The sequence below is a fragment of the Vibrio navarrensis genome (assembly GCF_000764325.1).
GTDB classification, from domain to species: domain Bacteria; phylum Pseudomonadota; class Gammaproteobacteria; order Enterobacterales; family Vibrionaceae; genus Vibrio; species Vibrio navarrensis.
In genome coordinates this window covers 173,015-230,685 of the sequence record NZ_JMCG01000001.1, presented here as the reverse complement: position 1 = coordinate 230,685, position 57,671 = coordinate 173,015, and the positions used below count along the sequence as shown (strand labels likewise).

The window sequence follows — 57,671 nt, the reverse complement described above, 5'->3', positions numbered from 1 at the left end:
AATTGATGATGATGAGCAAAATTTTGCTCATCATCACTTATTTAAGGTGGAATATGTTAAATAAAGATTTTATAGAGGTAATTGCAAAACTGGAGATCCCTAACCAGACATACAGACGTGTAGGTTCTGTTTTGGGGATTAGCCTGACTAAAGTAAATGCTATTTATAATAATCCGTTAGATGAAGCGCAACCATTTTATGTGCGTGGCGCAGAAAACTTGTTAGCATTGGATAAAGATAGTAGACAGTATTTAATGTCTAAGCGTCTCAACAGCAAGTCTACAAGAACGCACACGGCGAAAATCTGTTTCGAGCTTATGGAAATCTTACAATGTAAGCATTCACAATTAGTCCATATTTGCAATTGGAATCGAAGATCAGTAATGCTAACGCTCCAGAATAACAAACTACAAAAATACATAGCTTATAGCCTTGAATGTTTGAAGTTTATGCCAAAAGAGAAGTTGGACAACTATCTGCAGCAGCTAGGTATAAAAAGGATGGAAAAGTCTGACTGGAAAAAATATAGCGATGGATTAAAAGAGAAACTAAATAAGGATTGAAATTATGGCGCTTGTTAGAGCTATTGGGATGATTAGTTTGGTAACCTTATTGTCTGCCTGTGGTGGTGGAGGTGGCAGTGGTAGCACCAGTACAGATGCCGCACCTATTTTAGAGATGAGACCTGTCGGTGAATTGTCTATCGTGGAAGGGCAAGTAACCCGCTTTAATCTTGGAGTGAACTATACCGGAAAAGAGGACCTACGATATTCTTTAAAGGGACTGAGTACTAGTGACACGTTTGAATGGACTGTTGAAGATGGATATATAGTGTTCAATCGTGTCATCTTAAATGGGGATGAGACAACAGCAAAACTAACAATTGGAGTTGCAGATTCTCGGGTTGAAAGTGCGGTCACTGTCGATGCTTCAATTACAAACACGTCCGGTATAAAACTAAAGAAGCAAATTGCTCTACTACAAGCAAATGGTCAAGATGCATTGTCAATGGATGAATTGCAGACAATTGAGCACTACTATACAAAGGTGAACTCAATTATGGGAGTTTCCGTTACAAGCGTTTCGCACATGGACAGTAGAAATATTCCTACAATCAGAGATATTCAGCTAGACATTGAAGCGTTAACTATGCCTCTGGAGCAATACAAAAATGGTTTGTTAGATGAAAGTGAACTAGCAAATGCCTATCAAAAAGTTGTCGATAGTTTAAATAAAAGAGCTTCCGCAGAGCTCAGTGTGATTAATCAATTGGCAGAAGCGAATAGCAGACTGCAGTCTATACCTAATGCTGAATTCACGAGTGATGGCGAAGTTTTCTCATATATCTTCGGTGTTGAAGAATTAGGCGGGTACAGTAATGGTGAATGGCAGTACAGTTCGTCTTATGAATTCTTAGGACAAATGTTGAACTGTGCCAGTAGCCAGAAGGTTGCATCTAGAAATCTTGTAAGTGAATGCACTGTAAAAGGATAAAAAGAATGAAAATTAAACCTAGCATACTTGCAATTGCTTCTTGGGCTTCCCTTGTTGGGACCTTTTGTTATGCAGAACCGAACTCAATCGACTATGCAAATCCCCAACTTGCTGAAAAACCAAAAGCTTCTATCTCAAACCTCGGGTCTGTCAGTACAGTTCCAGATGAATACTACTCAGCTCAATATGAAAACATCTGGCGATCTCAGGATGTTAGTTTTAGTGGGGCAAATGGTATTGCAGGTATCTATGATAGTATCAAACCAATATCTAATGTTCGTATTGGTATTGTTGACTCACAGTTTGTTGAGACGCCGGATTTGACCTTTAGCGAAGGTTACAGCTTCATTGCAGGTCATGACAGTCCGAATTATTTGGTCCCGAGTGAACATCAAGTTACTTCATGTGGTTATGGGCATGGTACTGCAGTGGCAAGTTTGATCGGAGCTAAATCTGATGACTACGGTATTCGAGGTATTGTAAAGGGAGCTGAGTTGATTGCAGCGAACATTGCTCGTTGTGATGTCAACTCAGGAGCTATAGCACAAGATGACGTCGCCAGAGCAATTCGCTGGCTCGCTGGTGACGCAACAATCACTGGCTCGAAAATTAGCGCACCCGTAGATGTCATAAATTTGTCCATCGCATCGAATGATTCATGTCATGGCGATCTTAAAGATGCAATAGATTTTGCGTTGAAAGAAGGAATTACAGTTGTAGCCGGAGCGGCTAATGACAACAAGGATGCGGAGTTCTATGCTCCAGCAAACTGCGTTGGGGTAATTACAGTTGGTGGAAATACAATCGATGGCTTTAAGTCTTGGTTTTCTAACTATGGCGCACTAATAGAAATTACCGCTAGGGCAGATAGAGTTGTTTCTGCTAGTAGTGTTGATGAAAACGACGATGGACAGTTCGACATTAGAGAGTGGCAGGGAACCTCTTTTGCCACACCGTTAGTTACCGGTGTCGTGGCACTACTAAAGCAAGAGAATCCGGCGCTTACTCCATCAGAAATATCGATGTTACTCGGCGTGAGTGCAGGAAAATTCACACCACATTTGGAGTTTTCGGACAAAGATTCTGAATTGTATCCTAAATCGTCATGTGATAACGGTGTGTGTGGTTATGGTATCCTGAATGCAGCTAAGGCGGTAGCTGTCGCACGAGAGTATGCTAAAAGCACTGCGTTTAAGCTAGAACATGGTCTGGAGCGTGAATGCGATATTGGCTTTTACATCAATGCCGTAGGAGATAAAGCTACGGTTTGTGAGTTGTATGAGCTCAATGTAGCTAAAGGAAACAATACTGATATCAAAAACTCATTCATCGAAGTGTACAGCTATTCAAATGGTGCTCCAAATGTACAGCATGCCACTCTGGTTTCCGAGTCAACAGGTTTGAGCACTCTACTTAAAACACAGATCCAATCAGGACTAAACTATGGATATCGTTTGTGTGAGACAGTGTTGGAATATCAAAATCACTATGAACCTGTAAGGGTAAAGAAATGTGTTACTGAAACTCTCATCCCTATTTCGTCTGATCAGATACGAGTGCCAATAGGGTGTGAATAGCGTCACATATAAAGGGGCCGTACTGGCCCTTTTATGTTTGATTGAAATATGAGCACAGTAAAGCTATGATTAACTTGTATTTTATTTCAAAATGGCATTTGGCGGATTCATGAATAATGTAAGAAACAAATCTATCAGTATTGGAGTTGCTTCAATATTTCTTATTCCTATAGTAGTCAGTGACTATGGATATGCAGGAGTGAAGCAACCTTTTAATCCAGCCCAGTATGACAAGGTGATTACCGCACCAAATGATAAGACAGAGTTCATATCTATAGGACATGATGACTCCATGGGGGCTAGAGCTTGATAGCATCAGCGCACCAGCGTTACCCCCAACACCAGTAGATCCAGGGAAAGTCGAATATGCGAATACAATCTCATAAATAAGAAAAATATCACATATATTACAAATTTCTTATAGAATTGCGGCGAATTAAACAAGAATTAGAAACGTACAGTGCAGTTAGGTTCCAGTACCACGCAGGTTTTCTATCACCTGCTGGATCTCGATGACAATCAGAAACAAGACTTTCTTCAAAAGCTCAAACAGAGTTCGCTTGAGTTGTATCAGAGCGTCATGCCTTTGCTCGAAGCCGACGGACAAGAGCCCTTCACGCAATTGCTGGGGTTTCACGCTCAACAAGCAACCCACGCAACGCTGGATCTCTCCGGTCACCTGATCGACAAATACCAGCTCACTCACGAGCTCGGTCGTGGCGGAATGGGGGTAGTGTACGCGGCGTATCGCGCCGATCAAACCTTCGAGCAGCAACTGGCGATCAAGTTCATTCAACCGACCTTAAGCAACATTTTGGGCACTCGGGCGCTGTTTGATGAAGCGCAGCTTTTGGCGCGACTCAATCACCCGTGCATCGCTAAGGTGTTTGACGGCGGCATGCATCAGGATTCGGTTTACATCGTGATGGAACGGGTCGAAGGGGTGACGCTTGAGCGCTTTTTGCAGCAACACTCGCTTAGTAAGGCGCAAAAACTGACCCTGTTTCGCCACATCTGCCAAGCCATTGAGCATGCCCATCAAAATCAGGTCCTGCACGCCGATTTAAAGCCGGAAAACATTCTCATCGATAAAGATCAGCGACCTAAACTGCTCGATTTTAACTTAACGCAAAAAGTGTATCCTCCGGCCTGCGGCGAAGGTCAGCTTGGCCTGCTCGCCTACAGCGAACACTATGCCAGCCCAGAGCAGAAAGCGGGCGCGTATCTCACCCAGCAAAGCGACCTCTATTCGCTGGGCAAAATTTTGCAGCTGCTTTTCCCCGCGCAGCCCAAGCACTCGGATCTTCGTTTGATTGGCGACAAAGCGACCGCGCAGCGCACCGCAGAGCGCTATCTCAGCGTCAGCGAGCTGCGCCACGACATCGAAAATGTGCTGGCGTGCCGCCCCATTTCGCTCAAACTGCATAACCCTTTTTACACCACGCGCCGCCTGTTGCAGCGCCGCCCTATCCCTTCGCTGTTAATCATCTTGCTGCTGATTTCGGGGGTTAGCTTCACTAGCACCTTGATGGCGAAAAATCGTCAATTGCATCAAGAAAAATTGATCGCTGAAGAGATGATGTACGAGGTGACCAGTTTGATGTTTCACAGCAAGGGCAACGACGCGACGGAGCTGTCGGTCAACGCCATGCTGGAGATGACGCGGCGACGGATTCTCTCCAACCCGGAGATCCCCAAACACATCAAACAGAAGATGCTGCTGGCGATGCTCACTCCGGTGCCGCAAAAACAGAGTGTTGACGCCACCCGCACTGAAACTCAGAAATAAGTAGTACTATGAAACGGATTTTTTCTTTCACTCTGCTGTATTTGGGCAGCCTTATGGCCCACGCCACGTCGCCCAAAACGGGCTATTTTATCGATGCGCCCGTCACCGGGCTCTATTACAAAACCAGCTCGAATTTGAGCGGTTTAACCCACAAAGGGGCATTTCAATACCAGCCCGGCGATGTGGTGAGTTTTTTCCTCGCTCCCAATGAGCAAGGCTACCTGCTCACCACTCTTTCTGCTCAGGAAGTGATTACGCCAACGCTGGCTAGCACCAAACCGAGCCGCAGCATCAACCTCACGCGCCTGTTGTTGTCACTCGACAGCACGCCGGAAAATCGCGATGAGATTGTGCTGGTCAGTAGCGTGCTCTCCAACCCTCAATTTCAGCAGCAGTTGCAGCGCATCGATCTCAATTTTCTCGACCACAGCGCCGAGCTTTTGGACTTGCCACTGGTGTCGGTCAAAGAGGCGGTGGCGCACCTAAACCAGAGCCAGCGCTACATTGAGCGGCATTTTATCTCTGACGAGGTGATTTTTTCGCCGCTCAATACCCGTCTGAGCAACATCATGATCAAGAAGAAAGATTGGCGCGGACGCGCTTGCGCTCTGGATGTGCGCCATCTCGAACGGCCAGACTACCGCACGCCGATCGGCGAAATGAGCTTTGAAATCACCGCAGAGAGCCTGATCCAATACCCAAGCCTTGGTGACTATTTCAATGGCTGCTTTTTAGACCGAACCCAGCCGTACGCGCAGAAAACGGTTGAGCCGCTGAGCGATTTTGCCCGCTGGCAAGGGGTGGTTGGCTGCGCGGCCAAAGGCTGCACTCGCAACGATCTCAATGGCTTTTCTTTGGACGATTTCGACGACGAAGGGGATTGGAAATATCGCTCCGTGGCGCTCAACTTCGATCCGCAAACCCAACTGATCCTCGGTAAAGTGCAAGGCATGGGGCGTAGCGAACGCGTCCCGCACGCCAATCGCAGCGAAATGATCTGGTTTACCTATCCAGAATCGCTTGGCAACCGCATTGCTTACCAAGGGGTGTGGAAAGAGACCGTCTACCAAGAGAGTGATATCAGCGAGCGCTGCCTGCTGGTCGAGCAGAGTAAGGTGTTTTCAGGGCCAAGTAGCGTTGAGCACTGCCCGACAACGCGGCGCAGTTACCCGCAAGAGGTCAGCGCGCAATACGCCGACATGTGGTGGCTCAAAAACCCTAGTGGCTACGCGCAACTGGCGCAGATGAACATTATGGTGCGCTGGTTTCCCACCGAGTACCCGGCGCAGTACACCACTTGGGAGTATCTGCCCGCCGGTCGAGGGTGGGATCAAGGGATTTTGTACCGTTACCAGCAGCAAGTTTCCCCACAACGAGACGGCTCCGACCGGATCGATACCTTTCGCATCTCTGAATTTGTTAAAGTCGCAGGAGAAGCTTCATGAAGGCAGCAAGCTCACAACTTACTCAAATTATCCGCCAGTGGCAGGCGGGCGATAAGCAGGCCGAAAGTCAGCTCTATCAGTTTGCCTATTTGCAGTTGCGCCACATTGCCCAGCAAGAGCGCGAGCGCAGTGCAGAAAAATATGGCACAGAGAACCAAGTGCTGGCCGACAGCGTCAACAGTACCACCGCTTTAATTCACGATGCCTATTTGAAAATGTCGAACAGCGATCTGAGTGAGATCACCAGCAAGCGGGCATTTTTCCTCATGGCCGCCAAAGTGATGCGGCAGATCTTGATCGACAACGCACGCGCGCTACAGGCGCAGAAACGTCAGCAAGTGACGCAATTGCCGCACGAACAGGATGAAAAAATCGAGCAGTTGATCATCATGGACAAGGTACTGGACAACTTCAGCATCCGTTACCCGCGTCAGTCCAACGCACTTAAACTCAAATACCTGATGGGGATGAAAAACGAGGAGATCAGCGAACTGCTCGAGTGCAGCGCCAGCTTGATTGAAAAAGACCTCAAATTCTCCCGTTGCTGGCTGCAATCAAGGATGGCGTAAGGTGATGCGAGCTAAAGCGATTTTCACTGCTGCCGCGTCGCTCGTCGCGCTGGCACTCTGGCACTTGCTCACCCCAAGCCAAGCGCCATCGCCAGCAGAAACGAAGTTACTCGCGCAAGCCGCTGACCCCCGCTCTGTGGCAAGTAAGGTAAGCCCGCCTGGTAACAAGGTCGGCCCTACGGCGCCCGCCCCAGTACCACCGCCAGCTCCGATCGCCGACCCCATTGAACCGAAACCGCCCACCACGGCGCAACAAGAGCAGCTTCCACAGGAAGAGGAAGCGAAGGAGCAAGTCGAGCTAACCTTGAGCGCGACACAGACTCTCGCCTCCACTGGCGAGGGCAATAAAGGCGTGGGCCAGAATCGTCCACCCGAAATCATTACCACTGTGCAGCAGGCGCTGCAAAGTCAGATAGCAGGCTGGGATCTCGACCAAGGCGCACCGCTGCGCTATACCTTGGCGATTGACGGGCTGTTTCGTGATCCTGACGACGATGCACTGAGTACCCGAGTGCAGATCAACGTTCCCGGATTAAAGCTCAGTGCAACCAGCCCATTGACGATCGTCGGCAGCCCAAGCCAAGCGGTGAAGTCACCACAACTGCTGATTTCGGCGCGCGATGATCACCACGGAATGGCTGACGATGCTTGGGTAACGGCGCGCTTTGATCTGCCTGCGATTGGCGAAACGGGTCACGCCTTTACTCATCCCTTGATTGGGCAAACGTTCTATCGCCTCGTCGCTAGCCAGAACTTTGCTGGCACGCGCTACCCGTACGAAGTGATCTACTGCGAAGCGTGGAAGCTGGTCAATCATCAGGTCTACTTTGCCGCAGCCAACCAGCGGCGCGCGTGTCCCGATGATGATTCACTGCGCCTAATTGGCGAATTTGAACAGCAAGATGAGACGCTGATCCTCACCAGCAGCCTGTCGGCTTTTGATGCTCAGCAAACTTGGCTGCTGCGCAAGAGTTACCCCTCCAACATCAAGGCAGGTCTGACCAATCACCTCATCACAGTGCAAGACGGCAACCGCTACCACACTTACACCATGCTGACTGACAAGCAAGCGATGGAACAGCGACTAAACGTGCATACCGGGCAAACGCTCTATCAAATGCAGTTTTTTGACTATCTGTTTATTGATGACCTATCTATTGATGACCGGTTTACCGCTGGCCAGACTAACGACCGTGAGCCAAATTACGTTGCGGCGAAAGTCGGCAACTACATTTTTGAACGCCAAGCGACCGACCCCAGCAACTACCAGCGGTTTGATTCCGACCTAAACATCCACCCTGTCAGTGGCAGCTTTGATTGTTCAATCTTGCTGCCCTATTTTGACCTGTCCGTCGTCGCTGGACGCGGTGACTACGAAGATATTGTCTCTTACAGCTACAACATCGAGGGCGTGGCCGAGGTGGCCTGCTTTGCTTTTCCTTCGGGCGCAGGGAAAAGATCGCTGGCGATCAATCACGATTACCGTGATGACAACGATTTTATTGAGGGAGAAATCTACAGCTATATTCTCCGCCCCAAAGCGCAGTACGCGCACCTGCTGGAAGAGTTAAAAATCAATCTGATTTATCACCATCCCATCAAGCCTTAACGCTGGGTTAGAAGTTCCATAACGCCTGAATGCCAGTGCTCAAGGTCCAAGTGTCCGCATCCGGTAGCCAAGCTTGGCGCGGCTGCGGCACGCCCTGAGCATCTTTGATCATGACGTTTTGCGGATCTGACTCAAAGCGCTTCTCGTAGCCCATCATCACGTACCAGGCGAGCGATAGGCCCGGCATAACTCGGTAACTGAGTGAGGCTTCCGCCGAGGTACGAAAACCAAAATCATCAAACTGAACATTGGCAAAACGGGTGTTTTCCGTCACGCTCCACACAGGGATGCCCGCAGTCCAACGGCCGCTCACCCTCCAAGGGCTCGCACCGTAGAGATGGCCGCTGTCATAGGCGATACCGGCGTCTAAAAAGATGTCGGTCGATTTCTCTTCCCAAGTGCTGTCTTCACTAAACACCGGATTCACATAGCCATTTTCTCCGCGCAGCGCAAAACGCTTGTAGGTTTGATAGCTAAACGCAGGTCCCGCCACCAAGCGCCAATCGTCCTGCCATTTGTAATGCAACAAAACCGTGGTTGAAGCCTTGGTGTACTCAAACTGGTTGGTTTGCATCAACTGACCGCCTTGATGCCACTCTTCATCGGCAGAGGAGGGAGAAAACGTCGCCAGAGCATCAATGGAAAAATCAAACTGATCATTAATGCGATACAAACCACCGGAATTGAGCACCAGATTGGTGGCGGTCACCTCTGACTGAGTCGCCGGGAAGTTTTCCTGATAGGTGATATTTTCCAAACCAAAGGTGAAGTAAGAGTAACCAAACTTGGTCTCCTGCGGCGCTTCTTGCGCAACCACCGAACCACTCAATACCACCAGCCAAGCTAACTGTTTCATTTACCCGTCCCTTTTCTTCGAATTGAGGGGCTGATGGTAGCGAGCTGAGCAGGTTTTCCAAGCCAACTAATGATAAAAAAATCAAAATATATTTTACGGTTTTTTTAACCTTTTCCGTGTCTTGCATCTTGAGCTCAAGCCTTTTAAATAGACGCCAATTTGGTCTCTTCTTCCTCGGCTTAATGAAGAAGGGATCGGCATCAGCCATTCCATTGAACAAAAAGAGAATGAAAAGGGATCTCAGATGAAAAAGGTAAGTTTGCTGGCAGCGTCAGTGGCCATCGCTTTAACCGGTTGTGGTGGTTCAGACAGTGGTTCAGGTTCAAATGAAACCGTCGCACCAGGCGGCATTGTTGTGACAGGCTTTGATGGTTACTTTAATCAAGCGGTGGTGTTTCTTGATCAAAACAACAACGGCAAACTGGATATCGGTACCGATACCCTTTTCGGCCTCACCGATGAGCAAGGTCGCAAAGAGATCCCTGCAGGTACGCAAGGTGTCTTGGCACTGCAAACGCTGACTCCGGGCGGTGCAGTACAAACTGCGCTGACCAACCACGACGCGGCCACTTACGCGGGTAAATACACCATCGACATGGACCACCCAACGCAAGCAATGGCGCATGAAGTAGTGCTTCGTACTCTCCCGGGTGAAACCATCATCTCTCCTCTTACCGACCTTGTCGTAGTGCAAGCCGGTGCAAACCCAACTGAGGAAAAGATTGAACAAGCCAAAGCAGAGGTGAATAAAGCACTAGGCATCACAGGAGATGTCGCGTTTACCGATGTGATCGCAGCGAAAAACCATGCTTTGCATAAGACCGCGCAAATTCTTACCGAATCCAAAGTGAAAGCGGGGGAAAACTATACCGCTGAAAATTCTCTCAAAATTGCTCAAGAAGCCAATGACATTGTCAGCAAGCCAGAGAACCAAGACAAGCTTGATCAACCCAACTTTAAGCCCACCGTTGAGGTGACTGAGAGTGGTGATGTACAGGTAACGGTCAACAACAAGCTTACCGTCAACAAGAGCGTTGCAGACAGCATCAGCGCACAGTTGAGCACACCACGCACCTCTCACAGCCTGGACCTCACGTTAGATCTTGCGGCTGACCAAGAAGCTTTGTTCTCTGATGCCGACAACAACGACATCGCACTGGACGTGAAAGTGATCGACCCGATCGACAACCAAGAGGTGAGTGGCCTAATCATCACGGCGAACAATGGCGGCTCTCTGACCATCAAGGGGGAGCTTACACCCGTTCGTGTGTCGTACATTCTGAAAATCACGGGTGTGGATATCGACGCAAATAAAAACGCCGTTGGCAATGTTTCCACGACCTTTACATTAGCGGTTGAAACACCAAACAGCGCGCCAACGATCGTGCCAAAAATTGCCGATGATCTGCAAGCTTGGATTGGCAGTATTGCGTTGACACAAGGTGTGGCGGTGACAGATGAACAGTATCGCATTGATAACCTGTTCGCAGACGCGGATGGCGATGAGCTCGACATCAATGCAACTTCAACCATCCCAGAACTAGAACTGTCAGTCATTACTGTCGGCGGAACCAAAGAGCTGAAAATTGCGGGCACACCCACTAAGACCTATGCTGCGGGTGAAACCATCACCATTAGCGCGTTTGATGGCGTTGAGCGTATTTCAAAGAGCTTTGTGTTGCAGCAAGTGGACGCAAAACCTATCGCCAGTTTTGAAGTGAACACAAACACCTTAGCAAACCTGCAAAGTGAAATCACATCACAACTTGGCGAGCTCAAAGTGAATGATGCACTGCCAACCGTGCAGCTCAGCGTCACATTGCATGAGATTTTTAAAGCCGTTAACGCTCATGGCCCTGTTGAATACTTCGCCGGTATGAAAGGCGAAAATCAAGATCACAATACCAGTGTTGCGGGTATTAAGGTCGCCGTGGACAACATGGGGGTTCTAACCATCTCAGGTACACCGCTCGAAGCAAGCACCAACGGTGAGTTTTATATTGCTGCTGGAATCCACCCTGATGCGGAAGATCGTGTTGTTTCAGAAATGACGCGCATTGCACTTCCTGAAGTCAAAGCCGCTGACACAACTCTTCCTCCAGTTTCTTTAGGATTTACCAAAGAACACTTTAACAATCAGCAGTGGGTTATGGGCAGCTTTGCCGATCGTGATGGCGAGATTGGCTATGCCTCATTGATGAACAACAACGGTTCATTTGAGTGGTGCTGGGGCGACCAAGAAAATGAGTTCGGTGAGCAGACATTCAAGTCCAATATCAGCGATACGTATATTAATGGCTCACCCGATCCAATCTCTACTCTTCGCAAGCTCGATACCATCACAGGCTATTTGCAAAGCAGCAACAAAGATTGTTGGCCAATTACGCTGAACAATGATGGAACCTTGACCGCGCATCACAATGATATGGGTGTTGAAACGAACTGGAACTACGAAATGCTGTACCAGAATATCCGCGACGGTCATTACCAAATTATTGTGAAAGTCAACAATCAGGAGCTGTTCTGGATCGATTCAGCGACAACACCACTTGACCAAACCTTAGCAGTCAACACGCAAATTGCTGAAGGTAAAGTGGAATACTACATGTCGGTGGAAAGCGATGGTCAACATCATGAAGAACTGGACGGCCCTAAGTTGAGCTACTCATACGGCAAGCGAGAGTATCAAGCCAATAATCAGTATCAGGATAACTCGATTCTGCCAGAAGGCTTTGACACTCCTGGAACGTGGCAAAGTGTTAAAGACATGAAAGGCTTGGAAAGAGTGGAGCTGGAAGAAGAGCGTGAAGACCAAAAAACGCGCGTTCGTTATATCCACCGCGACTTTGGTGACTTTTACATCGGCATTACTTGGAGTAAAGAAGTCAATGGTCAAGAGTCGCCTGCTCAATACTCACTATTCAGCCACAACCAAGAGGCAATGGATAAGCTAGTTAAGGCCATGCCTTTAATGCAGAACTAAAACACCCAGCCCCGCATCGCGGGGCTTATTTATTGGTTTTCTCAAGTTTTTGAGGGCTTAAGCTACTTAACGCACAACACATTCAACAGCGAAGAGCCTTTTAGCTGCGAGATGCGGCCATCGGTAAACAATCCTTTTTTCCCACGCCCCCAATACGGCAGATGAATCGGCCAACTTTGGGTCTCCATCACTCGCGAATCCAGCAAGGTGCGAAACTCTTCATCGGTGGCAAGGCGCATGTCGATGTCCGAGCACACCACGCCGGCCCCTTCGTAATCTAAGCGATTCCACGCTTGGTTGTGCTCCATGTAAAACTGGTGGTCATCGTCGAGCACATAAGGCACGGCGTAGGTACGTCCTTTGAGCTCGGCTTGACGGCGAATTTCAATATCAGGCGTATCACCTTGTTTCACCAGCGTTTTGGGCGCAGCCGTTGCCAGCGGTGCTTTGGCAGCAGGCGCAGTTTGGCTTGGTGCTGGAGCGACCTTCGCGGCCATTGGTTTTGCGGGCGTCTTGGCAGGCATTTTTTCTGCGGGTTTTGTCACCGAGGCAGCGTTCGATTTCGCCGTTTGCATTGGCGCAGCTGACCCCACCACACGGATAAAGGCCTCTTTATAGGTCGGCAAGCTGCGCACCCGTTTTAAATCTGTGCTCGCTTGGTCAAAGGATTGATAAGGGCCAATTAAGCAGCGGTAGCCCTTATTCTCAGGCTTCATCCAAATGTCGGTCGTGATCTGTTTATACAGCGGCTTGGCGTTATCCAGCGGCATCGGCTTACTTAAAATGCCGCACTGGATCCAGAAATAATCCGCTTTGCCGCCACTGGGCACTTTTTTTCCCCATAACCCTGCGCCAATAGGGCAATTTTTGTCCAGCATCGGCAATTCATTACTGCTGGCTTGAGTGGCTTCACATAAAAATTCAGCGGCCTGAGCGGAGAAACTTGCCACCAAAGAGTAGATCAACACGCCGAGCCCGAATCCTTTGAGGCCCATCCGTGGTCGTCGCATCGCCTTTTTCCTTTCCATACGCTTCACTCTACCTATCGTCAATGAACTTATCGGCAACGGCCTATTGAGCACCGCTACGGTGAATAAAAAATGACAAGCAAAAAAAGAGCCGTAATGGCTTACGACTCTTAGTTTAGGTAGATTTTCGATTATAAATCAATCAGCTCAGATCACCCTTTGTAGATTTTCGGGTTGAAAACATCGCGCAGCCAGTCGCCGAGCAAGTTAATCACCAGTACCAAGGTGACCAATACAACACCAGGGAAGGCGGTGATCCACCACGCACCAGAGAAGATGTAGTTAAAGCCGATACTGATGAGCGCGCCAAGCGAAGGTTGGTCCACCGGCAAACCTAAGCCAAGGAACGACAGGGCCGCCTCCGACATAATCGCGTTGGCCACCTGCACAGTGGAAATCACCAAAATCGGCGACAAACAGTTAGGCAGAATGTGGCGGAACATAATGCGTGGCGCTTTAAAGCCCATCACGCGCGCCGCTTCGACATATTCTTTCTTCTTCTCTGCCAAAACGGAGGCACGAATGGTACGCGCATACTGCGGCCACTCGGCCACACCGATGATCACCACCAGCATTACCACTGCATACTGGCTGTAAAAATCACTGCCAAAACTGGCTTTAAAAATCGCCGAGACAATGATCGCCACCATCATGGTAGAGAAAGAGAGCTGAATATCCGCAAAGCGCATCAGGAAGTTGTCGATACGGCCACCGAAATAGCCTGCCGACAAACCGATAATGATGCCAAGGAACATCTGCAATGCCACCGCAAGGAAACCAATGGTCAGCGATAGACGCGAGCCATACAGCATGGTGGAAAGAATATCGCGACCTTGCTCGTCCGTACCAAGCAGGAATTTTTCATCACCGCCTTCCATCCAAGAAGGGGGCAACTCGGCATCCATAATATCGATGGAAGAGAGATCATACGGGTTAGTTGGCGCAATCAGCGGCGCGGCCAACGCAAGCAGCAAGCAGAGCATAAAGATGCCAAAGCTGGTCATCGCCACTTTGTCGCGCTTGAAATAGTAAAGAAAATCCGATTGCTTAAAACGCTCCAACATTGAAGGAGCTTGAGCGACTTGTGACATGATTAGGCTCCTTTTCCGGTTAAATTCACAGTTGGGTTGATCAGACCATACAGCAGGTCAACGATGGTATTGGTCACCACGAAAATCAGCCCGACAAAGATAACGTAAGCAGTGATCAGCGGCGTATCGACGCGGTTGATCGCTTCAAGGAAAAGAAAACCCGTCCCCGGCCACTGGAACACGGTTTCGGTCAAAATGGTGTAGGCCACCATGGTACCAATCTGCACCCCACCGACCGTGAGTACCGGTAGCATGGTATTTTTCAGCGCGTGCTGATAATAAATTTTATTCAGCGCGAGACCTTTCGCTTTGGCAAATTTGATGTATTCCGAGCTCAACACTTCCAGCATTTCTGAACGCACCAGACGAATAAACAGCGGCAGCATAATCGACGCCAGCGCAATACATGGCAGCACCAAGTGCTTCAAACCGTCAATAGTAAAGAAACCAGACTCCCAGCCGAGCAAGTTGTAGGTCTCACCTCGCCCATAAGACGGTAGCCATTGCAATTCAATTGAGAAGACGTACATCAACATAATCGCGGTGAGAAAGACCGGGATCGAGATGCCAATGCTACTGCCCGCCATGACAATCTTGGTAAAAAGGCTCTTGGGGTGAATCGCCGAATAAACGCCCAAAGGAATAGAAAAAACGATGATAAGTAACGTCGCACCAAACACCAGTTCCAGCGTCGCCACCAATTTATCCAGAATCACTTCAACCGCTGGGCGCTTGAAGAAATAAGATGTGCCTAAGTCGCCCTGCACCGCAGCGCTGACAAAGCGAGTGTATTTTGTGATAAAGGGATCATTTAAGCCCAGCTCATCGCGCAGCGCTTGGCGCTCGGCTTCTGATACTGACTGGCCCACAAGCTCACGCAGCGGGTCGCCCAGGTTATCCTGAATGGCAAACGCCACCAAACTGATCACAAACATCACTATCAGTGCCTGAAACAGGCGCTTGACCAGAAACGAAAACATTCCTTGCCCCTTCAACTATCCATGACTATGCGTGTCTAGAGCGACAATCACACAAGAATTCAGTCTGAAAATGGCACTCAACCCGACTGAAACAAAGCTCAGTGCCGAAAACAATCCCAGCCTTCGATCGCTCGAAGGCTGGGCGAGTACTTCGCGCAGAATTACTCTTTAACTACCAAGTCACCAAAGTATGGGAAGTCCATTGCGTTGACGATTGGTTTGATATCCAGCGTAGATTTTGCGCCCCACGCTAGGTTTTGCCAGTGTAGAGGAACAAACGCTGCCTCGTTGTACAACGTTGCTTCGACTTTCTGTAGCATCGCTGCACGTTTGGCTGGATCGGTTTCTACGTTTGATGCCTCAACCAACTTGTCAACTTCAGGGTTGGAGTAGTGACCACAGTTGTACTGGCCTTTACCCGTCTCTTCGTTACGCGTCATGGTGAGGAATTCAGAGAAGTTCGCAGAATCTTCCGTATCTGAGTGCCAGCCGATCATCAACATGTCTGCCGCACACTTATCAAACTCTGGCCAGTACTGCGCTTTTGGCATGGTTTTCAGATCAACTTTAATGCCGATCTTCGACAGCATGGCCGCCGCAGCTTGAGCAACTTTCGCATCGTTCACATAACGGTTATTCGGTGCGATCATCGTCAGGGTAAAGCCTTTCTCATAGCCCGCTTCTTTCATCAGTTGCTTGGCTTTTTTCAGATCAAAACGAGGAACGAGATCCGCGTTATAGCCTGCGTAACCTTCAGGGCCTTGTTGACCCGCAGCCGTCGCGAAGCCTTTCATGATCTTGTCAACGATACCTTGGTTGTTGATCGCATGGACGATCGCTTGACGCACACGCACGTCTTTCAGCGCTTCGTTGCTGTTTTGGTTCATTTGGAACGTGATGATACGTGTACCCGGCAGCGTCACGAGATCAATGCCTTTGGCGTCTTGCACGCGTTGGTGATCGTTCGGGGCCACTGGCGCAATCATGTCAACACCGCCAGACAGCAGCGCAGCAACACGGGTCGCATCTTCTTTGATTGGTACCAGAGTCAGCTTGTTCACGTTACCTTTTGACTCTTTGTCCCAGTAATCTTTGAAGCGTTCAAACTCCACTTTCACGCCCTGTTCACGCGAAGTGACGATGAATGGACCAGTCCCTGAAACGTGGGTAGATGCGTATGAGTTGCCGTGTTTTACCACTTCAGACTTGTCTTTGCCGTCCGCCGTAGTGCCTGAGTAGAACTTGCTGTCCATTGGGAAGATGTAGGTCGCCGTTTGCAGCACCAGCGGGTAAGCGCCTTTTGAGACCAACTCAACGGTGTAATCATCTACTTTGACCATTTTTTCGTACGGTTCAAAAATGGCTTTGAAATCTGGCGAGTTTTGCAGACGGTTGAAGGTCCAAACCACATCGTCTGCCGTCAGTTCGTTACCTGAGTGGAATTTCACGCCTTTACGTAGGTGGAAGCGGTACGTGGTCTCATTAACACGTTCCCATTTTTCAGCCAAGCGAGGTTCAAAATCCAACTTTTGTGTGTAACGAACTAGTGGATCAAACACCATGTGTGACATTTGCAGGGTGCCACCAGACAACTGCTCGTGTGGGTCAAGTGACACTGGATCTGCATCATAAGCAACTTTAATGTCTGCGGCCGCAGCACTCAGGCTAAGGCCTGCTGCCATTAAAGCGACCACTAGTTTGCTTTTCATGGTTTTCATTGCATAACTCCTTATGCGGGAATCCGAATCCCTAGTTGTTGTATTTGCGTCTGTTATTGTGCCAAGCAAGCTTGGTTATGCCGTTCTCACCTCTTCCCTCAACCCCGTAAACTCTGGCATCAAGGAAATCAGGTGTTTACTGTACTCATGTTGCGGGGAACGGAATAGGTGTTCAGTCGGAGCGACTTCCAGCAAGGTTCCCATCTGCATCACTCCCACCCGGTCACACATTTGGCGAATGACAGGCAGATCGTGGCTGATAAACAACATGGTTAAGTTCAGTTCGCTTTGTAAATCTTTGAGCAAATTGAGGATCTGCGCTTGTACCGACACATCCAGCGCCGAGGTCGGTTCATCACAGATCAAAAGACGAGGTCGAGTCGCCAACGCGCGCGCAATCGAAATGCGCTGACGCTGACCACCGGAAAACTCATGTGGATATTTCACCCCAGCCATTTTGCCTAAGCCGACATGCTCAAGCAGATCGTTGACGATTTGGCGCGTTTCCGCTTCGCTGTTGGTCAGTTTATGGAAACGGATCGGCTCGGCGATGATGTCGAAAATTTTCATGCGCGGGTTCATCGACGTGTAGGGGTTTTGGAACACCATCTGCATTTGGCGACGCAGCGGACGACGCGCTTTCTCTGATTTCAGCGCAGTCAGGTCAATCCCTTCAAACGACACTTTTCCTGAATTTGGCGTATACAAGCCAGCAATCACACGCGCAATCGTCGATTTACCTGAGCCAGACTCACCCACCAAGCCAAAGGTTTCCCCTTCATGCACTTGGAAGCTGACGTTGTTTGACGCCTGCACATACTCGCGGCGGCTCTCAAACAGCGAATCTTTAGTCACAAAGCGCAGATTAACGTTTTCCACATTGAGCAGCGGACCAGAATATTTTCTCTGGTCTTCACTTTGGCCCAACCAATGGTTTTTGATATCCAGTGGCTTGAGCTCTTTGGCTTCCTCGATGTAACTCACCAACGGGAAACGATCGAGCTTCACGTCTGAGCGTGGCACCGCCGAAATCAGACTGCGCGTGTAAGGGTGATCAGGATTACCGAGTACTTTGGCGGTTGGGCCAAATTCAACCAAGTCCCCTCGGTACATAACGGCGACACGGTCAGTCACGTTAGAGACTACGCCCATGTCGTGCGTTACCAGCATACAACCCACATTATGCTTAATGCAGAGATCGCGGATCAGATTGAGAATCTGATCTTGGATGGATACGTCCAGTGCAGTAGTCGGTTCATCAGCAATGATGAGATCGGGCTCACCCGCAAGGGCAATCGCAATCACCACGCGTTGACGCATCCCGCCGGAAAATTGATGCGGATACTGCTTTAAACGGTTTTCTGGCTGCGGAATACCCACTTGCTTCATCAGCGACAGTGCGCGTTTATACGCTTCGTCTTCAGACACCTTCATATTGGCATGAATGGTTTCAGTCAGTTGCTGCTCAACGGTAAACAGTGGGTTGAGAGAAGTCATCGGATCTTGGAAGATAAAACCGATTTTGGAACCACGCACACTGCGCATGGCTTCCGGTGAGAGGCCAGAAATTTTTTCACCATCAAGAAACACATCACCGCTGGCAATACGGCCCGGAGGACTGAGCAAATCAATAACCGCATTACCCACGGTCGATTTACCGGCACCCGATTCACCCACCACACCGACGATTTCGCCTCGTTCAATATTGAACGACAGCGATTTCACCGCCGCGTGTACGCCGTGACGAGATGGATATTCGATACGAAGATTTTTCACTTCCAATAGTGACATTTCAGACCTCTACTGCCTTGTCTGTGGTTGCAACAGCCCGATAGAGCTATCCAACACTTCAATGATTCCATTCTGATTTCAGCATAATCCTCTGAAATTCAGGTCGGGAGACAATTTGGCAAAAAACACACAAAAAAGCAACAATTAAAGTATAAAGCGCGTCATAAAAGCCCTAATCAGGCATATATATCGCATACGTATTCATTAACAGTTATTTAACTGAGCAAAGAAATGAAATTTTTTGTGTGTTACTTAGCATTTATTGCAGCAAAATACTCTAAACATGATTAATATCTAAACCTTGAGAAAAACGACATTTAGGGTAAGTGAATATTAACAAACATAAAACAACACACCATCTCATAAGCCTAGCGATAGCGAATAATCTTAATGCGTAACTAGTCATTAAGAATAAAACTCTACACATCCAACAAGAGAGTTTGCCATACAATCGACTTTATCCCAGCCGATGGGAATATCGACCAAATCCAAAACCGCTCACACGATAAGCGACTTTTCGCCTCTCCCCTCAAACAGAGTGTTCTGCTAAGCAAAACACTGAGTTAGCGTAAGAGCTGGCTCAGCAAATAAAAAATATAGTCAATGACTTGCAGTGCAGCGAATGGATTTAGCAGCAATGATCAACATTGAGAGGTTGACCAAAGTTTGACAACGAGGAAAATCGAAAAGTGCCTGCGGCGATCCGGCCCACAGCGCAATCACGTAGGCCTAGTTTCTAAAAGCAAATGTGAAAAAGCCCCGTCATTACTGACGAGGCTCTAAATGGTGGTCGGTGAAGAGGGATTCGACGCGGCTGGGCTTCCAGACCCCGACCCGAGTGCGATCACGCCGGCCTAGTTTCTAAAAGCAAATCTCAAAAAGCCCCGTCCTTGCTGACGAGGCTCTAAATGGTGGTCGGTGAAGAAGGATCCGACGCGGCTGGGCTTCCAGCCCCCGACCCGAGTGCGGGCACGCCGGAGCCTGCTTCTAAAAAGCAAATGTGAAAAAGCCCCGTCACTGCTGACGAGGCTTTAAAGAGTGGTCGGTGAAGAGGGATTCGAACCCCCGACCCTCTGGTCCCAAACCAGATGCGCTACCAAGCTGCGCTATTCACCGACGAATGGGGTGGCTAACGGGATTCGAACCCGCGACAACCGGAATCACAATCCGGGACTCTACCAACTGAGCTATAGCCACCATCAATTTGTGTAACCGGCTGTTTGCCGAACTAGTTACGCTATCAAAGCCTAACTATTAAATAGTGGTCGGTGAAGAGGGATTCGAACCCCCGACCCTCTGGTCCCAAACCAGATGCGCTACCAAGCTGCGCTATTCACCGACGAATGGGGTGGCTAACGGGATTCGAACCCGCGACAACCGGAATCACAATCCGGGACTCTACCAACTGAGCTATAGCCACCACTATAATCTTTACCGATAAAACCTTCCGGGAATGGCGCGCCCGAAAGGATTCGAACCTTCGACCTTTGGCTCCGGAGGCCAACGCTCTATCCAGCTGAGCTACGGGCGCATGCCCTATCGGCGGAGTGGAATAATACGTAGTTCACACTATATCGTCTAGTACTTTTTTTAGTTTTTTTTCCGTTTGGTCTCTTTTTCATCAGTTGTTTGCGAATAAGCGATCCCTTGTGATGTGATTTAGCCCTTGTAGCTGATAACTTGTTGTTTATTGCAACAACTTATCGGGATATAATCACCCAATATTTACATTGATTTAACAGCCGTGACCGCCGTTAGATCAAAACCGCACTCTAACTATATAAATGTAGGTGAAATTAATCGCTTACCCTGGGAATGTGAAGTGAGTTTAATGGATATGTCTCGACGAATGATTAGCGTTTTGTTCGCTGCTTTAACCTTTTCTACGGCGGCTTTTGCTTCCAATGTAAGTCAGTCTGAATATGATGCCATCGCAGAGCGCATCAAGCCTGTCGGTAATGTGTATCTTGCAGGCAGCGAGCCTGTGGCCGCAGAACCTACCGGCCCCCGCGATGGCGCGAAAGTCTACGGTACTTTCTGTATTGCATGCCACGCCACTGGCGTCACTGGCGCGCCGAAAACTGGCAATGCCGAGGATTGGGGCCCGCGTATTGCTCAAGGTAAAGACGTGTTGAAAAACCACGCGCTCAACGGCTTCAACGCCATGCCTGCCAAAGGTACTTGTATGGATTGTTCCGACGAAGAAATTGTTGCGGCGATCGAACACATGATCGCTGGCCTATAAGAGCCATCAACATGATTAAGGGCTTGGCGATAGACCAGGCCCTTTTTATTACTTTTTGTTGAACATCGCACGTAGATTCGCAATGTGGGCTTGACCTTTTGCCATGCGCTCTTCTTGTGTTACCGGCTTTTTCGTTGCCTCCCATTCGACATCATCAAAAGGCAACTCATCGAGAAAGCGACTTTGCGTGGGTTTGAGTAACTCGCCATATTGGCGGCGCTCTTTACACATCACAAAGGTTAACTCTCGTTGTGCTCGGGTAATACCGACGTACATCAAGCGGCGCTCTTCCTCAACGTTATCTTCATCAATACTGGTTTGATGGGGTAAAATTCCCTCTTCGGCACCAATCAAATAGACATAAGGGAACTCGAGCCCTTTCGAAGCATGCAAGGTCATCAACTGCACCGCATCGCTGTCATCGTTTTCTTCACCGCGCTCCATCATGTCGCGCAATGTCAAACGTTGCACCACTTCCTTCAACGTTTTCTCTTCTTGGTCGTAATTGTCCCCTTCAAGATCCGACACAATCCAAGAATAGAGATCGGATACGTTTTTCATGCGCATTTCCGCCGCTTTCGGGCTGGTCGAGGTTTCGTACAGCCAGTCTTCATAGTGGATATCACGCACCAAAGAGCGAACCGCTTCGACAGTATCCCCGCGCTCTGCCTGATCGGCGACTGCCACTAACCACTGAGTAAAACGGCGTAAGTTCTCCAGCCCTCTGCCCGTCAAATGCTGTTCCAATCCAAGTTCAAAGCTCGCTTCAAACAAACTTTTCCCGCGCATGTTGGCGTAGCTGCCGAGTTTTTCCAACGTCACCGGACCTATCTCACGTTTCGGCGTATTGACGATGCGTAAGAAGGCGTTGTCATCATCCGGATTCACCAAGACACGCAAGTACGCCATGATGTCTTTGATTTCGGCCCGAGCAAAAAATGAGGTGCCGCCAGACAACTTGTACGGTACTCGGTTTTGCATCAGCGATTTTTCAATCAAGCGTGATTGATGGTTACCCCGGTACAAAATGGCGTAGTCGCGATAATCGGTGCGATTGAGAAATTTATGCGCAATGATTTCGCCAGTCACGCGCTCCGCTTCGTGCTCGTCATTGTTTGCTAGAAGAACTTTAAGCTTCTCTCCATCGGGGATTTCCGAAAACAAGGACTTTTCGTAAACGTGGGGGTTATTCGCAATCAATATATTGGCGGCGCGTAAAATCCGGCTGGTCGAGCGATAGTTTTGTTCCAGTTTAATGAGGCGTAAATTGGGGTAATCTTGGCCAAGCAGAACCAAGTTCTGTGGTTTAGCGCCGCGCCAAGAGTAGATGGATTGGTCATCATCGCCCACGACGGTTAAGCGGCCCCTTTCGCCCACCAGCAGTTTCACCAGTTCGTATTGGCTGGTGTTGGTATCTTGATACTCATCAACCAACAGATAACGAATCCGATTCTGCCAGTAGTGACGCACCTCTTCGTTGCTGCGCAGCAAAAGTACCGGAAGCAAAATTAAATCGTCAAAATCCAATGCGTTATAGGCGCGCATCTGTTTCTGGTACATTTCAAAACAGAAGGCAAACAGTTGCTGCTGCTCACCTTGCGCATACGCTTTCGCTTGCTCAGGGCTCAACATGTCGTTTTTCCAGTTTGAGATAGCACTCATTAACTGGCGTAAGAGATCTTTGTCACCATCAAGCTGCTTTTCCGTCAGCTCTTTAAGCAGCGCTAGCTGGTCTTGGTCATCAAACAGAGAGAAACCGGATTTAAGCCCCAAGTGTCGATATTCACGTTTAATAATGTTTAGCCCCAGGGTATGAAATGTCGAGACCATCAACCCTTTCGCTTCCGCTTTTCCCAGGGTTTGGCCGACGCGCTCTTTCATTTCCCTTGCGGCTTTATTGGTAAAGGTGACCGCGGCAATATTGCGCGCCTTATAACCACACTGCTGCACCAAATAGGCTATTTTGTTGGTGATCACTCGGGTTTTACCTGAACCAGCACCAGCAAGGACTAAGCAGGGCCCTGATACATATTTAACGGCTTCGTCTTGTCTTGGGTTCAGTTTCATTGCGCTATCTACGTTCAATATAAAGATGGCGCTTATGATAATGCGACCCTGTACAGATTGCCATGACCACCCCGAATTAGATTGTTACTCATTAAATGAGATATTTTCTTGCCAGAATGCCGATTGTTTACGCTATAATGAATGAACGTTCATTCATTGATAAGGTTAATTCTTTCATGGTGAATTATGTCTCCAGATGAACATTTCGATAAACGACAGCAAATTTTGAGTGCTGCCGAAAAGCTTGTCGCAGAATTTGGTTTTCAAGGTTTATCGATGAGCAAGTTAGCCAAAGAGGCGGGAGTCGCAGCAGGGACTATCTATCGGTATTTTACCGATAAAGAGCACCTGCTCGATGAGTTACGACTGCGCATTACCCGCCGCGTCGCCACAGCGGTGCAAGCCAATGTGAGCGACGACATGCCACTGAAACAACGTTATCGCACAATGTGGTTTAATACTTGGAATTTAGCGGCATCCAATCTGTCTACAATCAGCAACCGAGCTCAATATGATTCACTGCCCTGCTCAAGTAGTCCTGCGACTCGAGAACAAGAAAAGCAGATGTTTCACCAAGTGTCTCGATTGTTTAATCAGGGCAAAGAGCAAGGATTATTCAAGCCTTTGGACAATGAAATCCTGTTTGCTCTGAGCCTAGAAACCAGTATTCAGTTGTCTAGAAAACACGCATTCGGCCTCTATCAGCTTGATGAAACCGCACAGGAATCGGCTGTTGAAGCAAGTTGGGATGCCATTATCAATCACTAATTGGAGTTCTTAAAAGAATGAAAAAGTGGACCTTCTTTATGTTACTTATCGCCATTCTGCTGTTTGGCAGCGTGATAGGTTTCAATCTCTTCAAACAGCAGAAAATCGCCGAATATATGGCGAATCGTCCTGAACCAGAGTTTCCGGTGACCGTGACCGAGGTGAAAGCCGTTGACTGGGTGCCAGTGATCGAAGCGATTGGCTTTATCGAACCAAACCAAGGGGTGACGGTTGCCAACGAGACCAGTGGTGTGATCAAGCAAATCGCTTTTGAATCCGGCACTCAGGTAAAAGAAGGGCAACCTTTGATTTTGCTCGATTCTGATGTCGAGAAAGCCAACCTGAAGAGTGCGCAAGCAAAACTGCCTGCCGCGCAAGCCAAGTACAAACGCTATCAAGGGTTGTATGAGAAAGACTCTATTTCTAAAGAGTCCTATGACGAGGCAGAAGCAAATTACTATTCACTGCAAGCGGACATTGAAAGCCTGAAAGCGTCGATTGATCGCTTGGAAGTCAAAGCGCCGTTCTCTGGTGTGATTGGTATTCGTAATGTGTATCTTGGCCAATATCTCCAAGCTGGCTCTGACATCGTGCGTCTAGAAGACACCAGCGTTATGCGTCTGCGCTTTACCGTGCCACAAACCGACATCTCGCGTATTTTTATGGGCCAAGAGGTCGACATTTTTGTCGATTCTTACCCACAAACGCCTTTCAAGGGCTCGATTACGGCCATCGAACCGGCTGTCAGTGTGCAAAGTGGCTTGATCCAAGTGCAAGCAGACATCCCGAACAACGATGGCAAACTGCGTAGCGGTATGTTTGCACGCGCCAACATCATCTTACCGAAACAGGAAAATCAGGTCACTTTGGCTCAAACGGCCATTACGTACACTTTGTACGGTGACAATGTTTACATTGTGACTGAGCAAGATGGCGTTAAGCGTGTACAGCAGCACGTGGTCAAAGTGGGCGAGCGCACACATGACATCGCGCATATTCTGGAAGGCGTGAAGCCGGGTGACATCGTGGTCACCTCCGGACAAATTCGTCTGAGCAATGGTGCTAAAGTGCGTATCGTTGAGAGCGATGCGACCACAACACCAGCCGAAACCCCAATGCTTTAAGCGGAGGCATCATGCGCTTTACTGATGTTTTTATTAAACGTCCAGTGCTTGCGGTATCGATCAGCTTTTTAATTGCACTGCTTGGTTTTCAAGCCGTGTTTAAAATGCAAGTGAGCGAATACCCTGAAATGACCAACACGGTCATCACTGTATCAACTGGCTACTATGGTGCTAGTGCCGACCTAATCCAAGGCTTTGTCACTCAGCCTTTGGAGCAAGCGGTAGCACAAGCTGACAACATCGACTATATGACTTCACAATCGGTACTGGGCAAATCGACCATTACCGTCAACATGAAACTCAATACCGATCCCAATGCGGCTTTAGCGGATATTTTGGCCAAAACTAACTCCGTTCGCTCACAGTTACCAAAAGAGTCTGAAGACCCGACAGTGACTATGTCCACCGGTTCGACAACGGCGGTACTGTATATCGGTTTCACCAGTAATGAACTGGAGTCGAGCCAAATCACCGACTATCTCGAACGTGTAATCAACCCACAACTCTATGCCATCAATGGTATCTCCAGCATCAACTTGTATGGTGGGATGAAATATGCCCTGCGTATCTGGTTGGATCCGGCAAAGATGGCAGCATTAAACCTAACCGCAACTGACGTCAACAGCGTTTTGAGCGCCAACAACTACCAGTCGGCGACAGGTCAAGCGATTGGTGAGTTCGTGCTGTACAACGGCAATGCCGATACACAAGTATCCAATGCAGAAGAACTGAAACGCTTGGTGGTCAAAACCGAAAACGGCAGCGTGACCCGTTTAGGTGACATTGCCAAAGTGACCTTAGCCAAAAGCCATGACACCTACCGTGCCAGCGCTAATGGTCAGGAAGCTGTTGTGGCGGCGATCAACGCAGCGCCAAGTGCGAACCCAATCAACATTGCCAAAGATGTGTTAGACGTGTTGCCCGAATTGAAAAAGAACATGCCTAGCAACATCACCATGAACGTGTTGTATGACTCCACGGTTGCGATCAACGAATCGATTCATGAAGTTATCAAAACCATCGTTGAAGCAGCGCTGATCGTACTGGTGGTGATCACCTTGTTCCTAGGTTCATTCCGCGCAGTTCTTATCCCAATCGTCACCATTCCTCTGTCACTGATTGGTGTGGCAATGGTAATGCAAGCGATGGGCTTCTCTTGGAACTTGATGACACTTCTAGCGATGGTATTGGCGATTGGTCTGGTGGTGGATGATGCGATCGTCGTACTCGAGAACGTTGACCGCCACATTAAAGAGGGCGAGTCTCCGTTCCGTGCAGCGATTATTGGTACGCGTGAAATCGCGATTCCAGTCATTGCGATGACCCTTACACTAGGGGCAGTATATGCACCAATCGCACTGATGGGCGGTATCACTGGTGCTCTGTTTAAAGAGTTTGCCCTAACGCTGGCAGGTTCGGTCTTTGTTTCCGGTATCGTCGCGCTGACGCTCTCGCCAATGATGTGTTCGAAGATGCTCAAGGCCAATGAGAAACCCAACCGCTTTGAACTGACGGTGCATCACTTCCTTGATCGTATGACCAATCGCTATGGACGTATGTTGCAAGCGGTAATGGCACATCGCCCAGTGGTGTTGGCATTTGCGGTGATTGTATTTGCTAGTTTGCCGGTGCTGTTTAAATTTATCCCGAGCGAACTTGCACCGTCAGAAGACAAAGGCGTGGTCATGCTACTGGGTACGGGCCCTTCTAATGCCAACTTAGACTACCTCTCTAACACCATGGCAGACGTGAACAAAATTCTCTCAGATCAGCCTGAGGTTCAGTTTGCACAGGTGTTTACTGGTATTCCGAATACCAACCAAGCATTTGGTATTGCGTCTATGGTGCCTTGGAGCCAACGTGAGGCCAGCCAAGCCGAGGTGACCAACCGAGTCGGTCAATTGGTACAGGATATTCCAGGCATGGCAGTAACCGCTTTCCAGATGCCTGAACTACCCGGCGCGGGTTCTGGTTTGCCAATTCAGTTCGTTATCACTACTCCCAATGCGTTTGAAAGCCTGTTCACCATTGCAACCGATGTCCTTGGTGAAGTGCAATCTAGCCCACTATTCGTCTACTCAAATCTCGATTTGAACTACGATTCGGCAACGATGAAAATCAACATCGACAAGGACAAGGCTGGGGCCTATGGCGTCACCATGCAAAACATTGGTATCACGTTAGGCACTATGATGGCCGACGGGTACGTCAACCGCATCGACCTCAACGGTCGTTCGTATGAAGTGATCCCGCAAGTTGAGCGTAAGTGGCGTCTTAATCCAGAATCGATGAAGAACTACTACGTTCGTGCGGCAGATGGCAAAGCGGTACCGCTGAGTAGTTTGATCACCATTGATGTGGTGGCAGAGCCACGTGCGCTTCCTCACTTCAATCAGTTGAACTCAGCCACTGTCGGCGCTGTACCGTCTCCGGGCACGGCAATGGGTGATGCGATTGCCTGGTTTGAGAACACCGCAGAAACCAAGTTACCGAAAGGCTACAGCCATGACTACATGGGTGAGGCTCGTCAGTACGTAACGGAAGGCAGCGCGCTGTACGCAACGTTTGGTTTAGCGCTGGCCATCATTTTCTTGGTTCTGGCGATTCAGTTTGAATCGATCCGTGATCCTATCGTTATTATGGTGTCTGTACCGCTAGCGATTTGTGGTGCTCTGATTGCATTGGCCTGGGGCCTCGCAACGATGAACATCTACTCACAAGTGGGCCTGATCACTCTGGTTGGTCTAATCACCAAGCACGGTATCTTGATTTGTGAGGTCGCGAAGGAAGAACAGCTACACAATAAGCGCTCGCGTATCGAAGCGGTCATGGAAGCGGCTAAAGTGCGTCTTCGTCCAATCCTGATGACCACGGCAGCGATGATCGCAGGCTTGATTCCACTGATGTACGCCACGGGCGCAGGCGCAGCCCAACGATTCAGTATCGGTATTGTTATCGTGGCTGGCCTCGCGATTGGTACTCTGTTTACACTGTTCGTACTGCCTGTTATCTACAGCTACTTAGCAGAAAAACATAAGCCACTGCCTATCTTTGTCGAAGATAAAGATCTAGAGAAACTCGCGCGAGTTGACGAAGCCAAAGCGGCACAACGCCAAATTGCCGAGCAGCAGTAACCTCCCAAAGGCTCAGAAAAAGGTCACTTCGGTGGCCTTTTTTATTTTGGTTGTTGCGCATTTTTACCCTCTCGCTAGCGACTTTTGTTATCCAATTCCTTAGAATGAGCGCAAAGATACAGGAGTTAACCCCACATGTTTGATGCCAAAAAGCTAGAGCAGATCGCTAAGCAAATCCATGATTCTATGCCACAACCCGTGAAAGATCTGGGTTCTGATGTTGAGCAAAAAGCTCGTCAAGTCATCCAAGGACAACTGAACAAGCTCGATGTTGTTAGCCGAGAGGAGTTTGATGTGCAAACGCAAGTTCTGCTACGCACAAGACAGAAACTCAGTGAGATGGAAAAGAAACTGGCCGAGTTAGAAGCAAAGCTCGCAGACAAATAACCGCCAGGTTCACCTTAACACCAAATGAAAAGGCTTGCTCATCGAATGAGCAAGCCTTTTATTTTTGATGTTGTGTTTGATTTTGTATTTATTGACCCCAGTCTGTCTGGAGTTCTGTGGTAGAGAATAAAGATGAATCCGCGTTAGCGTTAGTTCACCTTCATCCCCTCCTAAATTTTTCTCAATTAACCGCCAACTGCGATGCGTTTCATGTCCGTCATGTAACCACGCAGTTCTTCGCCGATGTACTCAACCGGATGGTTGCGGATGAGTTCGTTGACCTTGATAAGCGTCGCATTATCAACCTGATTGGAGGTTTCACCCAACCCTTTGCCGATCACGTCAGTGCCCACTTTTGGCATAAACTTCTCACGCAGCAGCGGTGTGGCGACATTGGCAAACAGGTAGTTGCCGTATTCCGCCGTGTCAGAAATAACCACGTTCATTTCGTACAGACGCTTACGAGCGATGGTGTTCGCAATCAGCGGCAATTCGTGTAGCGATTCATAGTACGCAGACTCATCGATGATGCCAGAAGCCGTCATCGCTTCAAACGCCAACTCAACCCCAGCGCGCACCATCGCAATCATCAGGATGCCGTTATCAAAATATTCTTGCTCAGAAATTTCTACATCCGTTGCCGGGTAGTTTTCAAACGCCGTCTCACCCGTTTCTGCACGCCAGCCCAGTAGGTTTGCATCGTCATTCGCCCAATCCGCCATCATGGTGCTAGAAAAATGACCAGAAATGATGTCGTCCATGTGTTTGTTGTACAGTGGACGCAGCAGATCTTTCAGCTCTTCCGACAGCTCAAAGGCTTTGATTTTTGCAGGGTTCGACAGGCGATCCATCATATGGGTGATGCCGCCAAACTTAAGCGCTTCCGTTACCGTTTCCCAACCGTACTGCAAAAGCTTACCGGCGTAACCTGGGTCGATGCCTTCTGCAACCATCTTCTCGTAGCACACGATAGAGCCCGCTTGCAGCATGCCACACAGAATCGTCTGTTCACCCATAAGGTCAGATTTTACTTCAGCAACGAAAGAAGACTCTAAGCAACCTGCACGGTGACCACCAGTCGCCGCCGCCCAAGCTTTGGCAATGTCCCAACCCTCGCCTTTCGGATCGTTCTCAGGATGCACCGCAATCAGTGTCGGAACACCAAAGCCACGTTTGTATTCTTCGCGCACTTCTGTTCCTGGGCATTTAGGCGCAACCATCACAACCGTTAAATCTTTGCGAATTTGCATCCCTTCTTCAACCACGTTAAAGCCATGCGAGTAGCCCAGCGCCGCCCCTTCTTTCATCAAAGGCATCACGGTTTCAACCACATTGCTGTGCTGTTTATCAGGCGTTAGGTTGATAACCAAGTCAGCGTGCGGGATCAGCGCTTCATAGCTACCCACTTCAAAACCATTCTCTTTCGCGTTTTTGTAGGATTGACGTTGCTCGTCAATCGCCGCTTGGCGTAGTGCATAGGCAACATCAAGACCGGAGTCACGCATATTTAAACCTTGGTTTAAACCTTGCGCACCACAACCCACGATGACCACTTTTTTCCCTTTCAGATAATCAGCTTCTGTTGCAAATTCGCTGCGATCCATAAAACGACAACGACCTAATTGGTCCAACTGCTCACGAAGATTCAGAGTATTGAAATAGTTAGCCATCGGGCTCTCCTTAAAAATCATCCATACAGGTCGGTAGCTCACCTACCGAATAAGTTCATACTAAAACAGGCAGAAAGTTGCTGAAAGTGATATATTCACAACCAGTTCTTGCGATTAATGCAACATAAGAGTTCACATGAACATAAAGACATTACAGCTGTTTCTCCATCTTTGCGACAGTATGAGTTTCAGTAAAACGGCCGCATCTATGCACGTTAGTCCATCAGCTTTAAGTCGCCAAATTCAAAAATTGGAAGAAGAGATAGGGCATGCCCTATTTGTGCGCGACAACCGCAGTGTGGAGCTCACCCCGGTCGGCAGCAAATTACTGCCTGTTGCCATGCGTATGCTCAACGATTGGCGTCAATTTCAAGCCCAACTCGGCGATCAGGAAAGTGAGCTAAAAGGCGAAATTCGCCTGTTCTGCTCAGTGACAGCGAGCTATAGTCACCTACCTGAACTCCTTAATGCCTTCCGTCTTAAACACCCTTATATTGAGTTCAAACTGCTCACTGGAGACCCTGCTCAAGCGATCGATAAAATTCTGCATGACGAAGCAGACATTGCGATTTCTGCCATGCCCGAGAATCTGCCATCACGAGTCGAATTTGCGACTATCAGTGAAATACCGCTATCGGTGATTGCCCCCATAGGTATCAGCAGTTTTGTAGAAGAAATACAGAAAGAACAACCCGACTGGAGCCGAGTGCCATTTATAGTACCCGAAGCTGGAACCGCACGAGACCGAGCGAACAGTTGGTTTAAAAAGATGAAAATAAAACCCAATATCTACGCGCAAATTGCAGGACACGAAGCGATTGTCAGCATGGTCGCCCTAGGATGCGGTGTCGGCATCGCGCCAGATGTGGTGATCAACAATAGTCCAGTGCGAGAGAAAGTGCAGCGCTTGTCATTTTCTCCAGTGAAACCTTTCAAACTTGGAGTTTGCTGCAAACGCTCACAGCTTGATGAGCCATTAGTCCGAGCATTATGGCGTGTCGTTACATCTAAACTCAGTATTGTTGATTGAAGATCCCGAGTCATATGAGTCTTGAGGCTGTTGATGTTTGGTTTCAAAACGAAGCGAGATTTGGGCAACAAACACGACAACACGGTTATGGGCAGAGAAAGGAACACGCCCCAGAGCCGTGAAGCAACAACAATTTGAATATGCGTATCTGTTTGGCTCTGTCTGTCCCGCGAGAGGGATTGGCGAAGCGATGGTCGTTCCTTGGGTGAATAAAGAGATCATGATCGAGCATTTAAAGCAAATATCGGCAATCACTGAAAAAGGGCGTCATGCCGTCATCATTATGGATGGGGCGAGTTGGCATACCAATGACATTGCAGAACCGTTTAGCAATGTCAGTATCATCAAGCTCCCGCCCTATTCACCAGAGCTCAACCCGATAGAACAAGTGTGGAGCTGGCTCAGACAACACTATCTTGCCAATCAGAGTTTTACCGATTATGAGGATATCGTGGAGAAAGTGTGCAAGGCTTGGAATCGATTCTTGGACAGTACAGATAGGGTTAGCAAAATGTGCACAAGAGAGTGGATTGACCTGACCAGTTAATTTTCCAGATTGGTATTAGCTCAGACAACACTGTCTTGCTAATCAGAGTTTTACCGATTATGAGGATATCGTGGAGGCAGTGTGCAAGGCATGGAATCGATTCTTGGACAGTACAGATAGGGTGAAAACCATGTGCACAAGAGAGTGGATTGACCTGACCCGTTAATTTTCCAGATTGGTATTAGTAATACGTATAAACGATAAAAGCCCCGCTGTTTCCAGCGAGGCTTCTTAATAAGTGGCGGAGCGGACGGGACTCGAACCCGCGACCCCCGGCGTGACAGGCCGGTATTCTAACCGACTGAACTACCGCTCCGCATCAGTTAGACTGTAAGTCTGGTATCAGGCAATGCCTAACACGATATTTAAAGCCTGGCGATGTCCTACTCTCACATGGGGAAACCCCACACTACCATCGGCGCTACTTCGTTTCACTTCTGAGTTCGGGATGGAATCAGGTGGGTCCAAAGTGCTATGGTCGCCAAGCAAAATCTTAAAATTCGGAAAGCTGATGCCGTTGCTCTTCCTAGTACCTAGTACCTAGGTCCTAGCAACCGCTGTTCTCTTTTACACATTCAATGTTCTTACATCGAGTCCATCAAAACCCTTTGGGTGTTGTATGGTTAAGCCTCACGGGCAATTAGTACAGGTTAGCTCAACGCCTCACAGCGCTTACACACCCTGCCTATCAACGTTCTAGTCTCGAACAACCCTTTAGGACAGTTAAACTGTCAGGGAAGACTCATCTCAGGGCTCGCTTCCCGCTTAGATGCTTTCAGCGGTTATCGATTCCGAACTTAGCTACCGGGCAATGCGTCTGGCGACACAACCCGAACACCAGAGGTTCGTCCACTCCGGTCCTCTCGTACTAGGAGCAGCCCCCTTCAATCTTCCAACGCCCACGGCAGATAGGGACCGAACTGTCTCACGACGTTCTAAACCCAGCTCGCGTACCACTTTAAATGGCGAACAGCCATACCCTTGGGACCGACTTCAGCCCCAGGATGTGATGAGCCGACATCGAGGTGCCAAACACCGCCGTCGATATGAACTCTTGGGCGGTATCAGCCTGTTATCCCCGGAGTACCTTTTATCCGTTGAGCGATGGCCCTTCCATTCAGAACCACCGGATCACTATGACCTGCTTTCGCACCTGCTCGAACCGTCATTCTCGCAGTTAAGCGGGCTTATGCCATTGCACTAACCTCACGATGTCCAACCGTGATTAGCCCACCTTCGTGCTCCTCCGTTACTCTTTGGGAGGAGACCGCCCCAGTCAAACTACCCACCAGGCACTGTCCGCGACCCCGATGAGGGGCCAACGTTAGAACATCAAACATACAAGGGTGGTATTTCAAGGACGGCTCCAACGCAACTGGCGTCACGTCTTCAAAGCCTCCCACGTATCCTACACATGTAGGTTCAATGTTCAGTGCCAAGCTGTAGTAAAGGTTCACGGGGTCTTTCCGTCTAGCCGCGGGTACACTGCATCTTCACAGCGATTTCAATTTCACTGAGTCTCGGGTGGAGACAGCGTGGCCATCATTACGCCATTCGTGCAGGTCGGAACTTACCCGACAAGGAATTTCGCTACCTTAGGACCGTTATAGTTACGGCCGCCGTTTACCGGGGCTTCGATCAAGAGCTTCGCTTACGCTAACCCCATCAATTAACCTTCCGGCACCGGGCAGGCGTCACACCGTATACGTCATCTTGCGATTTTGCACAGTGCTGTGTTTTTAATAAACAGTTGCAGCCACCTGGTATCTGCGACTCTCGTCAGCTCCATCCGCGAGGGACTTCACCATCAAGAGCGTACCTTCTCCCGAAGTTACGGTACCATTTTGCCTAGTTCCTTCACCCGAGTTCTCTCAAGCGCCTTGGTATTCTCTACCCGACCACCTGTGTCGGTTTGGGGTACGATTCCATCAAATCTGAAGCTTAGAGGCTTTTCCTGGAAGCATGGCATCAATGACTTCACTACCGTAGTAGCTCGACGTCGTGTCTCAGCCTATCGAGTGTCCGGATTTACCTAAACACTCAGCCTACGCACTTGAACCTGGACAACCGTCGCCAGGCCCACCTAGCCTTCTCCGTCCCCCCATCGCAATTTGATCGAGTACGGGAATATTAACCCGTTTCCCATCGACTACGCCTTTCGGCCTCGCCTTAGGGGTCGACTCACCCTGCCCCGATTAACGTTGGACAGGAACCCTTGGTCTTCCGGCGGGGAGGTTTTTCACCCCCCTTGTCGTTACTCATGTCAGCATTCGCACTTCTGATACCTCCAGCATGCTTTACAACACACCTTCAACGGCTTACAGAACGCTCCCCTACCCAATGTTCCAAGAACATTGCCGCAGCTTCGGTTTACAACTTAGCCCCGTTACATCTTCCGCGCAGGCCGACTCGACTAGTGAGCTATTACGCTTTCTTTAAATGATGGCTGCTTCTAAGCCAACATCCTAGCTGTCTAAGCCTTCCCACATCGTTTCCCACTTAGCTGTAATTTGGGACCTTAGCTGGCGGTCTGGGTTGTTTCCCTCTCCACGACGGACGTTAGCACCCGCCGTGTGTCTCCCGGATAGTACTTACTGGTATTCGGAGTTTGCAAAGGGTTGGTAAGTCGAGATGACCCCCTAGCCTTAACAGTGCTCTACCCCCAGTAGTATTCGTCCGAGGCGCTACCTAAATAGCTTTCGGGGAGAACCAGCTATCTCCGAGTTTGATTGGCCTTTCACCCCTAGCCACAAGTCATCCGCTAATTTTTCAACATTAGTCGGTTCGGTCCTCCAGTTGATGTTACTCAACCTTCAACCTGCCCATGGCTAGATCACTCGGTTTCGGGTCTAATGCTAGCAACTATACGCCCAGTTAAGACTCGGTTTCCCTACGGCTCCCCTATGCGGTTAACCTTGCTACTAACATTAAGTCGCTGACCCATTATACAAAAGGTACGCAGTCACAGGACAAAGCCTGCTCCTACTGCTTGTACGTACACGGTTTCAGGTTCTATTTCACTCCCCTCACAGGGGTTCTTTTCGCCTTTCCCTCACGGTACTGGTTCACTATCGGTCAGTCAGGAGTATTTAGCCTTGGAGGATGGTCCCCCCATATTCAGACAGGATAACACGTGTCCCGCCCTACTCGATTTCACTGAACATGCGCCTATGACTACGGGACTATCACCCGGTATCGTTGGCCTTTCCAGACCATTCGTCTAACGCATGTAAAGCTTAAGGGCTAATCCAATTTCGCTCGCCGCTACTTTCGGAATCTCGGTTGATTTCTTTTCCTCGGGGTACTTAGATGTTTCAGTTCTCCCGGTTCGCTTCGCTGCACTATGTATTCATGCAGCGATACTTACTTATGTAAGTGGGTTTCCCCATTCGGAAATCGGTGACTCAAGTGGCTCTTACTGCCTCATCACCGCTTATCGCAAGTTAGTACGTCCTTCATCGCCTCTGACTGCCAAGGCATCCACCGTGTACGCTTAGTCACTTAACCATACAACCCCAAAGGGTCTTCTGTTTAAACAACCAAAGTTCGCTATCTCATTATTTGAATGAGCGAGATAGCATTGATTTGCCGGACTCAATTTTGAATTGTCACTATAAGTGACATTCCCAAGAACACTTGAATGTGTTTTGTTGGTGTTTGTCATCAAGACAAACATTGAGAACTTTACAAGTAATCTATCCATGAAGATAAATTACTTTGTCAGCTTTCCAAATTGTTAAAGAGCATGTCATTTCTCGATGAGAAACCACTTTTTAAAGATTTTCATCGTCGAAAAAGGAACCATCCACATCAAGAGGAGGCTTGATTAAACAACACAAAAATATTTAAAGAGTGGTGGGCGATACCGGGTTCGAACCAGTGACCCCCTGCTTGTAAGGCAGGTGCTCTCCCAACTGAGCTAATCGCCCACGATGTTTGATTTCCCGTGGAAGGAATGGTGGGTCGTGCAGGATTCGAACCTGCGACCAATTGATTAAAAGTCAACTGCTCTACCGACTGAGCTAACGACCCATGGTATCCCGTAGGGGAGTCGAACCCCTGTTACCGCCGTGAAAGGGCGGTGTCCTAGGCCTCTAGACGAACGGGACACTAAGATACTCTAAACTGTCTAAACCATATCAATCTGTGTGAACACTCATCGCAATAATCATCGTATAAGGAGGTGATCCAGCGCCAGGTTCCCCTAGCGCTACCTTGTTACGACTTCACCCCAGTCATGAACCACACCGTGGTGATCGTCCTCCCCTAATCTCGAAAGAAAAGGGGTTAAACTAACCACTTCTGGTGCAGCCCACTCCCATGGTGTGACGGGCGGTGTGTACAAGGCCCGGGAACGTATTCACCGTGGCATTCTGATCCACGATTACTAGCGATTCCGACTTCATGGAGTCGAGTTGCAGACTCCAATCCGGACTACGACGCACTTTTTGGGATTCGCTCACTTTCGCAAGTTGGCCGCCCTCTGTATGCGCCATTGTAGCACGTGTGTAGCCCTACTCGTAAGGGCCATGATGACTTGACGTCGTCCCCACCTTCCTCCGGTTTATCACCGGCAGTCTCCCTGGAGTTCCCACCATTACGTGCTGGCAAACAAGGATAAGGGTTGCGCTCGTTGCGGGACTTAACCCAACATTTCACAACACGAGCTGACGACAGCCATGCAGCACCTGTCTCAGAGCTCCCGAAGGCACTCCAGCGTCTCCGCCAGATTCTCTGGATGTCAAGAGTAGGTAAGGTTCTTCGCGTTGCATCGAATTAAACCACATGCTCCACCGCTTGTGCGGGCCCCCGTCAATTCATTTGAGTTTTAATCTTGCGACCGTACTCCCCAGGCGGTCTACTTAACGCGTTAGCTCCGAAAGCCACGGCTCAAGGCCACAACCTCCAAGTAGACATCGTTTACGGCGTGGACTACCAGGGTATCTAATCCTGTTTGCTCCCCACGCTTTCGCATCTGAGTGTCAGTATCTGTCCAGGGGGCCGCCTTCGCCACCGGTATTCCTTCAGATCTCTACGCATTTCACCGCTACACCTGAAATTCTACCCCCCTCTACAGTACTCTAGTTTGCCAGTTTCAAATGCAATTCCCAGGTTGAGCCCGGGGCTTTCACATCTGACTTAACAAACCACCTGCATGCGCTTTACGCCCAGTAATTCCGATTAACGCTCGCACCCTCCGTATTACCGCGGCTGCTGGCACGGAGTTAGCCGGTGCTTCTTCTGTTGCTAACGTCAAATGATGCTGCTATTCACAACACCACCTTCCTCACAACTGAAAGTGCTTTACAACCCGAAGGCCTTCTTCACACACGCGGCATGGCTGCATCAGGCTTGCGCCCATTGTGCAATATTCCCCACTGCTGCCTCCCGTAGGAGTCTGGACCGTGTCTCAGTTCCAGTGTGGCTGATCATCCTCTCAGACCAGCTAGGGATCGTCGCCTTGGTGAGCCCTTACCTCACCAACTAGCTAATCCCACCTGGGCATATCCTGACGCGAGAGGCCCGAAGGTCCCCCTCTTTGGCCCGTAGGCATCATGCGGTATTAGCCATCGTTTCCAATGGTTATCCCCCACATCAGGGCAATTTCCCAGGCATTACTCACCCGTCCGCCGCTCGCCACCCGAGAAACAAGTTTCTCTGTGCTGCCGCTCGACTTGCATGTGTTAGGCCTGCCGCCAGCGTTCAATCTGAGCCATGATCAAACTCTTCAATTAAAAGTTTTTTGAAGCTTGCGCTTCGGCTCAATGAATACTGAATAAATTGACTGTGCCGAATCTTGCGATTCGTTTTGGTCACTCAGTTCATTGATAAATCTTTTGCGATTATCATCAACGAGTGCCCACACAGATTGATAGGTTTATATTGTTAAAGAGCTTTCTTCCCACCTCAATGACTGGGTCACCGTGGAAGAGGCGGCCATTTTAGCGAGTTAAGTTTCTGTGTCAACCACTTTTTTCAAAACTTTTTTCAGGTGAACCACCTGGCTAAAACGCCTTGCTGATTTGTCTTGGTTCCTTATGGAGCCTTACCGTGTCAGCGAGGTGGCATTATAGAGATTGCGATCACATTGGCAAGCCATTTTTGCACTTTATTTTGCTTTTTTTGCCTTATGGGTGTTTTTTACGCATAAAAGGGTATTTTTGCTACTTAAGTAACCGAAACCTTCAGCCTTAAACCTAAATTCAAGGAGAAATAATGAGCTCAATTAGAAGTTATAAAGGTATTTGTCCACAGATCGGCGACCGCGTTTACATCGACAGCAGCTCGGTTTTAGTTGGAGACATCCAAATTGGCGATGACTCGAGCATTTGGCCACTAGTTGCCGCACGTGGCGATGTCAACCACATTCGTATTGGCGAGCGCAGCAATATCCAAGATGGTAGTGTTTTGCACGTCACACATAAAAATGCCGCCAACCCCGATGGCTATCCACTGCTCATTGGTAATGATGTCACCGTCGGGCACAAAGTGATGCTGCATGGCTGCACGATAAAAGATCGGGTTTTGGTCGGTATGGGGGCGATTGTGCTGGATGGCGTAATAATAGAAGAAGAGGTGATGATCGGCGCAGGCAGTTTAGTTCCTCCCGGAAAAGTCTTAGAAAGTGGCTACCTCTACGTGGGCAGCCCAGTAAAGCAAGCTCGTCCTTTAACCGACAAAGAGCGAGCATTTCTGCAAAAGTCCGCGGATAACTACGTGCAAAACAAAAATGACTACCTCAGCCAAGTAAAGGTCATCAACGAATAACGATGTGGCCTTCGTCATCGAAGGCTTCCTCTTCAATGAATTCTTCGGCTATTTCTTCAAGATCAAAGCGACACTGAGCAAATGCACTTAGCGCCTGTTCTTGGTTCACAATCGTCGACATGGTTAATTGCTCTAGCTTCGCTTTCTCGACAAAGCACTGAATCAAAGCCCCAGATTGCTGCGCAGCAAACTGCACCGCCTGACGATTCTCATCCCAACTCTGTATATCGGGGAACAAAATGGCTTGGTTCATTGACTACTGACCTTCTAGGTTTTTGCGTAATTCACGTAATATCTGCTTTGCGCTCGGCCGCAAGCCGCGCCACAACATAAAACTCTCCGCCGCTTGGTTGACCAGCATTCCCAAGCCGTCATACGCTTGGGCTACACCATGCGCTTTAGCCCATTGGTTAAATGTCGTATCCCCTTTGCCATACATCATGTCATAGCTAGTACTGTTGGCGGCAAATATAGATGAAGAGAGGGCTGGTAACTCACCACTCAATGAGGCAGACGTAGAGTTAATAATAACATCGTACCCTTCCTCAATTGCACTCATCTCTTTAGCCATAACTGGCCCATAGGGGGAGAATAGCTCCGCAAGCGCCTGCGCTTTGACGAAGGTGCGGTTGGTAATAGTCAACGATGCGGGCTGCTGTTGCAACAAAGGCAGGATCACACCCCGCGCGGCGCCACCTGCACCGATTAACAAGATTTTTGCGCCACTAAGCGACACTTGATACTGCAATAAATCTTGCACTAACCCTGCACCATCGGTGTTATCACCAATGATCTCACCGTCATCAAGTTTCTTTAAGGTATTCACGGCCCCTGCCAGTTGCGCGCGCTCGGTTAAGCGATCCGCCAATTGATAAGCCTCTTCCTTAAACGGCACCGTCACATTACACCCTTTTCCACCTGTGGCAAAAAAGGCGTTTGCAGCGGACTGAAAACCATCCAGCGGAGCGAGCTCTGCGGTATAGCTTAGGGACTGATTGGTCTGGCGAGCAAACAGGGTATGGATAAACGGCGATTTACTGTGCCCGATCGGGTTACCAAACACCGCATAGCGATCAAGTTGCTGGGTCATTTCCTTACCTTAAAAACAGAACAGGGCCATCTGATTCGATGACCCTATCATTATCTCCCTGAGGAGAAAAGCGTTACCAATCCCTCGGCTGGAGGAACTCGTCATACAAGCGTGCTTCCGCCGAACCCGCTTGTGGCTGATAAGCGTATTCCCAGCGAGCCAATGGCGGCATAGACATCAATATCGACTCAGTTCGTCCGCCACTTTGCAGACCAAACAAGGTGCCACGATCGTAGACCAAATTGAATTCCACATAACGACCTCGACGATAGAGTTGGAACTCCCGCTCGCGCTCACCGTATTCAAGCGCTTTGCGACGTGCGACGATTGGCAAATACGCCTGACAATAGCCTTCCCCCACCGCTTTGAGATAATCAAAGCATTTATCAAACTCCCATTGGTTCAGATCGTCAAAGAATAAACCGCCCACACCGCGGGTTTCGTTGCGATGTGGCAGGAAAAAGTATTGGTCGCACCACGCCTTGTGCTCAGCGTAAACCGTCTCGCCAAACGGCGCGCATAGCGCTTTGGCCGTGTCATGCCATGATTGGCAATCTTCTTCAAACGGATAGAAAGGCGTCAAATCGAAACCGCCACCAAACCACCAAATCGGCGCTTCGCCCTCTTTTTCAGCGATGAAAAAACGCACGTTGGCGTGTGAGGTGGGAACATAAGGATTTTTCGGATGCATCACCAGAGACACGCCCATCGCTTCAAAACGCCTTCCCGCCAACTCCGGGCGATGCGCTGTGGCAGAAGCTGGCATCATTTGGCCCTGCACGTGAGAAAAATTAACCCCACCTTGCTCAAACACATCACCATCACGCATTACCCGCGTGCGGCCTCCACCGCCCAGTTTTTCTCCAGGTTCACGCTGCCAAGCATCCTCGACAAACAGCGCTCGTCCATCTTCTTGTTCTAATTGCTGACAAATTGCATCCTGCAGTGCCATCAAATACTGCTTCACTGCTTGTTTATTGATTGCTGACATTCTTTACTTACCTTTGAAGCAATGCAGGGTTATCCCTGTCTTAATATTTGTGCGCTTCGCACATCGCGAATTTCACTCGGTTTTGTTCGCCCACCCGTTTCACCAATGAGTATGGCCTGAACTTTATCGCCCAACTGCTGTTGCACTTGTTGCAAAGTGAGGCAGGCAGGAAGCCCGCACAGATTGGCGCTGGTAGAGGTTAACGGCTTTGCAAAGGCGATGCACAACTTTTGCACCAAAGGATGATCGCTGACACGCACCGCGACCGTGTCATACTGCCCCGTAACCCAAGATGAGGCAGAGGCGCTGGCAGGAACCACCCACGTATACGGCCCCGGCCAGCTTTGCTGCATGCGTTCGATCTCAATGTCAGTCAGAGCGTCTCGGTCGATGTAGGGCCACAACTGATCAACATTGGCTGCAATCAAAATCAGACCTTTGTCGACCGGGCGCTGTTTGATTTCCAGCAGCTTACCGATCGCTCTACTGTTATCCGGATCGCAGCCCAAACCAAATACCCCTTCGGTCGGGTAAGCGATGACTTCGCCTTGCTGTAAAGCACGAAGCACCTGTTGAAAATTGTCCATCCCATATCTACCCACTGTTTGATTCGTTCTCAGTGTACAAACAATTCTCTCAGTGAGCGAAAAGGAATTGCTTGAGTTCAGCGATTGGCGAAATGGCGCAAACGTTTGCTTGACACCAAAAACCCCGTATAATGCGCACAAATTTTATCAGCTCACCCAATTATGCAGCTTGAAGGAGTTTGAGATGAAAGTCGGTATCATCATGGGTTCTAAATCGGATTGGCCAACCATGAAATTGGCAGCAGACATGCTGGACAAATTTGGGGTTGAATACGAAACCAAAGTCGTTTCTGCACACCGCACCCCTCAACTTCTGGCTGAATACGCGTCCACCGCCAAAGCGCGTGGGCTCAAAGTGATCATTGCTGGTGCAGGCGGCGCCGCGCATTTACCCGGCATGACCGCCGCATTCACTAGTTTGCCTGTACTTGGCGTTCCGGTGCAATCGCGCGCGCTCTCAGGGCTGGACTCGCTCTACTCCATCGTGCAAATGCCAAAAGGCATCGCGGTTGGCACATTGGCGATCGGCGAAGCAGGGGCGGCCAACGCAGGGTTATTAGCTGCGCAAATTCTCGGCACTCATGATGAGGCTATCATGGCAAAAGTCGAAGCGTTTCGCGCCGAGCAAACCGAAAGCGTCCTTGCTCATCCAAATCCGGCCGAGGATTAATCCCATGCATGTACTGGTTCTTGGTGCGGGTCAATTGGCTCGCATGATGTCTCTGGCTGGTGCGCCACTGAATATTCAGATCTCCGCCTACGATGTGGCAAGCGGTAATATCGTCCACCCTCTGACTCAACATCTGCTCGGCCATGGCTTAGAAAATGCCATTGAACAAGTCGATGTGATTACCGCAGAATTCGAGCACATTCCTCATGATGTACTTGATGTGTGTGAAGCGAGTGGCAAGTTTTTACCTAGCACGCAAGCGATTAAAGCCGGTGGCGATCGCCGCTTGGAAAAAGCGTTGTTGGATAACGCGGGGGCGCGCAATGCTAACTATTACGTTATTGAGACGCGTGAAGATTTTTCTCGGGCGATAGAGCATGTCGGTGTACCTATGGTGCTCAAAAGCGCCTTGGGGGGCTATGATGGCAAAGGCCAGTGGCGCTTGAAAGACGCCACTCAGGCGGAGGCTATCTGGAAGGAAATGGCCGAATGCATTGCGGCCACGCCAACCCAAGCGATTGTCGCTGAAGAGTTTGTCCCCTTTAACCGTGAAGTCTCATTAGTCGGCGCGCGAGCCAAAGATGGCCACGTCGAAGTGTATCCTTTAGCGGAGAATGTACACACCAACGGCGTTCTGAGCCTTTCCAGCGCAATTGATGCGCCCGAGCTGCAAGCCCAGGCAAAGCAGATGTTTACCGCGGTCGCGGAGAGCCTCGATTACGTGGGTGTGCTGGCGCTGGAGTTTTTTGATGTCGATGGGCAACTGCTGGTGAATGAAATCGCGCCTCGAGTACATAACTCTGGCCATTGGACACAGCAGGGCTCGGAGACCTGTCAGTTTGAAAATCATCTGCGTGCCGTATGTGGCCTGCCACTTGGCAGTACTAAGCTGGTGCGTGAAACGGCGATGATCAATATTCTCGGCGAAGAGAGTTTACCTGAGTCGGTGCTCGCGATGGCTGGCTGCCATATTCATTGGTATGGCAAAGAAAAACGGACTGGACGCAAGATGGGACACATCAATGTGTGCGGTGACTACAGCGGTGAATTGCAACGCCGTTTGTGCGCGTTAGCCAAAGTGCTGGACGCCGATGTGTTTCCGGCCGTGCAAGCCTTTGCCAGCAAATGGCGTGATTAATTCAATCGCTGATGATAACGAAGATAACAAAGGAGCACATCGCCCCTTTGTTATTTAAGCGTCCTCTTTAAGATTCAGTACCACTCGATTGCACATGCTGGCACTTACGATCTGCGCACTGATATTTCACCCCGTGAGCGGATTTCTTCTCCACCAATAAAGCATAACCGCATTGCTCACAGCGCCTTTTTACTGGGGCTTGATTGAGCGCGAACTTACATTTTGGGAACTGATCGCAGGCATAGAAGGTTTTACCAAAGCGATTTTTCCGTTCTAGCAAATGGCCTTTTCCACATTCAGGGCAAGCGAACAACACCTGTTGCTCTCTGGGTTCAACTGGATTAATCGATTCGATATGATGGCACTGCGGGTAAGCACTGCAACCGACAAACATGCCATAACGCCCCTGACGTAGCACCAATTCTTGACCACACTCTGGACAGGCGACGCCAAGTTCTTTAACGATATGGCCATCATTGTGATGCAGCGCTTTGATGTAATCACACGCGGGATAGTGGTTACAGCCAAGGAAAGGACCATGTTTGCCGTGCTTTAACACCAATTCTCCACCGCATTTCGGGCACGGCTCACGCTCTAATGCGTGTTCATGCGCCGAAAATAGGGTGTGGTCGATTTTACTACTCATAGATACCGTGCAGGGAAAGCGTTAATGCAAAATGCCTTGTTCTTTGGTGTACAACAGCTCTTCCATCAGCGTGTAGGCGTTTTCATTGCCGGGTACATTAAACAGCACCATCAGAATAATCCACTTGAGATCGTCGAGCTCAAATTCGTTGGTTTCGAGCCCCATCACCCGGTCAATCACCATTTCACGGGTTTCGGTGGTCAGCACATTAATTTGCTCGAGAAACAACAGAAAACCACGACTTTCGAGATCCAATCGTTGCATTTCCTGCGCCGTATAGATACGAGTAGAAGCGGTGGCGCTACAGCGCGAAATGGCCGAGTGCGCATCGCTTTGCTGCAACGCGGCGAGCTCTTCTAACCAAAGAAGGGCTTTATAGATATCTTGTTGGTGAAATCCCGCTCGAAGCAGTTCTTCTTCAAGCTCATCTTGATCCACTTGCAAATCTGCATCGCTATGGATGTAAGTTTCAAACAGATACATCAGTATATCCATCATCATAGCTAGCCCCTCCCCCTTCGAATATAGCCACCGTTAATTGCAACAACATGTCCTGAAAGCTCAAGCTCTAGGAGCTGCATCATGACTTCTTGCACAGGTATATTGGTCCTGTTTGCCAGAATATCAACTGGTGTCGCCTCACTTCCTACGTTAGCTAACAGCTCAGGAAATGGCAATTGTTCTTCGGTATTAAGTGGAGAAAATAAATCTCTCGTCTGCTGCTGATAAGACCAATCCAGTAACGATTGTATTTCACGCAAGATGTCATTGGGCTCAGAGACTAAGCACGCCCCGTTTTTGATCAGTTGGTTGCCGCCTCGACCATTCACCGAAGAGATCGAACACGGCAGCGCAAAGACTTCTCGCCCTTGCTCTGCCGCATAACGAGCGGTAATGAGTGAGCCGCTTTTTTCCGCCGCTTCCACAACCAACACCCCCAGCGCTAAGCCACTGATAATGCGATTACGGCGAGGGAAGTTTTCTGCGCGGGGTTTGGCATCAGGGCGAAATTCAGACACCAACGCGCCGTTCTCGGCGATTCGTTGCGCCAGCTTGCGGTGGCGAGCGGGATAAATGTGTTCCAACCCTGAGCCGAGCACGGCGATGGTGTCACCACCTGCACTGAGTGCGCCATCGTGAGCGTGGCCATCAATACCCAGCGCTAAACCACTGGTCACTGCAAGCCCCTGTTGAACTAAAAACTCCGCAAACTGCCGAGCATGCTGCAGCCCCTCTAGGCTGGCATTACGACTACCAACCATCGCAAGTTGCGGCTTGCTCAGTGCGCCCACCTCCCCTTTAACAAACAGATAAGGCGGCGCGGCTCCAGCTTCTTTAAGCAGTGGCGGATAATTGTCGTCGGCTAAGGTGAGAATGTGATGATCTTGTTGCAACTGCCAAGTCAGCGCCGCTTCCACATCGCGGCGAGCCTCTTGCCGCAGATAAGCCAGTTGAGCAATCGAAAACCCCAAGTTGTGTAAAGCATTATCTGAGTAGGAGAGAATATTGAGTGGAGCATCAATACTGAGTAACTTGGCTAGTCGTTTTGCGCCAATCTGCGGCGTAAAACTTAAACTTAACCAAGCAATCAGCTCTTGCTCTGACATTAAGGCTCCTGAGTAGAGGGGCTCGGTTCAGGCTCTGAGGGCGGCACAACGATAATGTCTCGGGTGATCGGTTTATTGCTGCGAGTAATCAAAGCAAGACTAAAATAGTCGTAAGGGCGGATCACCATCAGTTCGCCAACGCGCGTTTGTGGCAAGGTGATGGCTTCGTCAGCCGAACCGGATTCATAGCTAAAAGCATCATCTCGGCGATACACTTCGGCCGAAGTGTTATACAGCTCAAACATATGTCCTTGACGCAGATTGTCCGCCGATCCTTTATCCAAAATCACCACCTGATTTGGCGCACTGTAGTCAATACCGTCAATATTGCCGAGCATTTTTACCGCTAGCCCTTGCGGTGCCGGAGAAGGATAAAAAGTTGTAGACAGGGTATTGAGTTGAGTTTCTGAAACGGGTAAAGCAATGTCATTCAGCAAGACTTCTTGACGAAGGGCTGTCACTTCAAGACTCGAATAGTCTTCAGCGCTGTGCCTAAGCTTCCCTTCTGCGACCACACGCAGCGCAACCACTGGCGATGGTAGATCGTCACGGGTAAACTCGGCCACCACACGGTAGATGGCCCACTGCTTTTCACTGTGTTGGCCGCTGATAAACAAGCTCTCTTCTTTTGCGAGATATTGATGCCCATCACTGGTACCCATAACACGAGCGACCGTGGCAAGCTTTTCTTTTTCTAATAAGCGATCCGATTGGAGATAAGGGAGCACTAAGCTTTCCGCCACAACCGGCAGAGCTTTCTTCTCGGTAATGCGCGCTTTGGGGCTCAAGGTGACCACAGGTTTTAAACTCAGCATCGGCTGACCATTTTTCCACACCAGCGACAACTTATCGCCCGGATAGATCAGATGAGGGTTCTCAATCTCTGGGTTAATCTGCCACAAACGTGGCCACAACCAAGGGCTGTCTAGGTAGAGCGCGGAAATATCCCACAAGGTATCGCCTTTCACTACCACATAGGTTTTCGGTGCGTCCGCTTTAACCGCCAAAGGCACCGTTTCGGCCTGCGCCATTAACGTAGCGGTACAAAACAGAGGCAATAATATGGCGCGCGACAGCGCTTTAATGGCTAGCTTCATGATTGAGTTCCCTACCCCAAGAACGGGAGTAACACGCGGAAATTGGTGTCAGGATGCTGTCATTTAGGCTATAAAATGTCTAGAATTGAGCCAACTAGGTTTGTGCTGTTTCGGCACGCTTCAACATTTTGAGTGTATATGTCTGTATTGCAAGTATTAACATTCCCGGATGATCGCCTGCGCACCGTTGCAAAACCGGTCGACGCCGTCACCCCTGAAATTCAGAAAATCGTCGACGACATGATCGAAACCATGTACGACGAAGAGGGCATCGGCCTTGCTGCAACACAGGTGGATATCCACCAGCGTATCGTGGTGATTGATATCTCCGAAAGCCGTGATCAGCCAATGGTGCTGATCAATCCAGAAATTTTGGAAAAACGCGGTGAAGACGGCATTGAAGAAGGCTGTTTGTCGGTTCCCGGAGCGCGCGCATTGGTACCTCGTGCGGCAGAAGTCACCGTCAAGGCGCTGGATCGTGATGGCAACCCATTCACGCTTGAGGCCGATGATTTATTGGCGATCTGTATTCAACACGAGCTCGACCATCTTCAAGGTAAGTTGTTTGTCGATTACCTCTCGCCGCTTAAGCGCAAACGTATTCAGGACAAATTAGCGAAAATTAAACGCTACAACGAAAAAAATGCCTAATACGACCATTTTGAATTTAGAAGGAAGTCAGCCTTGAGCCAGTCTTTACGTATTGTCTTTGCAGGGACTCCGGATTTCGCCGCCCGTCATTTGGCGGCGTTGTTGTCTTCGGAGCACGACGTTATTGCGGTGTACACTAACCCCGATCGCCCCGCGGGCCGGGGTAAAAAACTGGCCGCGCCGCCAGTCAAAGAGTTAGCCCTTGAGCACAACATTCCGGTGTATCAACCGGAAAACTTTAAATCGGTTGAAGCCAAGCAAGCGCTTGCCGACCTAAATGCCGATCTCATGGTGGTGGTGGCTTATGGGATGTTACTGCCGCAAGCGGTACTGGACACGCCCAAACTCGGTTGTATTAACGTACACGGTTCTATCTTGCCACGTTGGCGTGGTGCTGCGCCGATTCAGCGCTCTATCTGGGCGGGTGATGCCGAAACAGGCGTAACCATCATGCAGATGGACATCGGCCTCGATACCGGTGACATGCTTAAAGTCGCCACTTTACCGATTGAACCGAGCGACACCAGCAGCTCGATGTACGACAAACTGGCGCAGCTTGGCCCGAAAGCGTTACTCGACTGTTTGAGCGAAATTGCCGCTGGCACCGCCGTGGCAGTAAAACAAGACGACGAGCTCGCTAACTACGCGAAAAAACTCAGCAAAGAAGAAGCACGCATCAACTGGCAAGACGATGCAGCGCACATTGAACGCTGTGTACGCGCCTTCAACCCTTGGCCGATCAGCCACTTTGACGTGGCCGAAAACAGCATCAAAGTGTGGCAAAGCCGCATCGCAGAGCAAACCAGCTCAAAAGCGGCCGGGACCATTTTGCAAGCAGACAAAAGCGGCATTTACGTCGCCACTGGCAACGGTGTACTGGTTTTAGAACAGATCCAAATCCCGGGTAAAAAAGCGATGCCAGTGCAGGATGTGCTTAACTCGCGCGCGGCTTGGTTTGAAGTCGGCTCAGTGCTGGTTTAATTTTCTCGGCGATGCAACTCGCCTCACTAAGAACTTTACGAGGGCAGAGACGCCCTCTTTAACTTTAAGGTACTCAACATGAATGTTCGCGCTGCGGCTGCCAACGTCCTGTATCTTGTGGTCGACAAAGGCCACTCGCTGTCCAATGCCCTTCCAGAAGCTCAACAATCAATTCGTCCACGTGACCACGCGCTGCTGCAAGAGATCTGCTATGGCGCGCTACGCTATCTTCCTCGTTTGGAAAGCATTGCCAGCCAGTTGATGGAAAAACCGCTCAAAGGCAAACAACGCGTCTTTCATCATCTGATTTTGGTTGGACTATATCAACTCGGACACATGCGCATTCCAGCCCATGCCGCCGTAGCGGATACCGTGGAAGGCGCGCAGGATCTCAAAGGGCCACGCCTGCGCGGCCTGATTAACGCGGTGCTGCGTAACTACCAGCGCAACCAAGAACAGCTTGATGCCTTTTCTGTTAGCCACAATGCGGGAAAATACGCCCACCCAAGCTGGCTGCTGAAAACACTACAACAAGCCTATCCGCAGCAATGGCAAGAGATTGTGGACGCCAATAACCAAAAAGCGCCAATGTGGCTGCGAGTCAATCAACAGCACCACGATCGCGATGCCTATGTGGCGCTGCTCAATGATGCAAACATTGATAGCACAACGCACAGCGAAGCAAAAGACGCGATAAAATTGGCCGCACCGTCCGATGTGCGCGCCCTGCCCGGGTTTGCTGAAGGCTGGGTTTCAGTCCAAGATGCCGCTGCCCAATTGGCTCTGCGTTATCTACAGCCACAAGATGGCGAGTTGATCCTCGACTGCTGCGCGGCACCGGGTGGCAAAACCGCCCATGTGTTAGAGCAGGTAAGCGCGCGAGAAGTGGTGGCGATCGACTGCGATGAAACCCGCCTTAAGCGCGTGACAGAGAACCTGCAGCGCCTCAATCTGCAAGCGCAGGTGATTTGCGGCGATGCACGCCACCCACAGCAGTGGTGGCAAGGCGAACAATTTGATCGCATTTTGCTTGATGCGCCTTGCTCAGCGACGGGGGTGATTCGTCGTCATCCCGACATCAAATGGCTGCGCCGCGAGGACGATATTGCGGCCTTGGCCCAACTGCAAAGCGAGATTTTCGATGCAATGTGGACACAGCTTAAACCGGGCGGTACGCTGGTTTACGCCACCTGTTCCATCATGCCAATGGAAAACGTCGAACAGGTCAAAGCGTTTTTGCAGCGCACCCAAGATGTCGAGTTAGTTGGCTCCGATCCTGAGCAGCCAGGGCGTCAGATTCTGCCGGGCGAAGAAGACATGGACGGCTTCTACTACGCGGTACTTCGCAAGCACGCATAAGCACAACAGGCGATTGAGCACAGCTCAGTCGCCTGTTCCCATTTAAGAGAACAGAGTATGAAGATCATTATTCTTGGTGCTGGCCAAGTTGGCGGCACGCTGGCAGAGAACCTGGTCGGGGAAAACAACGACATCACCATCGTCGACAAAAACGGCGACCGACTGAGGGAGTTGCAGGACAAATACGATCTGCGCGTGGTCAACGGCCATGCCAGCCACCCCGATGTGCTGCATGAAGCGGGCGCGCAAGATGCCGACATGCTGGTCGCCGTGACCAACACCGACGAAACCAATATGGCGGCGTGTCAGGTGGCGTTTACTCTGTTCAACACCCCGAACCGCATTGCGCGTATTCGATCTCCGCAATACTTGGCTGAAAAAGAGGCGCTGTTCAAATCGGGCGCGATTCCGGTCGATCACTTGATTGCACCTGAAGAGCTGGTGACCAGCTACATTGAACGTTTGATCCAATACCCGGGCGCGTTGCAAGTGGTCAGTTTTGCCGATGAGAAAGTCAGCCTCGTGGCGGTCAAAGCCTATTACGGCGGGCCGTTGGTTGGTAATGCACTCTCTGCACTGCGCGAACACATGCCGCACATCGACACCCGCGTCGCGGCGATTTTCCGCCAAGGCAGACCGATCCGCCCGCAAGGCACCACGATTATTGAAGCCGACGACGAGGTGTTCTTCGTTGCGGCGAGCAATCACATCCGCTCGGTAATGAGTGAATTGCAACGGCTGGAGAAAACCTATCGCCGCATCATGATTGTCGGCGGGGGCAACATCGGCGCCAGTTTGGCGAAAAGGCTCGAACAGACTTACAGCGTCAAACTCATTGAGCGCAATTTGCAGCGCGCCGAAAAACTCTCTGAAGAGCTGGAAAACACCATTGTTTTCTGCGGTGACGCCGCAGACCAAGAGCTGCTGACGGAAGAGAACATCGACCAAGTGGACGTGTTTATCGCCCTGACCAACGAAGACGAAACCAACATTATGTCTGCCATGCTGGCCAAACGCATGGGGGCAAAAAAAGTGATGGTATTGATCCAGCGTGGCGCGTATGTGGATCTCGTTCAAGGCGGCGTGATTGACGTGGCGATTTCCCCACAACAAGCCACCATTTCAGCGCTGTTAACCCACGTTCGCCGCGCAGACATCGTCAACGTTTCCTCACTACGCTGCGGCGCGGCAGAGGCGATTGAAGCGGTCGCACACGGCGATGAAAACACCTCGAAAGTGGTTGGCCGCGCGGTGGGCGACATCAAACTGCCACCGGGTACCACCATTGGCGCCATCGTACGTGGTGAAGAGGTGCTGATTGCCCACGACAGAACCGTGATTGAGCAAGATGACCACGTGGTGATGTTCTTGGTCGATAAGAAATACGTGCCCGACGTGGAAGCCTTATTCCAACCGAGCCCATTCTTCCTCTAGGACTGTTGTATGGTTAACTTTCGTCCCGTACTGTTTGTGATTGGGCTGGTATTGTCCAAAATCGCCCTATTCATGTACGTTCCGACGCTAGTGGCGTTTTTTACCGCGACCGGCGGCTTTCTCGATTTCGCCCAAGCGGTGGTGATTACGCATATTGCGGCGTTTATCTGTTTAAGCATTGGTCGCACCGCGCACTTTAAACTCAGCGTGCGCGATATGTTCCTTATCACCAGTTTGGTGTGGACCATAGCCAGTGCGTTTGCCGCGCTGCCTTTCATGTTCATCAACCACATTAGCTTTACCGATGCCTACTTTGAAACCATGTCCGGCATCACCACCACAGGCTCGACCGTGCTCAGTGGTTTGGACAACATGGCGCCGAGCATCTTATTGTGGCGTTCGATTTTGCAGTGGCTCGGCGGAGTGGGCTTTATCGTTATGGCAGTAGCGGTTTTGCCGATGCTCAACGTCGGGGGGATGAAGTTGTTCCAAACCGAATCTTCCGATTGGTCGGACAAAAGCAGCCCCAGAGCAAAAACTGTGGCCAAAAATATTGTGGCGGTGTACCTAATCCTCACTGTGCTTTGCCTCGCGGGTTATTTGCTGACCGGGATGAACCTGTTTGACGCCATCAACCACTCATTCACTACCTTATCAACCGGTGGCTACTCCACTTCCGACGGCTCGATGAACCATTTTTCCAAAGGGGCACATTGGGTTGCAACCCTGTTTATGTTTTTGGGCGGCTTGCCTTTTCTGCTGTTTGTCTCAGCGCTGCGCAAACGACGTTTAGACGCGCTGTTTCGCGATGCACAAGTGCAGGGCTTTACCTTTTTGTTTCTCGGATCAAGCTTAGTGGTCGCGACTTGGTTGGTTCTGCGCGACGGTTATACCATCGCCGATGCACTGCGGGTGGCAATGTTCAATATTGTCTCTGTGGTGACCACCACCGGATTTGGCTTGGAAGATTTCACTGCGTGGGGCGCTCTGCCGACCACGTTATTTGCCTTTTTGATGATGGCCGGTGCTTGCTCTGGCTCGACCTCTGGCGGGATTAAAGTCTTCCGCTTTCAGATAGCGATGACGCTGCTCAATAAGCAGATCATGAAACTCATCCACCCTTCGGGAATTTTCGTGCAGCGCTACAACCATCGCCCAGTCAATGACGACATTGTGCGATCCGTGGTGGCTTTTGGTCTGATGTTTTTTATCACCATCATCGCCATCGCTGGTGGTTTGAGTGCCATGGGGCTGGATCCTGTCACCAGCATTTCGGGCTCAATCACCGCAGTGGCGAATGTCGGCCCGGGAATGGGCAATGTGATTGGCCCAACAGGCAATTTTGCCCCACTGCCGGATGCTGCCAAGTGGTTACTTAGCCTAGGTATGTTGATGGGACGTTTAGAAATTTTGACCTTGTTGGTGCTGTTCTTTCCCGCCTTTTGGCGACGTTAAGGAGACGAGATGGAACTGTGGACAACGGCCTTGATGCTACTAAGTGGCGCCAGCTATGCCGGGCAAGTGATTACCCTGCCCGATGGGCGACAAGCCGAGCTGAATGATGATTTTACTTGGCGCTATCTGCTGCCAGAACAGAGCGAGAAAACACCGCAACCAATGTCACTGCGCAAACCGCTGCTGGCTGGCGTAACCATCACCCCCGGCAATGGCAAACCCGTGCTGCAACTCTCGCACTCTGGTGTGGATGTGATCCTGCGCGCGGCCGAGTATCAAGACGGCGAGTTGCTCATTCCGCTCTCCGTCGCCAATCAGAGCACGCAATCGGTGATCACTGTCGCCGTCGAGCTGACAATCACTGACCTAGATGGAGAGATTTTGTATCACGACAACGTCGTCGTTTGGCAATCGATCAAGCGTTTAGCTGAAACCTATTTGCGTCCACAACAGTTAGCGCAAGGCAAAACGATAAAAATCGCTCTGCCACCGCTTGCTCAGTATCAGCTACAAGCCAATATCGTGCAGATAGACAGCCGTTAAACCGGCTGAACGTAGAGATAAATAGCTAAGAAGTGGCAAACGCATCCAGCCAAGACAAAACAGTGCCAGATGGCATGATTGAAGGGAATGCGTTTTGCCACATAGAAAATCACGCCCAGCGAGTAGATCACCCCACCACAGGCTAAGAGTGTCAGCCCACCCACGTCTAACGTGATCGCCAACTGGTAAATCACGACCAAAGAGAGCCATCCCATCAGTAAGTATGATATGAGAGAAAAGCGCTTAAAGCGGTAGACAAACGCCACTTTCATGATGATACCGAGCAGGGCTATCGACCAGATGACAATCATTAAACCAATCGCCAGTGGCGTGCGTAAACTCACCAACAGAAAAGGCGTATAGCTACCCGCGATCAACAGATAGATGGCGCTGTGATCAAACGTTTTCAGCCAACGTTTGGCCTGCGGTGAGGGAATCGCGTGATAAAGTGTCGAGGCCAAAAACAGCACAATAATGCTGGCGCCGTAAACGGCCATACTGGTTATAGTTAAGGTGTCGGCGTTGTGTTCGGCGGCTTTGAGCAACAACAAAATCAGCCCAACAATCCCAAACACCATGCCCAGTGCGTGCGTCACCGCGTTGGCGACTTCTTCACGCACACTGTATTGATTTACTGACATAACAAACTGCACCGCACAAGATGACTGAATCTCGCGTCAGTATCGCACATTTGGCTTACACGTGTAAGCCAAAAATTATGACGCTTTGTTTACGTGCTTTGTTCCAAAAACTGCACCACTCGCGCACCAGCTTCTTGGCCACTCACATCAAGGGGAATCGTCAACTCACGTTTCAGTTTTCCTGCACCCAGCAGGCTGGCTAGCATGCCTTTTCCACCTTCGCGCAGGCGATCCACTTCAAACCATAAGCTCAACCCATCATCCTTACGATAGGCCACCATTTCCAACTCACGCCAACGCCCGTGATAAGGCCCTGCGGTTGGAACAAACTCAAATTCTTGCACAAAGGGCAACTCAAACCCCTCAACCGCTTCGCATTCCACCTGGCGAATACGCAGCCCTTTCTCTTCCAACGCAGTGAAAATGCCGTCCATCAACGCATCTGGTCGCACGGTCAAACTGTCTTTATCTGTGGGATCGACCGCCATCGCCACATCCAATCCCGTTTCCAGCCAAACACGCGCATCGCCTAAGGTGATCGGCGTGTTGCACGGAATCGCCAAGCTCACATCAAAGACCCGCTCTTCACCTGGCTGGATGGTAAACGCATAGGGCAACGTCCACTTGGCCAGCACATGCGTCTGAGCGACGCGCCGCAACAACTGGCTTTCTCGATCGCCACTGTCCTGTGCGACTTCGGCGATATAGCGGCAGCAAAGCTTCACATCGATGTTGTCAATCTCCTGCGCACTCGCTCCACCATAGACATGGATTTTGAGCTCTGCCTGCTGGCCGGCGTACAACACATCCTGCTGCAATACCGAATCCACTTTGGCACTGCCGATACCAAAGCTGGCCAACGTTTTTTTGAAAAATGACATATTCACCTCCTTGAACAGACACTCAGTGTACTGACGAATCACCACTGGCGAATAGTATCCAGCTCACAGATAGTCACTGTAATCTTCGTCTTGTCACATCAGTTAGACATTTTTTCCAGCGATTAATTGTGCAACTATCGATCGATTTTAATAAGGGTGCTAATCTATACATGATATGCATGCATATCGTTATTCCTGCACATTTATTTGGATTGGCAGACGCCAGAAAGAGCCACCCTTCAAGTTTTGAAGTTCAACTCATAAATGTACAGGCCATTAGATTGGCAATGGATATGCCTGACCGTTAGGTAAAAAATGCGCCCAACAGCAGTCAGGTTCTCGCACACAAACCGTAGTGCAATGCGTCGTCGTAATGGTTTTGCCGTTGCTCCGACTGCAAAAAAAAATGGCTCTTGGTATGACCCTAGTCGAGCAAGCCGCTCTGATGCAAACTCCGGCTAAAATCATTCAGGCAGCTTAATCTAAAAAGCGTAGCAGTTGCTGCGCTTTTTTCTTTTGCCAAGCCACACATTCCCGTTTGGCCTTCTGTTTGCAATTTGATACCTTAACGCAAAATACCTATAAAATTTGTGGAGAAAGAGATGAAGTGTCATCGAATTGAAGAGTTGCTTGAACTGCTCGAACCTGAGTGGCAAAAAGAGCAAGAGATGAACCTGTTGCAATTTATCGTCAAGCTCGCTGGCGAAGCAGGGTTTAAAGGCCCGTTGGAAACACTTTCTGACGATGTGCTGATTTATCACCTCAAAATGCGCAACAGTGCCAAAGATGAGATGATTCCTGGACTGAAAAAAGATCAGGAAGAAGACTTCAAAACCGCCATTCTACGAGCGCGTGGCATCATCGAATAACATCTCACTGATTGATTTCCTCAAAGCGATTCCGATGAATCGCTTTTTTTATTTTCACCCGCTGTTCAGGGAAAAATTGCGTTAACTGTACTGAAATTTGTTGTTAAATGTTGATAGCGTTAAAGAAATACAAATGTTATTGGTTGTATAATCGTCATTCATCAGTATTTACTAAAATAGTAGATAGCCCTGTTCAATTCGATGAATGGCGGCCTATCAGCAATGTCACTGAGCGCAAACAAACAGAAATTGCGCCACCAAAGCCTAAGAAGGATCAATCCATGAGTCAGGATAAAATCGATATCAAAGATGTGACTCCCAAAACGTTTAACCCGAAGACCCACAAAGGAAACGGCGATAGATTTAACCCCAGCAACCGGATTTACGTTCGTGAAAGCAAAGGGACTTACCAGAAGCTGCGCCGCTATGGTGGTTGGTTTTTGCTTGTATTGTTTGCGATGGTGCCGTGGATCTCGTACGGCGATCGTCAAGCCATCTTACTCGACTTTAGCCGCCAGCAATTTAACTTCTTTGGCACCACGCTCTACCCACAAGATCTCTCCTTACTGGCGCTGCTGTTTATGATCGCCGCATTTGGCCTGTTCTTTATCACCACCTTTCTTGGCCGGGTGTGGTGTGGTTATCTCTGCCCGCAGACCGTTTGGACGTTTATGTACATCTGGTTTGAAGAAAAACTCGAAGGCAGCGCCAACAAGCGTCGCAAACAAGATGCCGGCAAGCTAACCACCGATTTGGTGCTGCGCAAAACCGTCAAACACATTGCGTGGTTTGCTATCGCGCTGGCGACCGGATTTACCTTTGTCGGCTATTTTGTGCCAATTCGTGATCTGGTGGTGGATTTCTTTACCCTCAACGCCAGCTTTGGCCCGGTGTTCTGGGTGATGTTCTTTGCTATTTGTACTTACGGTAATGCAGGTTGGATGCGTTCGATCATGTGTATTCACATGTGCCCATACGCCCGCTTCCAATCGGCGATGTTTGACAAAGACACCTTCATCGTCGGTTATAACACCAAACGCGGTGAGCAACGCGGACCTCGTTCGCGCAAAGCCGATCCCAAACAGCTGGGCTTAGGTGATTGTATCGACTGCGACTTATGTGTGCAGGTCTGCCCAACTGGGATTGATATCCGTGACGGTTTACAATACGAATGCATCAACTGCGGCGCTTGTATCGACGCTTGTGATACCACCATGGAGCGAATGGGCTACGAAAAAGGGCTGATCAGCTACACCACCGAACATCGTCTTTCTGGCAAACATACCAAAGTGATGCGCCCGAAACTGATTGGTTATGGTCTGGTGCTGTTAGTCATGATCGGGCTGTTCTTCGCTCAAGTCGCCTCGGTGGATCCGGCCGGGTTGAGTGTCATTCGTGACCGCAGTCAGCTGTTTAAGGTCAATAGCTCCGGCGAAGTGGAAAACACATACACGCTGAAAGTGATCAACAAGACGCAGCAAACTCAAGAATATCAACTGGATGTGAAAGGCTTGTCGGATGTGAGCTGGTATGGCAAACAAACCATTCACGTCAGCCCCGGTGAGGTTTTGAATCTGCCGTTAAGTTTAGGGGTTAATCCCGACAAGCTGAGCTCTTCAATTACGACAATTCAGTTTATACTGACCGATAAGAGCAACGACTTCAGCATTGAAGTAGAAAGCCGTTTCATTAAGAAACTGTAACTTCACCCTTAATTATGGAAAAAGGCTCAGTAATGAGCCTTTTTGTTTTTATGTCGCAAAGTGAGTTTAATTTTGCCGCGTTAACCCCCGACTTTATGTGGTACGCCTTAGAGAGTATTGGTGTGCGCGCTGAATCCGGATTTCTGCCGTTAAACAGTTACGAAAACCGCGTGTATCAATTCAGCGATGAAGACCGAAAACGCTACGTGGTGAAATTCTATCGTCCAGAGCGCTGGAGCGCTGAACAGATCGAAGAGGAGCACCAGTTCACTTTAGAGCTACTCGACAACGACATTCCCGTCGCCCCACCTTTGGTGATCAATGGGCGCACTTTGCATCACTATCAAGGCCATTTATTTGCCCTGTTTACCAGCGTGGGCGGGCGGCAGTTTGAAGTGGACAACCTCGATCAGCTCGAAGGCGTCGGCCGTTTTCTTGGCCGGATGCACAAAGTGGGCGGCCAACAACGTTTTGCCCATCGTCCAACTATCGGTCTGCAAGAGTACCTCCACCAGCCACGGGCCACTCTTGAGCAATCAGAGATGATCCCACATCATCTGCAAAATAGTTTTTTCAGCGACCTTGATCGGCTGATCAGTGCCATCGAGCATCACTGGCCTGCTCATAACGACATTATCCGCTTGCATGGCGATTGCCA

General features: G+C 49.6%; 45 protein-coding genes, 9 tRNA genes, 3 rRNA genes and 1 pseudogene (1 of these 58 cut by a window edge). 28 read left to right on the top strand and 30 right to left on the bottom strand.

Annotation, left to right across the window (positions count from 1 at the left end; all coding sequences use genetic code 11):
- Positions 1 to 53 precede the first annotated feature (53 nt).
- From EA26_RS01105 to EA26_RS01070, 8 genes are all read left to right on the top strand, one after another.
- Complete coding sequence (locus EA26_RS01105) at positions 54 to 563, top strand: hypothetical protein (RefSeq protein WP_152593641.1); 510 nt, start codon at positions 54 to 56, stop codon at positions 561 to 563.
- A 4-nt stretch (positions 564 to 567) separates the two neighbouring features.
- Positions 568 to 1,494 (top strand): hypothetical protein, encoded by a 927-nt coding sequence (locus tag EA26_RS01100; RefSeq protein WP_039422525.1) that lies wholly within the window; start codon positions 568 to 570, stop codon positions 1,492 to 1,494.
- 5 nt (positions 1,495 to 1,499) lie between these two features.
- The gene (locus tag EA26_RS01095; RefSeq protein ID WP_039422523.1) at positions 1,500 to 3,071 is read left to right on the top strand and encodes a S8 family peptidase; all 1,572 of its coding nucleotides are present in this window, start codon (positions 1,500 to 1,502) and stop codon (positions 3,069 to 3,071) included.
- A 109-nt stretch (positions 3,072 to 3,180) separates the two neighbouring features.
- Positions 3,181 to 3,381, top strand: coding sequence for a hypothetical protein (locus tag EA26_RS01090; protein WP_039422521.1), 201 nt, complete (start codon positions 3,181 to 3,183; stop codon positions 3,379 to 3,381).
- Positions 3,382 to 3,531: 150 nt separating this feature from the next.
- Positions 3,532 to 4,860, top strand: coding sequence for a serine/threonine-protein kinase (locus EA26_RS01085; protein ID WP_039422519.1), 1,329 nt, complete (start codon positions 3,532 to 3,534; stop codon positions 4,858 to 4,860).
- An 8-nt stretch (positions 4,861 to 4,868) separates the two neighbouring features.
- A complete protein-coding gene (locus EA26_RS01080) occupies positions 4,869 to 6,305 on the top strand; it encodes a hypothetical protein (protein WP_039422516.1) in 1,437 nt (478 codons plus the stop codon).
- Entirely contained in the window at positions 6,302 to 6,874 is a 573-nt protein-coding gene (locus EA26_RS01075; RefSeq protein ID WP_039422514.1) for an ECF-type sigma factor, read from the top strand. The genes EA26_RS01080 and EA26_RS01075 overlap by 4 nt, the downstream gene beginning before the upstream one ends.
- Positions 6,875 to 6,878: 4 nt before the next feature.
- Positions 6,879 to 8,483, top strand: coding sequence for a hypothetical protein (locus EA26_RS01070; protein ID WP_052079782.1), 1,605 nt, complete (start codon positions 6,879 to 6,881; stop codon positions 8,481 to 8,483).
- A gap of 7 nt (positions 8,484 to 8,490) precedes the next feature.
- On the opposite strand, the gene EA26_RS01065 is transcribed toward EA26_RS01070, so the two are convergent.
- Positions 8,491 to 9,339: an outer membrane beta-barrel protein gene (locus EA26_RS01065; protein ID WP_039422512.1), complete on the bottom strand. Its 849-nt coding sequence runs from the start codon at positions 9,337 to 9,339 to the stop codon at positions 8,491 to 8,493.
- A 244-nt stretch (positions 9,340 to 9,583) separates the two neighbouring features.
- Here EA26_RS01065 and EA26_RS01060 point away from each other — a divergent pair, with 244 nt between their 5' ends.
- Positions 9,584 to 12,322: a hypothetical protein gene (locus tag EA26_RS01060; RefSeq protein ID WP_039422510.1), complete on the top strand. Its 2,739-nt coding sequence runs from the start codon at positions 9,584 to 9,586 to the stop codon at positions 12,320 to 12,322.
- 62 nt (positions 12,323 to 12,384) lie between these two features.
- Here the strand turns inward: EA26_RS01060 and EA26_RS01055 are convergent, their stop codons facing one another.
- The 10 genes from EA26_RS01055 to EA26_RS01010 form a co-directional block, all read right to left on the bottom strand.
- Positions 12,385 to 13,350 carry an SPOR domain-containing protein gene (locus EA26_RS01055; protein ID WP_039422508.1) on the bottom strand — a complete coding sequence of 322 codons (966 nt, stop codon included), beginning with the start codon at positions 13,348 to 13,350 and terminating at the stop codon, positions 12,385 to 12,387.
- 152 nt (positions 13,351 to 13,502) lie between these two features.
- Complete coding sequence (locus EA26_RS01050; protein WP_039422505.1) at positions 13,503 to 14,441, bottom strand: ABC transporter permease; 939 nt, start codon at positions 14,439 to 14,441, stop codon at positions 13,503 to 13,505.
- A gap of 2 nt (positions 14,442 to 14,443) precedes the next feature.
- On the bottom strand, positions 14,444 to 15,421 hold the full coding sequence (locus EA26_RS01045; protein ID WP_039422502.1) for an ABC transporter permease: 978 nt from the start codon (positions 15,419 to 15,421) through the stop codon (positions 14,444 to 14,446).
- 161 nt (positions 15,422 to 15,582) lie between these two features.
- Positions 15,583 to 17,139 carry an ABC transporter substrate-binding protein gene (locus EA26_RS01040; protein ID WP_039422497.1) on the bottom strand — a complete coding sequence of 519 codons (1,557 nt, stop codon included), beginning with the start codon at positions 17,137 to 17,139 and terminating at the stop codon, positions 15,583 to 15,585.
- A 75-nt stretch (positions 17,140 to 17,214) separates the two neighbouring features.
- On the bottom strand, positions 17,215 to 18,930 hold the full coding sequence (locus tag EA26_RS01035; protein WP_039422494.1) for an ABC transporter ATP-binding protein: 1,716 nt from the start codon (positions 18,928 to 18,930) through the stop codon (positions 17,215 to 17,217).
- Positions 18,931 to 19,969: 1,039 nt separating this feature from the next.
- A tRNA-Pro gene (locus tag EA26_RS01030) sits at positions 19,970 to 20,046 on the bottom strand.
- Between the two features lie 5 nt (positions 20,047 to 20,051).
- A tRNA-His gene (locus EA26_RS01025) sits at positions 20,052 to 20,127 on the bottom strand.
- A gap of 65 nt (positions 20,128 to 20,192) precedes the next feature.
- Positions 20,193 to 20,269, bottom strand: a tRNA-Pro gene (locus tag EA26_RS01020).
- A 5-nt stretch (positions 20,270 to 20,274) separates the two neighbouring features.
- A tRNA-His gene (locus EA26_RS01015) sits at positions 20,275 to 20,350 on the bottom strand.
- A gap of 34 nt (positions 20,351 to 20,384) precedes the next feature.
- Positions 20,385 to 20,461: transfer RNA gene (locus tag EA26_RS01010), tRNA-Arg, on the bottom strand.
- 300 nt (positions 20,462 to 20,761) lie between these two features.
- On the opposite strand from EA26_RS01010, the gene EA26_RS01005 reads away from it, so the two are divergent.
- The gene (locus EA26_RS01005; RefSeq protein ID WP_039422489.1) at positions 20,762 to 21,175 is read left to right on the top strand and encodes a c-type cytochrome; all 414 of its coding nucleotides are present in this window, start codon (positions 20,762 to 20,764) and stop codon (positions 21,173 to 21,175) included.
- A gap of 48 nt (positions 21,176 to 21,223) precedes the next feature.
- Here EA26_RS01005 and rep read toward each other — a convergent pair whose 3' ends face one another.
- Positions 21,224 to 23,242, bottom strand: coding sequence for a DNA helicase Rep (gene rep, locus EA26_RS01000; protein ID WP_039422486.1), 2,019 nt, complete (start codon positions 23,240 to 23,242; stop codon positions 21,224 to 21,226).
- 186 nt (positions 23,243 to 23,428) lie between these two features.
- Between rep and EA26_RS00995 the strand changes: the two genes are divergently transcribed.
- The 4 genes from EA26_RS00995 to ubiK all read left to right on the top strand — a co-directional run bounded on the left by EA26_RS00995 (position 23,429) and on the right by ubiK (position 28,655).
- Complete coding sequence (locus EA26_RS00995; RefSeq protein ID WP_039422484.1) at positions 23,429 to 24,010, top strand: TetR/AcrR family transcriptional regulator; 582 nt, start codon at positions 23,429 to 23,431, stop codon at positions 24,008 to 24,010.
- Between the two features lie 17 nt (positions 24,011 to 24,027).
- Complete coding sequence (locus EA26_RS00990; protein ID WP_039422482.1) at positions 24,028 to 25,134, top strand: efflux RND transporter periplasmic adaptor subunit; 1,107 nt, start codon at positions 24,028 to 24,030, stop codon at positions 25,132 to 25,134.
- An 11-nt stretch (positions 25,135 to 25,145) separates the two neighbouring features.
- Complete coding sequence (locus EA26_RS00985) at positions 25,146 to 28,268, top strand: multidrug efflux RND transporter permease subunit (protein WP_039422480.1); 3,123 nt, start codon at positions 25,146 to 25,148, stop codon at positions 28,266 to 28,268.
- Between the two features lie 135 nt (positions 28,269 to 28,403).
- Positions 28,404 to 28,655, top strand: a complete 252-nt coding sequence (gene ubiK, locus EA26_RS00980) for a ubiquinone biosynthesis accessory factor UbiK (protein WP_039422478.1) — start codon at positions 28,404 to 28,406, stop codon at positions 28,653 to 28,655.
- A gap of 185 nt (positions 28,656 to 28,840) precedes the next feature.
- On the opposite strand, the gene ilvC is transcribed toward ubiK, so the two are convergent.
- On the bottom strand, positions 28,841 to 30,325 hold the full coding sequence (gene ilvC, locus EA26_RS00975) for a ketol-acid reductoisomerase (RefSeq protein ID WP_039422476.1): 1,485 nt from the start codon (positions 30,323 to 30,325) through the stop codon (positions 28,841 to 28,843).
- Between the two features lie 136 nt (positions 30,326 to 30,461).
- Here ilvC and ilvY point away from each other — a divergent pair, with 136 nt between their 5' ends.
- Both ilvY and EA26_RS00965 read left to right on the top strand, forming a co-directional pair.
- Positions 30,462 to 31,355 carry an HTH-type transcriptional activator IlvY gene (ilvY, locus tag EA26_RS00970; RefSeq protein ID WP_039422471.1) on the top strand — a complete coding sequence of 298 codons (894 nt, stop codon included), beginning with the start codon at positions 30,462 to 30,464 and terminating at the stop codon, positions 31,353 to 31,355.
- Positions 31,352 to 31,902 (top strand): annotated as a pseudogene (locus tag EA26_RS00965) (IS630 family transposase); the annotation flags it as partial. The gene ilvY and the pseudogene EA26_RS00965, both read left to right, overlap by 4 nt.
- A gap of 239 nt (positions 31,903 to 32,141) precedes the next feature.
- Here EA26_RS00965 and EA26_RS00960 read toward each other — a convergent pair.
- From EA26_RS00960 to EA26_RS00930, 7 genes are all read right to left on the bottom strand, one after another.
- Positions 32,142 to 32,218: transfer RNA gene (locus tag EA26_RS00960), tRNA-Asp, on the bottom strand.
- A 54-nt stretch (positions 32,219 to 32,272) separates the two neighbouring features.
- A 5S ribosomal RNA gene (rrf, locus tag EA26_RS00955) occupies positions 32,273 to 32,388 on the bottom strand.
- Positions 32,389 to 32,521: 133 nt separating this feature from the next.
- A 23S ribosomal RNA gene (locus tag EA26_RS00950) occupies positions 32,522 to 35,409 on the bottom strand.
- Between the two features lie 346 nt (positions 35,410 to 35,755).
- Positions 35,756 to 35,831 (bottom strand) — tRNA-Val (locus tag EA26_RS00945).
- A gap of 27 nt (positions 35,832 to 35,858) precedes the next feature.
- Positions 35,859 to 35,934, bottom strand: a tRNA-Lys gene (locus EA26_RS00940).
- A 1-nt stretch (position 35,935) separates the two neighbouring features.
- Positions 35,936 to 36,011: transfer RNA gene (locus EA26_RS00935), tRNA-Glu, on the bottom strand.
- Positions 36,012 to 36,078: 67 nt separating this feature from the next.
- Positions 36,079 to 37,637: ribosomal RNA gene (locus EA26_RS00930) — 16S ribosomal RNA — on the bottom strand.
- Together the 16S, 23S and 5S rRNA genes with 4 tRNA genes alongside form the textbook arrangement of a ribosomal RNA operon.
- A gap of 481 nt (positions 37,638 to 38,118) precedes the next feature.
- Between EA26_RS00930 and EA26_RS00925 the strand changes: the two genes are divergently transcribed.
- Positions 38,119 to 38,670 (top strand): gamma carbonic anhydrase family protein, encoded by a 552-nt coding sequence (locus EA26_RS00925; RefSeq protein WP_039422465.1) that lies wholly within the window; start codon positions 38,119 to 38,121, stop codon positions 38,668 to 38,670.
- Here the strand turns inward: EA26_RS00925 and EA26_RS00920 are convergent.
- The 4 genes from EA26_RS00920 to tsaC all read right to left on the bottom strand — a co-directional run bounded on the left by EA26_RS00920 (position 38,660) and on the right by tsaC (position 41,338).
- Positions 38,660 to 38,923, bottom strand: a complete 264-nt coding sequence (locus EA26_RS00920; protein WP_039422463.1) for a DUF1488 family protein — start codon at positions 38,921 to 38,923, stop codon at positions 38,660 to 38,662. The two genes, EA26_RS00925 and EA26_RS00920, sit on opposite strands and share 11 nt — an antisense overlap.
- 3 nt (positions 38,924 to 38,926) lie before the next feature.
- Positions 38,927 to 39,760, bottom strand: coding sequence for a shikimate dehydrogenase (gene aroE, locus EA26_RS00915; protein ID WP_039422461.1), 834 nt, complete (start codon positions 39,758 to 39,760; stop codon positions 38,927 to 38,929).
- Between the two features lie 73 nt (positions 39,761 to 39,833).
- Positions 39,834 to 40,751, bottom strand: a complete 918-nt coding sequence (gene hemF / locus EA26_RS00910; RefSeq protein WP_039422458.1) for an oxygen-dependent coproporphyrinogen oxidase — start codon at positions 40,749 to 40,751, stop codon at positions 39,834 to 39,836.
- Between the two features lie 29 nt (positions 40,752 to 40,780).
- On the bottom strand, positions 40,781 to 41,338 hold the full coding sequence (gene tsaC / locus EA26_RS00905; protein WP_039422456.1) for an L-threonylcarbamoyladenylate synthase type 1 TsaC: 558 nt from the start codon (positions 41,336 to 41,338) through the stop codon (positions 40,781 to 40,783).
- A gap of 184 nt (positions 41,339 to 41,522) precedes the next feature.
- Between tsaC and purE the strand changes: the two genes are divergently transcribed.
- Both purE and EA26_RS00895 read left to right on the top strand, forming a co-directional pair.
- Positions 41,523 to 42,008 carry a 5-(carboxyamino)imidazole ribonucleotide mutase gene (gene purE / locus EA26_RS00900; RefSeq protein ID WP_039422454.1) on the top strand — a complete coding sequence of 162 codons (486 nt, stop codon included), beginning with the start codon at positions 41,523 to 41,525 and terminating at the stop codon, positions 42,006 to 42,008.
- A 4-nt stretch (positions 42,009 to 42,012) separates the two neighbouring features.
- Positions 42,013 to 43,146: a 5-(carboxyamino)imidazole ribonucleotide synthase gene (locus EA26_RS00895; RefSeq protein WP_039422452.1), complete on the top strand. Its 1,134-nt coding sequence runs from the start codon at positions 42,013 to 42,015 to the stop codon at positions 43,144 to 43,146.
- 67 nt (positions 43,147 to 43,213) lie between these two features.
- Here the strand turns inward: EA26_RS00895 and EA26_RS00890 are convergent, their stop codons facing one another.
- The 4 genes from EA26_RS00890 to EA26_RS00875 are packed head-to-tail and all read right to left on the bottom strand — an operon-like array spanning position 43,214 to position 46,496.
- Complete coding sequence (locus EA26_RS00890) at positions 43,214 to 43,792, bottom strand: DNA topoisomerase family protein (protein ID WP_039422450.1); 579 nt, start codon at positions 43,790 to 43,792, stop codon at positions 43,214 to 43,216.
- 21 nt (positions 43,793 to 43,813) lie between these two features.
- Positions 43,814 to 44,293, bottom strand: a complete 480-nt coding sequence (locus tag EA26_RS00885; protein ID WP_039422448.1) for a DUF494 family protein — start codon at positions 44,291 to 44,293, stop codon at positions 43,814 to 43,816.
- 2 nt (positions 44,294 to 44,295) lie between these two features.
- A complete protein-coding gene (gene dprA, locus EA26_RS00880) occupies positions 44,296 to 45,399 on the bottom strand; it encodes a DNA-processing protein DprA (protein WP_039422445.1) in 1,104 nt (367 codons plus the stop codon).
- The gene (locus tag EA26_RS00875; RefSeq protein ID WP_039422444.1) at positions 45,399 to 46,496 is read right to left on the bottom strand and encodes a LysM peptidoglycan-binding domain-containing protein; all 1,098 of its coding nucleotides are present in this window, start codon (positions 46,494 to 46,496) and stop codon (positions 45,399 to 45,401) included. The genes dprA and EA26_RS00875 overlap by 1 nt, the downstream gene beginning before the upstream one ends.
- Before the next feature lie 138 nt (positions 46,497 to 46,634).
- Here EA26_RS00875 and def point away from each other — a divergent pair, with 138 nt between their 5' ends.
- From def to EA26_RS00845, 6 genes are all read left to right on the top strand, one after another.
- Entirely contained in the window at positions 46,635 to 47,147 is a 513-nt protein-coding gene (gene def / locus EA26_RS00870; protein WP_039422442.1) for a peptide deformylase, read from the top strand.
- 33 nt (positions 47,148 to 47,180) lie between these two features.
- Complete coding sequence (fmt, locus tag EA26_RS00865; RefSeq protein ID WP_039422440.1) at positions 47,181 to 48,128, top strand: methionyl-tRNA formyltransferase; 948 nt, start codon at positions 47,181 to 47,183, stop codon at positions 48,126 to 48,128.
- Positions 48,129 to 48,206: 78 nt separating this feature from the next.
- Entirely contained in the window at positions 48,207 to 49,487 is a 1,281-nt protein-coding gene (rsmB, locus tag EA26_RS00860; protein ID WP_039422439.1) for a 16S rRNA (cytosine(967)-C(5))-methyltransferase RsmB, read from the top strand.
- A 57-nt stretch (positions 49,488 to 49,544) separates the two neighbouring features.
- Positions 49,545 to 50,921, top strand: a complete 1,377-nt coding sequence (gene trkA / locus EA26_RS00855) for a Trk system potassium transporter TrkA (RefSeq protein WP_039422438.1) — start codon at positions 49,545 to 49,547, stop codon at positions 50,919 to 50,921.
- Positions 50,922 to 50,930: 9 nt separating this feature from the next.
- On the top strand, positions 50,931 to 52,376 hold the full coding sequence (locus tag EA26_RS00850; RefSeq protein ID WP_039422435.1) for a TrkH family potassium uptake protein: 1,446 nt from the start codon (positions 50,931 to 50,933) through the stop codon (positions 52,374 to 52,376).
- A 9-nt stretch (positions 52,377 to 52,385) separates the two neighbouring features.
- Positions 52,386 to 52,919 (top strand): DUF3157 family protein, encoded by a 534-nt coding sequence (locus tag EA26_RS00845; RefSeq protein ID WP_052079588.1) that lies wholly within the window; start codon positions 52,386 to 52,388, stop codon positions 52,917 to 52,919.
- On the opposite strand, the gene trhA is transcribed toward EA26_RS00845, so the two are convergent.
- Positions 52,916 to 53,560 carry a PAQR family membrane homeostasis protein TrhA gene (gene trhA, locus EA26_RS00840; protein ID WP_039422432.1) on the bottom strand — a complete coding sequence of 215 codons (645 nt, stop codon included), beginning with the start codon at positions 53,558 to 53,560 and terminating at the stop codon, positions 52,916 to 52,918. The two genes, EA26_RS00845 and trhA, sit on opposite strands and share 4 nt — an antisense overlap.
- An 89-nt stretch (positions 53,561 to 53,649) precedes the next feature.
- Positions 53,650 to 54,441 (bottom strand): sporulation protein, encoded by a 792-nt coding sequence (locus EA26_RS00835; RefSeq protein ID WP_039422429.1) that lies wholly within the window; start codon positions 54,439 to 54,441, stop codon positions 53,650 to 53,652.
- 602 nt (positions 54,442 to 55,043) lie between these two features.
- Here EA26_RS00835 and EA26_RS00830 point away from each other — a divergent pair.
- The 3 genes from EA26_RS00830 to EA26_RS00820 all read left to right on the top strand — a co-directional run.
- The gene (locus EA26_RS00830; protein WP_039422426.1) at positions 55,044 to 55,310 is read left to right on the top strand and encodes a YihD family protein; all 267 of its coding nucleotides are present in this window, start codon (positions 55,044 to 55,046) and stop codon (positions 55,308 to 55,310) included.
- A gap of 281 nt (positions 55,311 to 55,591) precedes the next feature.
- Positions 55,592 to 57,013, top strand: a complete 1,422-nt coding sequence (ccoG, locus tag EA26_RS00825) for a cytochrome c oxidase accessory protein CcoG (RefSeq protein ID WP_039422424.1) — start codon at positions 55,592 to 55,594, stop codon at positions 57,011 to 57,013.
- Positions 57,014 to 57,063: 50 nt separating this feature from the next.
- Positions 57,064 to 57,671, top strand: partial view of a serine/threonine protein kinase gene (locus tag EA26_RS00820; protein WP_039428664.1) — the 5' portion only. Its footprint extends 379 nt past the window's final position; 608 of the gene's 987 nt are visible here — the first part of the coding sequence; its start codon is at positions 57,064 to 57,066; the stop codon falls past the right edge of the window.

Excerpts from the sequence above, each read along its gene's own strand:
- EA26_RS01105 (WP_152593641.1), top strand. The coding sequence starts at position 54 with ATGTTAAATAAAGATTTTATAGAGGTAATTGCAAAACTGGAGATCCCT.
- EA26_RS01100 (WP_039422525.1), top strand. The coding sequence starts at position 568 with ATGGCGCTTGTTAGAGCTATTGGGATGATTAGTTTGGTAACCTTATTG.
- EA26_RS01095 (WP_039422523.1), top strand. The coding sequence starts at position 1,500 with ATGAAAATTAAACCTAGCATACTTGCAATTGCTTCTTGGGCTTCCCTT.
- EA26_RS01090 (WP_039422521.1), top strand. The coding sequence starts at position 3,181 with ATGAATAATGTAAGAAACAAATCTATCAGTATTGGAGTTGCTTCAATA.
- EA26_RS01080 (WP_039422516.1), top strand. The coding sequence starts at position 4,869 with ATGAAACGGATTTTTTCTTTCACTCTGCTGTATTTGGGCAGCCTTATG.
- EA26_RS01075 (WP_039422514.1), top strand. The coding sequence starts at position 6,302 with ATGAAGGCAGCAAGCTCACAACTTACTCAAATTATCCGCCAGTGGCAG.
- EA26_RS01070 (WP_052079782.1), top strand. The coding sequence starts at position 6,879 with ATGCGAGCTAAAGCGATTTTCACTGCTGCCGCGTCGCTCGTCGCGCTG.
- EA26_RS01065 (WP_039422512.1), bottom strand. The coding sequence starts at position 9,339 with ATGAAACAGTTAGCTTGGCTGGTGGTATTGAGTGGTTCGGTGGTTGCG.
- EA26_RS01060 (WP_039422510.1), top strand. The coding sequence starts at position 9,584 with ATGAAAAAGGTAAGTTTGCTGGCAGCGTCAGTGGCCATCGCTTTAACC.
- EA26_RS01055 (WP_039422508.1), bottom strand. The coding sequence starts at position 13,350 with ATGGAAAGGAAAAAGGCGATGCGACGACCACGGATGGGCCTCAAAGGA.
- EA26_RS01050 (WP_039422505.1), bottom strand. The coding sequence starts at position 14,441 with ATGTCACAAGTCGCTCAAGCTCCTTCAATGTTGGAGCGTTTTAAGCAA.
- EA26_RS01045 (WP_039422502.1), bottom strand. The coding sequence starts at position 15,421 with ATGTTTTCGTTTCTGGTCAAGCGCCTGTTTCAGGCACTGATAGTGATG.
- EA26_RS01040 (WP_039422497.1), bottom strand. The coding sequence starts at position 17,139 with ATGAAAACCATGAAAAGCAAACTAGTGGTCGCTTTAATGGCAGCAGGC.
- EA26_RS01035 (WP_039422494.1), bottom strand. The coding sequence starts at position 18,930 with ATGTCACTATTGGAAGTGAAAAATCTTCGTATCGAATATCCATCTCGT.
- EA26_RS01005 (WP_039422489.1), top strand. The coding sequence starts at position 20,762 with ATGGATATGTCTCGACGAATGATTAGCGTTTTGTTCGCTGCTTTAACC.
- rep (WP_039422486.1), bottom strand. The coding sequence starts at position 23,242 with ATGAAACTGAACCCAAGACAAGACGAAGCCGTTAAATATGTATCAGGG.
- EA26_RS00995 (WP_039422484.1), top strand. The coding sequence starts at position 23,429 with ATGTCTCCAGATGAACATTTCGATAAACGACAGCAAATTTTGAGTGCT.
- EA26_RS00990 (WP_039422482.1), top strand. The coding sequence starts at position 24,028 with ATGAAAAAGTGGACCTTCTTTATGTTACTTATCGCCATTCTGCTGTTT.
- EA26_RS00985 (WP_039422480.1), top strand. The coding sequence starts at position 25,146 with ATGCGCTTTACTGATGTTTTTATTAAACGTCCAGTGCTTGCGGTATCG.
- ubiK (WP_039422478.1), top strand. The coding sequence starts at position 28,404 with ATGTTTGATGCCAAAAAGCTAGAGCAGATCGCTAAGCAAATCCATGAT.
- ilvC (WP_039422476.1), bottom strand. The coding sequence starts at position 30,325 with ATGGCTAACTATTTCAATACTCTGAATCTTCGTGAGCAGTTGGACCAA.
- ilvY (WP_039422471.1), top strand. The coding sequence starts at position 30,462 with ATGAACATAAAGACATTACAGCTGTTTCTCCATCTTTGCGACAGTATG.
- EA26_RS00925 (WP_039422465.1), top strand. The coding sequence starts at position 38,119 with ATGAGCTCAATTAGAAGTTATAAAGGTATTTGTCCACAGATCGGCGAC.
- EA26_RS00920 (WP_039422463.1), bottom strand. The coding sequence starts at position 38,923 with ATGAACCAAGCCATTTTGTTCCCCGATATACAGAGTTGGGATGAGAAT.
- aroE (WP_039422461.1), bottom strand. The coding sequence starts at position 39,760 with ATGACCCAGCAACTTGATCGCTATGCGGTGTTTGGTAACCCGATCGGG.
- hemF (WP_039422458.1), bottom strand. The coding sequence starts at position 40,751 with ATGTCAGCAATCAATAAACAAGCAGTGAAGCAGTATTTGATGGCACTG.
- tsaC (WP_039422456.1), bottom strand. The coding sequence starts at position 41,338 with ATGGACAATTTTCAACAGGTGCTTCGTGCTTTACAGCAAGGCGAAGTC.
- purE (WP_039422454.1), top strand. The coding sequence starts at position 41,523 with ATGAAAGTCGGTATCATCATGGGTTCTAAATCGGATTGGCCAACCATG.
- EA26_RS00895 (WP_039422452.1), top strand. The coding sequence starts at position 42,013 with ATGCATGTACTGGTTCTTGGTGCGGGTCAATTGGCTCGCATGATGTCT.
- EA26_RS00890 (WP_039422450.1), bottom strand. The coding sequence starts at position 43,792 with ATGAGTAGTAAAATCGACCACACCCTATTTTCGGCGCATGAACACGCA.
- EA26_RS00885 (WP_039422448.1), bottom strand. The coding sequence starts at position 44,293 with ATGATGATGGATATACTGATGTATCTGTTTGAAACTTACATCCATAGC.
- dprA (WP_039422445.1), bottom strand. The coding sequence starts at position 45,399 with ATGTCAGAGCAAGAGCTGATTGCTTGGTTAAGTTTAAGTTTTACGCCG.
- EA26_RS00875 (WP_039422444.1), bottom strand. The coding sequence starts at position 46,496 with ATGAAGCTAGCCATTAAAGCGCTGTCGCGCGCCATATTATTGCCTCTG.
- def (WP_039422442.1), top strand. The coding sequence starts at position 46,635 with ATGTCTGTATTGCAAGTATTAACATTCCCGGATGATCGCCTGCGCACC.
- rsmB (WP_039422439.1), top strand. The coding sequence starts at position 48,207 with ATGAATGTTCGCGCTGCGGCTGCCAACGTCCTGTATCTTGTGGTCGAC.
- trkA (WP_039422438.1), top strand. The coding sequence starts at position 49,545 with ATGAAGATCATTATTCTTGGTGCTGGCCAAGTTGGCGGCACGCTGGCA.
- EA26_RS00850 (WP_039422435.1), top strand. The coding sequence starts at position 50,931 with ATGGTTAACTTTCGTCCCGTACTGTTTGTGATTGGGCTGGTATTGTCC.
- EA26_RS00845 (WP_052079588.1), top strand. The coding sequence starts at position 52,386 with ATGGAACTGTGGACAACGGCCTTGATGCTACTAAGTGGCGCCAGCTAT.
- trhA (WP_039422432.1), bottom strand. The coding sequence starts at position 53,560 with ATGTCAGTAAATCAATACAGTGTGCGTGAAGAAGTCGCCAACGCGGTG.
- EA26_RS00835 (WP_039422429.1), bottom strand. The coding sequence starts at position 54,441 with ATGTCATTTTTCAAAAAAACGTTGGCCAGCTTTGGTATCGGCAGTGCC.
- EA26_RS00830 (WP_039422426.1), top strand. The coding sequence starts at position 55,044 with ATGAAGTGTCATCGAATTGAAGAGTTGCTTGAACTGCTCGAACCTGAG.
- ccoG (WP_039422424.1), top strand. The coding sequence starts at position 55,592 with ATGAGTCAGGATAAAATCGATATCAAAGATGTGACTCCCAAAACGTTT.